Annotated in this window: 41 protein-coding genes and 2 pseudogenes; 29 read left to right on the plus strand and 14 right to left on the minus strand. The window is 41.9% G+C overall.

Features of this window, described 5'->3' with window-relative positions:
* Positions 1 to 211: pseudogene (locus V7K40_RS29260) on the minus strand (hypothetical protein); the annotation flags it as partial.
* Between the two features lie 218 nt (positions 212 to 429).
* On the opposite strand from V7K40_RS29260, the gene V7K40_RS29265 reads away from it, so the two are divergent.
* On the plus strand, positions 430 to 1,005 hold the full coding sequence (locus V7K40_RS29265) for a TMEM175 family protein (protein WP_334966005.1): 576 nt from the start codon (positions 430 to 432) through the stop codon (positions 1,003 to 1,005).
* Positions 1,006 to 1,141: 136 nt separating this feature from the next.
* Positions 1,142 to 1,285 carry a hypothetical protein gene (locus tag V7K40_RS29270; RefSeq protein ID WP_334966007.1) on the plus strand — a complete coding sequence of 48 codons (144 nt, stop codon included), beginning with the start codon at positions 1,142 to 1,144 and terminating at the stop codon, positions 1,283 to 1,285.
* A 159-nt stretch (positions 1,286 to 1,444) separates the two neighbouring features.
* Here the strand turns inward: V7K40_RS29270 and V7K40_RS29275 are convergent, their stop codons facing one another.
* Together V7K40_RS29275 and fdhD are read right to left on the minus strand one after the other, a co-directional pair.
* Positions 1,445 to 2,638: an MFS transporter gene (locus V7K40_RS29275; RefSeq protein WP_334966009.1), complete on the minus strand. Its 1,194-nt coding sequence runs from the start codon at positions 2,636 to 2,638 to the stop codon at positions 1,445 to 1,447.
* 94 nt (positions 2,639 to 2,732) lie between these two features.
* Entirely contained in the window at positions 2,733 to 3,602 is an 870-nt protein-coding gene (gene fdhD, locus V7K40_RS29280) for a formate dehydrogenase accessory sulfurtransferase FdhD (protein ID WP_334966011.1), read from the minus strand.
* Positions 3,603 to 3,661: 59 nt separating this feature from the next.
* On the opposite strand from fdhD, the gene V7K40_RS29285 reads away from it, so the two are divergent.
* Positions 3,662 to 5,152: a serine hydrolase domain-containing protein gene (locus V7K40_RS29285; RefSeq protein ID WP_334966013.1), complete on the plus strand. Its 1,491-nt coding sequence runs from the start codon at positions 3,662 to 3,664 to the stop codon at positions 5,150 to 5,152.
* Positions 5,153 to 5,307: 155 nt separating this feature from the next.
* Here V7K40_RS29285 and V7K40_RS29290 read toward each other — a convergent pair whose 3' ends face one another.
* Positions 5,308 to 6,060, minus strand: a complete 753-nt coding sequence (locus V7K40_RS29290) for a Uma2 family endonuclease (protein ID WP_334966015.1) — start codon at positions 6,058 to 6,060, stop codon at positions 5,308 to 5,310.
* 659 nt (positions 6,061 to 6,719) lie between these two features.
* On the opposite strand from V7K40_RS29290, the gene V7K40_RS29295 reads away from it, so the two are divergent.
* On the plus strand, positions 6,720 to 7,169 hold the full coding sequence (locus V7K40_RS29295) for an orange carotenoid protein N-terminal domain-containing protein (protein WP_334966017.1): 450 nt from the start codon (positions 6,720 to 6,722) through the stop codon (positions 7,167 to 7,169).
* Positions 7,170 to 7,354: 185 nt separating this feature from the next.
* Here V7K40_RS29295 and V7K40_RS29300 read toward each other — a convergent pair whose 3' ends face one another.
* The gene (locus tag V7K40_RS29300) at positions 7,355 to 9,577 is read right to left on the minus strand and encodes an FdhF/YdeP family oxidoreductase (protein WP_334966019.1); all 2,223 of its coding nucleotides are present in this window, start codon (positions 9,575 to 9,577) and stop codon (positions 7,355 to 7,357) included.
* 257 nt (positions 9,578 to 9,834) lie between these two features.
* Between V7K40_RS29300 and V7K40_RS29305 the strand changes: the two genes are divergently transcribed.
* From V7K40_RS29305 to V7K40_RS29330, 6 genes are all read left to right on the plus strand, one after another.
* On the plus strand, positions 9,835 to 10,863 hold the full coding sequence (locus V7K40_RS29305) for a LacI family DNA-binding transcriptional regulator (protein WP_334966021.1): 1,029 nt from the start codon (positions 9,835 to 9,837) through the stop codon (positions 10,861 to 10,863).
* A gap of 655 nt (positions 10,864 to 11,518) precedes the next feature.
* A complete protein-coding gene (locus V7K40_RS29310) occupies positions 11,519 to 11,692 on the plus strand; it encodes a fasciclin domain-containing protein (protein ID WP_334966081.1) in 174 nt (57 codons plus the stop codon).
* Entirely contained in the window at positions 11,692 to 12,132 is a 441-nt protein-coding gene (locus V7K40_RS29315; protein WP_334966023.1) for a response regulator, read from the plus strand. Before V7K40_RS29310 ends, V7K40_RS29315 begins: the two co-directional genes overlap by 1 nt.
* Positions 12,133 to 12,171: 39 nt before the next feature.
* Positions 12,172 to 12,456 (plus strand): hypothetical protein, encoded by a 285-nt coding sequence (locus tag V7K40_RS29320; RefSeq protein WP_334966025.1) that lies wholly within the window; start codon positions 12,172 to 12,174, stop codon positions 12,454 to 12,456.
* 893 nt (positions 12,457 to 13,349) lie between these two features.
* Positions 13,350 to 17,579, plus strand: coding sequence for a chemotaxis protein CheB (locus tag V7K40_RS29325; protein ID WP_334966027.1), 4,230 nt, complete (start codon positions 13,350 to 13,352; stop codon positions 17,577 to 17,579).
* 456 nt (positions 17,580 to 18,035) lie between these two features.
* Complete coding sequence (locus V7K40_RS29330) at positions 18,036 to 18,245, plus strand: hypothetical protein (protein WP_334966029.1); 210 nt, start codon at positions 18,036 to 18,038, stop codon at positions 18,243 to 18,245.
* Between the two features lie 250 nt (positions 18,246 to 18,495).
* On the opposite strand, the gene V7K40_RS29335 is transcribed toward V7K40_RS29330, so the two are convergent.
* On the minus strand, positions 18,496 to 20,808 hold the full coding sequence (locus V7K40_RS29335; protein WP_334966031.1) for an NACHT domain-containing NTPase: 2,313 nt from the start codon (positions 20,806 to 20,808) through the stop codon (positions 18,496 to 18,498).
* 1,019 nt (positions 20,809 to 21,827) lie between these two features.
* A complete protein-coding gene (gene ruvC / locus V7K40_RS29340; RefSeq protein WP_334966033.1) occupies positions 21,828 to 22,319 on the minus strand; it encodes a crossover junction endodeoxyribonuclease RuvC in 492 nt (163 codons plus the stop codon).
* A 174-nt stretch (positions 22,320 to 22,493) separates the two neighbouring features.
* Between ruvC and V7K40_RS29345 the strand changes: the two genes are divergently transcribed.
* Entirely contained in the window at positions 22,494 to 23,864 is a 1,371-nt protein-coding gene (locus tag V7K40_RS29345; protein ID WP_334966035.1) for a gluconeogenesis factor YvcK family protein, read from the plus strand.
* 100 nt (positions 23,865 to 23,964) lie between these two features.
* Entirely contained in the window at positions 23,965 to 24,420 is a 456-nt protein-coding gene (gene tsaE, locus V7K40_RS29350) for a tRNA (adenosine(37)-N6)-threonylcarbamoyltransferase complex ATPase subunit type 1 TsaE (RefSeq protein ID WP_334966037.1), read from the plus strand.
* A gap of 791 nt (positions 24,421 to 25,211) precedes the next feature.
* On the opposite strand, the gene V7K40_RS29355 is transcribed toward tsaE, so the two are convergent.
* Positions 25,212 to 26,387, minus strand: coding sequence for a patatin-like phospholipase family protein (locus V7K40_RS29355; RefSeq protein WP_334966039.1), 1,176 nt, complete (start codon positions 26,385 to 26,387; stop codon positions 25,212 to 25,214).
* Between the two features lie 565 nt (positions 26,388 to 26,952).
* Entirely contained in the window at positions 26,953 to 28,272 is a 1,320-nt protein-coding gene (locus V7K40_RS29360; protein ID WP_334966041.1) for a dihydroorotase, read from the minus strand.
* A gap of 408 nt (positions 28,273 to 28,680) precedes the next feature.
* Here V7K40_RS29360 and lepB point away from each other — a divergent pair, with 408 nt between their 5' ends.
* The 6 genes and pseudogenes from lepB to V7K40_RS29390 all read left to right on the plus strand — a co-directional run bounded on the left by lepB (position 28,681) and on the right by V7K40_RS29390 (position 37,150).
* A complete protein-coding gene (gene lepB, locus V7K40_RS29365) occupies positions 28,681 to 29,322 on the plus strand; it encodes a signal peptidase I (protein WP_334966043.1) in 642 nt (213 codons plus the stop codon).
* 191 nt (positions 29,323 to 29,513) lie between these two features.
* Positions 29,514 to 30,305, plus strand: coding sequence for an MOSC N-terminal beta barrel domain-containing protein (locus tag V7K40_RS29370; protein WP_334966083.1), 792 nt, complete (start codon positions 29,514 to 29,516; stop codon positions 30,303 to 30,305).
* A gap of 139 nt (positions 30,306 to 30,444) precedes the next feature.
* Positions 30,445 to 31,599, plus strand: coding sequence for an LdpA C-terminal domain-containing domain (locus V7K40_RS29375; RefSeq protein ID WP_334966045.1), 1,155 nt, complete (start codon positions 30,445 to 30,447; stop codon positions 31,597 to 31,599).
* A gap of 437 nt (positions 31,600 to 32,036) precedes the next feature.
* Positions 32,037 to 33,770: a R3H domain-containing nucleic acid-binding protein gene (locus V7K40_RS29380; RefSeq protein WP_334966047.1), complete on the plus strand. Its 1,734-nt coding sequence runs from the start codon at positions 32,037 to 32,039 to the stop codon at positions 33,768 to 33,770.
* 1,558 nt (positions 33,771 to 35,328) lie between these two features.
* Positions 35,329 to 36,543: pseudogene (locus tag V7K40_RS29385) on the plus strand (ABC transporter ATP-binding protein).
* Positions 36,544 to 36,787: 244 nt separating this feature from the next.
* On the plus strand, positions 36,788 to 37,150 hold the full coding sequence (locus V7K40_RS29390) for a hypothetical protein (protein WP_334966049.1): 363 nt from the start codon (positions 36,788 to 36,790) through the stop codon (positions 37,148 to 37,150).
* A gap of 145 nt (positions 37,151 to 37,295) precedes the next feature.
* Here V7K40_RS29390 and V7K40_RS29395 read toward each other — a convergent pair whose 3' ends face one another.
* Positions 37,296 to 38,489: a Coenzyme F420 hydrogenase/dehydrogenase, beta subunit C-terminal domain gene (locus V7K40_RS29395; protein WP_334966051.1), complete on the minus strand. Its 1,194-nt coding sequence runs from the start codon at positions 38,487 to 38,489 to the stop codon at positions 37,296 to 37,298.
* A gap of 54 nt (positions 38,490 to 38,543) precedes the next feature.
* Between V7K40_RS29395 and V7K40_RS29400 the strand changes: the two genes are divergently transcribed.
* From V7K40_RS29400 to V7K40_RS29415, 4 genes are all read left to right on the plus strand, one after another.
* Entirely contained in the window at positions 38,544 to 38,732 is a 189-nt protein-coding gene (locus tag V7K40_RS29400) for a type II toxin-antitoxin system HicB family antitoxin (RefSeq protein WP_334966053.1), read from the plus strand.
* A 116-nt stretch (positions 38,733 to 38,848) separates the two neighbouring features.
* Entirely contained in the window at positions 38,849 to 39,106 is a 258-nt protein-coding gene (locus V7K40_RS29405) for a hypothetical protein (protein ID WP_334966055.1), read from the plus strand.
* 233 nt (positions 39,107 to 39,339) lie between these two features.
* On the plus strand, positions 39,340 to 41,112 hold the full coding sequence (locus tag V7K40_RS29410) for a DnaJ domain-containing protein (RefSeq protein ID WP_334966057.1): 1,773 nt from the start codon (positions 39,340 to 39,342) through the stop codon (positions 41,110 to 41,112).
* A 533-nt stretch (positions 41,113 to 41,645) separates the two neighbouring features.
* Positions 41,646 to 43,067 carry a glycoside hydrolase 100 family protein gene (locus V7K40_RS29415; RefSeq protein WP_334966085.1) on the plus strand — a complete coding sequence of 474 codons (1,422 nt, stop codon included), beginning with the start codon at positions 41,646 to 41,648 and terminating at the stop codon, positions 43,065 to 43,067.
* A gap of 4 nt (positions 43,068 to 43,071) precedes the next feature.
* Here the strand turns inward: V7K40_RS29415 and V7K40_RS29420 are convergent, their stop codons facing one another.
* Positions 43,072 to 43,335 (minus strand): hypothetical protein, encoded by a 264-nt coding sequence (locus V7K40_RS29420; RefSeq protein ID WP_334966059.1) that lies wholly within the window; start codon positions 43,333 to 43,335, stop codon positions 43,072 to 43,074.
* 247 nt (positions 43,336 to 43,582) lie between these two features.
* On the opposite strand from V7K40_RS29420, the gene V7K40_RS29425 reads away from it, so the two are divergent.
* Positions 43,583 to 44,995, plus strand: a complete 1,413-nt coding sequence (locus V7K40_RS29425; RefSeq protein ID WP_334966061.1) for a 16S rRNA (cytosine(967)-C(5))-methyltransferase — start codon at positions 43,583 to 43,585, stop codon at positions 44,993 to 44,995.
* Positions 44,996 to 45,052: 57 nt separating this feature from the next.
* Positions 45,053 to 45,475 carry a TerB family tellurite resistance protein gene (locus V7K40_RS29430; protein ID WP_334966063.1) on the plus strand — a complete coding sequence of 141 codons (423 nt, stop codon included), beginning with the start codon at positions 45,053 to 45,055 and terminating at the stop codon, positions 45,473 to 45,475.
* 148 nt (positions 45,476 to 45,623) lie between these two features.
* Here the strand turns inward: V7K40_RS29430 and V7K40_RS29435 are convergent, their stop codons facing one another.
* Together V7K40_RS29435 and V7K40_RS29440 are read right to left on the minus strand one after the other, a co-directional pair.
* Positions 45,624 to 45,851: a hypothetical protein gene (locus tag V7K40_RS29435; RefSeq protein WP_334966065.1), complete on the minus strand. Its 228-nt coding sequence runs from the start codon at positions 45,849 to 45,851 to the stop codon at positions 45,624 to 45,626.
* 366 nt (positions 45,852 to 46,217) lie between these two features.
* Positions 46,218 to 48,575, minus strand: a complete 2,358-nt coding sequence (locus tag V7K40_RS29440) for a penicillin-binding protein 1A (protein ID WP_334966067.1) — start codon at positions 48,573 to 48,575, stop codon at positions 46,218 to 46,220.
* Positions 48,576 to 49,303: 728 nt separating this feature from the next.
* On the opposite strand from V7K40_RS29440, the gene folK reads away from it, so the two are divergent.
* The 4 genes from folK to V7K40_RS29460 all read left to right on the plus strand — a co-directional run bounded on the left by folK (position 49,304) and on the right by V7K40_RS29460 (position 52,337).
* Positions 49,304 to 49,819, plus strand: coding sequence for a 2-amino-4-hydroxy-6-hydroxymethyldihydropteridine diphosphokinase (folK, locus tag V7K40_RS29445; protein WP_334966069.1), 516 nt, complete (start codon positions 49,304 to 49,306; stop codon positions 49,817 to 49,819).
* Between the two features lie 68 nt (positions 49,820 to 49,887).
* A complete protein-coding gene (locus V7K40_RS29450) occupies positions 49,888 to 50,454 on the plus strand; it encodes an NUDIX hydrolase (RefSeq protein WP_334966071.1) in 567 nt (188 codons plus the stop codon).
* A 43-nt stretch (positions 50,455 to 50,497) separates the two neighbouring features.
* Positions 50,498 to 50,995 carry an ADP-ribosylglycohydrolase family protein gene (locus V7K40_RS29455; RefSeq protein WP_334966073.1) on the plus strand — a complete coding sequence of 166 codons (498 nt, stop codon included), beginning with the start codon at positions 50,498 to 50,500 and terminating at the stop codon, positions 50,993 to 50,995.
* A gap of 532 nt (positions 50,996 to 51,527) precedes the next feature.
* Positions 51,528 to 52,337, plus strand: coding sequence for a prohibitin family protein (locus V7K40_RS29460; RefSeq protein ID WP_334966075.1), 810 nt, complete (start codon positions 51,528 to 51,530; stop codon positions 52,335 to 52,337).
* 96 nt (positions 52,338 to 52,433) lie between these two features.
* Here V7K40_RS29460 and V7K40_RS29465 read toward each other — a convergent pair whose 3' ends face one another.
* On the minus strand, positions 52,434 to 52,895 hold the full coding sequence (locus tag V7K40_RS29465) for a hypothetical protein (protein ID WP_334966077.1): 462 nt from the start codon (positions 52,893 to 52,895) through the stop codon (positions 52,434 to 52,436).
* Positions 52,896 to 53,534: 639 nt separating this feature from the next.
* Between V7K40_RS29465 and V7K40_RS29470 the strand changes: the two genes are divergently transcribed.
* Complete coding sequence (locus V7K40_RS29470; RefSeq protein ID WP_334966079.1) at positions 53,535 to 54,422, plus strand: AraC family transcriptional regulator; 888 nt, start codon at positions 53,535 to 53,537, stop codon at positions 54,420 to 54,422.
* Positions 54,423 to 54,773 lie beyond the last annotated feature (351 nt).

Below are 54,773 nucleotides of genomic sequence, written 5' to 3' on the forward strand. Positions count from 1 at the left end.
TTTCGGCGAACGCATTTGTTATTTCGGCGAACGCATTTGTTATTTCGGCGAACGCATTTGTTATTTCGGCGAACTCATTTGTTATTTCGGCGAACGCATTTGTTATTTCGGCGAACGCATTTGTTATTTCGGCGAACTCATTTGTTATTTCGGCGAGCGCATTTGTTATTTTGGCGAACGCATTTGTTATTTTGGCGTCTCCATAACGCACCCCACGAAACAACTAGAATTGAAACCTATGCTGGTCATACTTGTGTGTACACCGTAGCCCATGTTTGGGAGAGGGGCTGGGGGTGAGGGAAAATTAAGCAAAATTGGGATGCTCCCGCTTCCCATAGGGCAGTAGAATGTTCGCCAAGCCGCTACTTGGTACGATAAAGTTCAGAGTGTCACAACTTACTCTCGAGTAAACAGAAAAGGAGTGCGGACATGGGAAAAGGGAGGTTAGAAGCATTCAGCGATGGGGTGATTGCCATCATCATCACCATTATGGTGCTGGAAATCAAAGTGCCGCATGGGTTCGATTTAGCCGCGCTGCGTCCGCTGATCCCAGTATTTCTCAGCTATGTACTGAGTTTTATTTATATCGGTATTTACTGGAACAATCACCATCATCTACTACAAGCAGTCCGGCAGGTTAATGGGCGTATCCTTTGGGCTAACCTGCATTTGCTGTTTTGGTTGTCGCTAATCCCCTTCGTCACTGGCTGGATGGGCGAGAATAACTTTGCCGCCATGCCAGTTGCCTTTTATGGTACGGTATTGTTGTTGAGTGCGATCGCTTACTTCATCCTTACCCGCACCCTCATTTTGCACCACGGTAGGGATTCCGCTCTAGCGATCGCAGTCGGTGGAGACTCCAAGGGAAAAATATCGGTGGTGTTCTATGCTGTAGCAATTCCACTTGCTTTTGTGAATTCATGGATTGCTTGTGCATTGTACGTTTTGGTTGCCTTCATGTGGCTTATCCCCGACCGTCGCATTGAGAAGACTCTCACTTCCTAGAGGAAAAGATTATTTTATCTTTCCTTCAGTTAGCTGATTCGAGCAAATCTGCATCTACTGTTGTGGATGTCCCTAATTCCGTTTTTAGGAGAAACTTATCCGGTTTCCCTCCCAAACCCAACCTCATGCAATGTGAATGCTGGCTCAAAAGCCCTCCCTACAAATAGCGATCGCTTATTTAGCTGGGGCAATAATATCACAGTTGATATTATTTCTCACTCAAGGAGGGCGATCGCTTAATTTGGCTGTGATCAATCAATACCCAATTCTCTCAACTTAGTTCACTCATCGGAAATCTCGCAAGCAACCCACTTAGACGAATTTTCATAAATGCTTGAACCTGATTGAAAATTCTGCTCAGGGAAAATGCTCACCAGATTTATTCCTATATTTGCCCCAATTGGCACGTTTACCCCTAAGTATGTATGGGGTTAACTAATCACATACAAGTGCAATAGCGAAATACAAAAAATATCAAAACTGCAAAACCAGTCGCCGCATAAAACACGCTACTAATTCCGCCAAAACCAAAGGCATAGCCCATCAACAATGGCCCTAATGTTTGCCCTAATCCATAAAATGTCCCGTTTACTGATATAATCGTCGCCAAATATTCTCTTGGTGCTAAATCTGCTAACAGTGTTTGGATACTAGGAAAACCAATGCCAAGCCCAATGCCAAAAATTGTACTAGGAATTAATAATAACCAAATATTTGACACAGAGGGAACTATTAACATAGCTAAAGCATAAAAAATATAAGATGCACTAATTAAATTTGTGGCGGGAAATCTTCTAGCTAATCTACCTAATTGGGAAGCTGTAATAGTAATTGCTATAGAAACACTAGAAAGTAGTAATCCAATAATGGTAGACGGCGCTTTGAAGGTATCGTTAATTAGCTGGGGTAAATAAGTAACGTAAGCGCCATAAAGGAAAACGAAGTTAGCAGCACTGGCAATAAAAAGTCCAAATAGCCGACGATTTTTCAGAACTTTTACTGCATTGCTCAAATACTCTTTGAAGTTGCGATCGCCTTTTGGTTCTGGATTTTTCAGTGCAAATAATACCAAAAACCCAAGAGGAATCGCTAAGATGGGTAGCATGAAGGGATAATACCAGCCCATTGTTGCTAATGCGCCACCTATTATTGGATAACTTGATGTACCAACGCTGCTGATACTGGCATTGTAACCCATTGCGGTACTACGTCTGTCTCCTGTGTAGAAATCGCCGATTAAGGTGATACTGAGAGAAAGCAAAGAAGCAGCACCAATTCCTTGCAGCAAACGCAACCATAGCAATAAATTAAAATCACGAGCGAAGGCGCAAGCTGTACCAGCTATGCCAAATAAAACCAGTGAAGGAACAATAATCATCTTTCTACCCCATCTATCGGCAAGGACACCAATAATCGGCCCTAAAATCAGAGATGGTAATGTAAATACTGTAATCAATAAACCCAAATTTTTCGGGTTGATATTTAAGTCTTTTGCTAACTTTGGAAAAGCCGGAGTTACGCTAGAAACTCCGATAACAGCAATTAGTACAACTGCACAAATAATCTGAAAGTTTATCTCTAGATAAATTGGCCTGTGTCGTTCAAATTGGCTGTTATCTTTTGGTGAATTCATGATACTACCCTGTGTATAAATAATCGAGAACATGAAGCGTCTATAACGCACCATCCCAATACTTTCGCTGTCGTACTCTCTGGAGTAACACACCCTACGAAATTTGCTCTTTATTAAATCTGTGTTCCTGTGCAGCGTTTATTCTTTGTAAACCAGTATAAATATTGAACCGTTCTCCGCGCAGGAATCCAATTAAGGTAATCCCGAATTCTTTGGCGACAGACACCGCTAAACTACTGGGAGCGGAAACAGAACAGACAATGGGAACTCCAGCAGTTGTAGACTTTTGCAAAATCTCAAAACTAGAGCGGCCGCTGACCAGGACAATACAATTATTTAAAGGCAAATCGTCACTGAGCAAAGCTGTACCGATCAATTTATCCAAAGCATTGTGTCGCCCAACATCCTCCCGCAGGTTTAATAATTGTCCTTGAAAATCGAAGGTAGCCGCAGCGTGTAAACCCCCTGTAGCAGTGAAGATACCTTGAGCAGCCCGGAGCTTGTCTGGTAGGCTGTAGATGATTTCAGGTGTTACCGTTGGCCCAGGAGGAATCACTGGACATCCGCGCAGACGCAAAGCCTCAAGGCTAGCTTTACCACACACCCCACAGGCGCTACTAGTGTAGAAATGACGCTCCAAAGGCTGTAAATCTGGAATCAAACCATCCCGCAATTCTACATTTACGATGTTATGCCGCTGCTCACCATCTACCAATTCATCTACGCAGTAGCTAATTCGTCGGATATCTTCCCTGCGGCTAACAACTCCTTCACTGTAGAGAAAACCAGCAGCTAGTTCAAAATCTGCCCCTGGTGTCCGCATGGTTACAGCTACTGTCTTCTGGAAAGGGGCAAGACGAATTTCTAAAGGTTCCTCAGTAGTAAGATGATCTAAACGAGACCGTACTTGACCTTTTTCCATCACCCAAACAGTGGCTTTAGTTTTGCTTTTAGTTGACGTCATATTTATCAGAGTTGGTGAATTGAAATTTTGATACTAATCTAGAAACAGAGTAATGCTATTTGTATATCAGATGTCAGGTTGATGCTCATCAACTACTTTGTGCCGTTGAGCTAGTACCGCAAGGCGGAAGTCAAAAGTCAAAAGTCAAAAGTCAAAAGTATTACGGAATGAGCTTTTTAGGGTTTTTAAATGGTTGCTCGTCTTGCAAAGTTCTGATGCCTGCGGCGGGCTGCGCCAACGGCGGGAACCGCCGCTCAACGCCAGTCGCCTGCGACGGGAAACCCGTCTACAGCGCTGGCTCGACTTTGCGCTATTTCCGCCGTGTTGTACTAGATCAGCTAGGTTTCTGTTTAGGAAGTAAAATGAACCTAAAATTTTTGGCTTTCAGCAAAATTTTATTTGCAATAGTCTTTGTAATTTCCCTTAGTTTTGCAGGATACCTAGTAGGGAATAACATTAATCAGAGAGTAGTTGGAAAATCTCTTGCTAAACATGTCATATCTACCTCCACTGTAGGAAAAAGCTCTCAACTACAGACACTTTTAAATGAGATAGTTGTAGAACAGAAAATTCCCGGTGCAGTAATGTATATTAGTACACCTAAAGGTTCTTGGTTGGGAGCATCTGGTGTCAATAACTTGTCAACTAAAACCCGGATGAAACCCACAGATGGTTTTGCCATTGCCAGTATGAGTAAAACTTTTCTGGCAGTGGTTGTGCTGAAATTAGTAGAGCAAGGGAAGGTACAATTAAATCGGGCGATCGCAACCTACCTACCAAGAGACATCACTCCTCATATTATCAACAGCGACAAAATTACAGTTCGTCAACTGCTCAACCACACCAGTGGTGTTGCTGAATACCTAGACACAAAAAAGTTTATTCAAGCTACTGCGAAAAGAAGTCGCTCACAGCCTTGGACAGCTAGAGAAGCTATTCAATATATGTACCAAGAACGACCGCAGGCAAATCCCGGGGAAAAATTTATTTATACTGATTGTAACTATATTCTTTTGGAACTGATCGTTGAAAATATAACTAAGGGAACTCTTGCACAAGCAATCCGCAGTCAGATTTTAAAACCATTAGGATTGAAACATACCTTCACGGAATTGCGCGAACCGACAATCGGAGAAGTAGCTACAGGTTATGGCGATCGCAATAAGGATGGTAAGCTAGATAGCTACGCCAAAGTCAATGATGGCAATGGTTTAGGAGATGGTGGATTGGTTTCAACGGCAGAGGATTTAGCCAAGTTCGCTAAAGCGTTATTTGTCAAAAAAACCTTACTTTCCTCGAAGATGATGAAAGAAATGCTGAAATTTAAAGATACTGGCGAAGGCTATAGCTATGGGTTGGGTCTAGAACGGTTTTCATCTCCTCTGGCAAAAGCAATTGGGCATAGTGGTACAGCTTATGGCTTTGTAACATTGCTTGCATATCTCCCTAATCAAAATACCACCATAATAGTGCTGCTAAACAATCAGAATGTTGATATTAAATCAGTAGCTAGGACAGGTCTAGAGGTTGTCGAGAATAAACGATTCTGAGTAGGTCGGCGTAAATAATTATTGTTGGGATAAGACGGGGATAGGGAGCAGGGAGTAGGAGAAGAAAGAGTTTGAGCCTTATTTACTTTTCTTCACACAGTTTGGTTTTATTGCACCGACTTACTTAATTTGTAATTATGCTTGTAGGGCTGGCATTATAAATTTTCTGGGTCAATGTTCAGTTCTCGCAATTTGGCTGCTAGGCGTTCAGCACGTTGTTTTTCTTGTTCAGCGCGTTGTTTTTCTTGTTCGGCGCGTTGTTTTTCTTGTTCGGCGCGTTGTTTTTCTTGTTCGGCGCGTTGTTTTTCTTGTTCGGCGACTTCTTCAGGTGTGGGAATTAGATTTCCTTCCGCAGTGAAATAGCGCAATTTATGTTCATAAACACCCAAGTACAAATTTAACTGCTGACTCCACAGCCATCCTTGAGGATTAGGTTCTATCGGTTCATAAGTACCGCCAATCAAGATAAAGCCAGCAAATTCTAAATTATTGGGATCGAACCAAAAATATTCTGGTGTGCGAAAGATATCTTGAAAAATTTGTTTTTTCAAACCCTTGTCAGTTGCCGCTGTAGAATCCGAGAGAAACTCTACAATTATGTTGGGATATTTCCCGTCTTCTTCCCAAACAACCCAACTTTTACGAACTTTGCGTTCACATCCCAGCACTACAAAAAAATCTGGCCCCCGGAATTCTTCTGACCTCCGCTGGCGTTGACTGTAGTAAATTGTGAGATTACCAGCAACGTAAAAGTCATTGCGGTTTCGCCACCACAATTCCAAAGATTGTAATAGCAGAATTATTTGGCGTAGATGTAATTCACTTTCCAAAGGTGGTTCGTCACTATATAAATCCCCTAGAGGAAATATTACATCATTTGGGAATTCAAAATCTTTGGCGGCGGACATGGCTGCAAGTTTTAGGGTGATATGGATGATATAAACTTACCGTAGCAGTAGTTTAAGTTTTAATATCTAGGTTTGTTTTTCCAGACGCACGATCGCATTATAATCAGCAACTCCTTCAAGCGATCAGCTAAAAGAGATGAAAAATTTTCCCTGCACAGACACACTATTGACAGTTTTTCCAAAGGCACATCGCATTATAATCAGGGACACCTGCAAGCGATCGCTCACTTTTTATTTTTAAGTATTATCACTGCTATTTTTTAATTTGAAGAGTAGTTTATCACATTAGGGTCATATCTGAATATAACTAAAACCCTCACAGTCACAAACATTACGTTACTTACAGCTATTTTTAGGTAAATAGACTACGCCCTACGCGCACAGTAATGCTGTGTCCCTAGACAGATGTGGTTTAAATACATGAAAACTATTGCAAAGTATTAGCTTTTACTTTGCTTTTCTATACATTGAGGCAGGCATTTTTGTAACTAGCAATTTGAGTTATCTCTATCTGTCTTATGTAGTGAATCCTATTCATACCCTAAGTAGGATTATCCATCTTCATTCGTTTGTTAAGTTATATGAAAGTACTGAAAGCAAGTTTTTTCAGTAAATAACTCAGGAAATTCAAAATAGTCTTAATTTAGTTGGAGTTTATTATGACTTACACAGCTGATGAAGCAACAAAACCGGCTTTAGAAAGTTTTAAACAGTTTGATGTAGACACTCAGCTAGCCCTACTTTGGTTCGGTTATTTGGATCTTAAAGAGCAGCTACAGCCTGCACCTCCTGAAAGGATAGAAGTTCCCGCTAAAGCAGTGTTTGACAAATTTCTGGACTTGTCTAAAGAAGAGCAACTGCAAGGGCAACGCGACATTATTAATGGTGCAGCTAACGAGATCAGCCAAGCCTATAATGCTCTAAGTGCCAATTCAAGATTAGACGTTTGGTTGCTGCTAGCACAAGGTATGGACAATGGAACCATCATTCAAGTTCCATCCGACTATCAACTACCTGGTGAAACGGATGAATTTGTCGCATCAATCAAGAAGCTAGAGTTTGAGCAGCGGATTAATTTCATGCTGACTGTGGTGCAAGGAATGGGTTAGTCAAGTCCAGGAACTTTCAACAGCTTTCTAGAATTGAGGATAACTGAAAGTAACAAATTAAGCTAAATCTGGCTGTTTTTGTTCTACTTTAATAGTTGTTAACTTAGAACTACCGCAGAGATGCTCATCTTTGCGGTAGTCTTAATGCAAGTAATTTTGTTAAAACTGAGAAAATGAGACTTGATTCAGATTTTTTCTAACTGCACGATCGCATTATAATCAGGAACTCCTTCAAGCGATCGCTTACTTTTATCTAGTAGCACATTCCCTTCTGGCCAATGTACTTGCAAGTTTCCTGACTGAATTGGCGCAATATAGACTTGACAGAACAACTCGCCTAAATCATTCTTAAGAATGACGCGATCGCTCTCTTTTAAACCCAACTGGGCCGCATCAGCAGCACTCATTAGCACCGCCTCTCGCATTGCCCCAGTAATTGCATCTTTGCGTTCCTGCACCATACTATTAAATTGTTTGCCTCGACGCGTTGCTACTAGGAAATAACCTTCTGGTAATTCTCTTTGGCGTGGCAATAATACCCCAAAGTGTGCCTTCCCATCTGGTGTAGGGAAATTCCAACCAAAGCACAAATGTGACCCGCCATACTGAAACTGGTCGCCAGCCTGCTGTAAATGTTGAATACCGGCATATAGGGGGACAACTTGAGCTATTTCTTGACGGATAGCAGCTGTGTCAGCAAAAGCCAGCTTATCTGCTAAATCTGGCTTTACCCGCCTTGCCAATTCTAAAAACACTTCCCACTCTGGACGCGTTTCCCCAATGCGCGGCCCCGGAATTTCTGGACTGAAAATTACCCGGCGTTCGGTGTTAGTTTCTGTTACTCCCCCTGGTATTTCGTAGCGAGTCGTCGCAGGTAAAAGCACCACAGTATCAGCAGGTTCCACTAACATTTGGCTGGAGAGAATAATATCCATATGTACCCGCAACGGTATTTGCTTCAGCGCCGCTTCCACATAATCCGGTTCTGGCAGCACTTCTAGGAAATTCCCGCCCACAGAAAATAATACATCTAATTGCCCTTGATGGGCGGCGTTAATCATTTCTGGAGCAATTAAACCTTTACTTGCTGGCACTTCAAAGCCCCAATGCTGACTCAATTGGGCAGCATTTTCTGGGGTGATAGGTTTACCACCAGGAAATACTGTGGCATAACATCCCATCTCTGCACCACCCTGCACCCCAGAGTGACCGCGAATTGGCATTAAACCGCAGCCTTCCCGACCGACAAAACCTTTGGTGAGGGCTAAGTTGATGATACTTCGCACATTATCTTCACCGCATTCATGCTGGGTAATGCCCATACTCCAGACAAATACGGCTTTATTCGCTTCTTTGACCATTTTGGCAAAGGCGTACATTTCCTCGCGGGATGTGCCAGAAAGCCGCTCTAATTCTTCCCAAGATTGGCTTTCTAACGATGCTTTGAGTTCCGCAAAGCCATCTGTGTACAAATCAATAAATGACTCGTCTACCCAGTTGTTGGCAATTATATGTTTAATTGTGCCATTTAAAAATGCTATATCCCCGCCCATGTTAATTAAGAAGAAGTCTTCGGCAAACTTTGTACCGAAAAGGGCACTTTCCACAATTGAGGGCACCCAGTAGCGCTCCATTCCTGGCTCACGATAAGTATTAATAACTACAATTTTTGTGCCAGCTTTCTTGGCGTTATGGAGATATTTGACGGTAACAGGCTGATTATTGGCAACGTTAGAGCCAATGAAGACTAATAAATCAGTACCAATCCAGTCTTTATAAGAACAGGTGGTAGCCCCTGCACCCAGAGCAGCTTTTAGTCCCGCTGTGCTGGGAGAATGACAAATGCGGGCAGCGTTATCAACATTATTGCTTCCCATTGCCCGCACAGCTTTTTGGGTGGCATAATAAGTTTCGTTGACAGTACCGCGACTGGTAATATAGAAACTGAGACGGTCTGGTGTAGTAGCGCGGATGCGATCGCTAATTACCCCTAAAGCTTCATCCCAGCTAACACGGCGAAAGCCTTTTTCCCCTCGTTGACGAATCATTGGGTAAGGAAGCCGTCCCAAGTCTCGTAATTGGGCACTTTTTTGCTTTTTTAACTCCGAGACATCCGCCACTAGCATAGGGTCAAAAGCTGGCATAGTATTCATTCGCAACAGCCGCAACCGGACATTGCACAGATGGATGCCATCTAAAGTCCAATCTTTCATCCCGGTTGTTCCGAGAGCGCAACCATCGCAGACACCTTTATCGAGGATATTCCACGCATAGGGTAGTTTGTCACGAGACAGCCAGATTGCCCGAAAAACCTCCCAATAGTTGTTGGGGTACTGTTCGCCAATCCCGAAAGGCTTCCAACTTGCCCAGTGCTGGGGTGTCCAATATTTCTTGGGTTTCGGCAACATGACGCAAAGAGTGTGAGTGAGGAAGTGATTCTACTAGGCTAGCGTTTTAAGTAGCATTTAAGTAGCATGATTTTAAAAATCTGGGTACTCGCCGCCAAGGGAGAAGACCACACTGCTCACCGTGCTGGCTCCTTCTAACTCCTTTCCATCCAAAATCTGAGTTGTATTAAAATTTCTTGATCAAAGAACGATTATTTTCTATAATATACATAACGCTGCACACGTGTGCAATATATTATTATAAGCTCAGATAAAAAATGAATAAACGAAGAATTTCAATTGAAGATATTGCTCGTAGAGCAGGCGTTTCTCATTCCACAGTTTCACGCGCTTTGCGAGATAACTCTCTAATTAGCCCTAAGGTGCGAGAGGAAATTAAGCAACTGGCGCAGGAGATGAACTATGTGCCGAATGCTATTGCTCAAAGCTTGCAAAATAAACGCACTAATACCATTGGTGTAGTAGTAACTTCAATCGCAGATCCCTTTTTCGCGGAGGTAGTAGAGGGAATCGAGAAGATAGCCAGACCAGCAGGTTTGAGTGTTTTGTTAAGTGCTTCACACCGAGATTTTGAGCAGGAAATAGCAGCTATTGATAGTTTTCATCGCCGCCAAGTGGACGGGATATTAGTAGCCGACTCACGAATTACTAAACAGCATACCAAACAATTAACACAAATTGCTGTGCCAACAGTTCTGATTAATAGCCAGACGGAAGATCAATCTGAAATATTTCACTCAGTGGCAATAGACGATCGCTTAGGTGCTAGATTAGCCACAAAGCATCTAATAAGTCTTGGACATACCGCTATTGGTTATCTGGGTGTAAGCGATCGCAGCAGGTCGAACCAGCAGCGCCTAGAAGGATATCGAATGGCTCTTGCTGAAGCTGGTCTACCACAAAATACTGATTGGGTTGCAATTAGTGATGAATATGATCAAAGAACAAGTGATGTTACTACTGGACAACAGATGCTATCTAAACTATTGACTGCTGAGGTAACAGGCATCTTTTGTTACAACGATATGGTGGCGATTGGTGCTTTGTTAACTTGCCAAGAACTAGGTATTTTAGTACCGCGAAATTTAAGCTTGGTCGGATTTGATGGTATTGCTCTAGGCCGTTACGTTACACCGGCACTCACAACAGTTAGTCAGCCAATGTTAGAAATTGGTGGCATAGCCATGCAAATGTTACTCGATTTATTAGAAGAAAAAACTGTGGAAAACCGCGTTTTATCTCCTTTTCTAGTACAGCGTGGTAGTAGTGCAGCATTGAGAAACTAATCTTAAACCGTGTTTATCTTGAAAACTGTAGTTTTTTTTGTAACCATAGGAAAGCTCATCATCGCTCCCAATTAGAAATAGCCAGAGGTGTTATCCTACAGTATTGGGGTCAAATAGACATCTTGGTAAACATGGCCGGCGGTAATATTCCTGATGCTACTATTTTTGATATGTCACATGCAGCTTTTGAGGAATTGATATCATCCTCGAAAGCAAAGTTGCAGGTGCAAATTTCATCAGAGGGTCTGCGATCATTTAAATAAACCAAATATTTATTATTAAAAATAGTTTTATCTACTACTGAAGGGTAGAAAAATTATATTTACTTAGACATAATATTGTTGAAAGTAATTAGGACTATAGGAATAATTTAAATGTTTTATATAATATTTATCGGTGAATTTATACAAATTAAACAATTTATACGCTATTAAAACATTTATTCAAACATGAGCTTTAACAAGAGGATGTTATAGTAAAAACTGTTAAGAAAAATTATGTTTAGTAGGCCAAATAAATAGTTGAGCTTGGCGATGCTGCCTATGAAATACAGCAAATTGCAACTTGGTGAGCTACAGATAATTGTAGGAGCACAACATATTGTGCCCCTACCCGCGTACTTCATTTACCTGAAATACGCTGTAATATCTTTAGTATCTTAGTTGCTGCAATCAAAGCTGCTAAAAGAGTAGATATCTTCAAAGGTAATAGCCCGTTCACCGTTTTTGTGCCTACTGATAAGACGTTTATTGAACTTCAAGCAAGCACAATAAATGTACTGCTTAAGAAAACTCCAAAGCTTAAAAAAATCTCAATTTTGGAACTGTGATGTATTTAAATAATAGATTTACTACTAATCCTTCATTTCTTCAAGGGTTACGAGTACTGCTTGTAGATAATGATGTCAATTTCTGCAATTCGTTCACACCGATGTTGCAATCCTATGGTATGAAAGTGGAAGCGGCATTTTTAGGAGAGCAAGCTCTGAAAATATTTGTGCAATGGCAACCTGATGTCCTCTTAAGTGATATTTCCTCGTCAAATGAGGATAGCTATGCTCTAATTCACAAAGTGAGAACACTTCTGGGAGAACGAGGCAAAGTAGTACCAGCGATCGCTCTGACAAGCGTTGTAACTGAAGATGTGTATGAACATGCTCTTTTAGCTGGGTTTAGTTTATGCTTTGCTAAACCCGTAGTTATTGATGATTTCGTTGCTGTACTTGGCATTTTAGCAATTACTAATAATCTTCATTCGCACTCATGCTAACTAGCTCTAATTAATATTTTAGATATAGGAGTTTAAGTTTTGAAAAGTAATGACATGGGTTATTTATTGGTGGGGATAATTACTTTGGAAATGCTCTTAATGAACTTGATAAACGATAGAATTAATTGTAAGAGTTATAAAAAGTCTGTTTTAACTCAATTAGTTTTGCTTTTGAGTAGCGGAATTATTGGTATTGGATTTATTCTAGTTTCTTATTTATTAGCAACAACGTGGATTTTAAAAAATAAATTGTTTATAGTATATCTGCTAGGGATATTAAATAAAAATATAAAAGTGCTAAATTTTTCAAGTATTTTATTTTAAAAAGGAGTTATTAAATGCTAACTATAAAAATATTAAAAACCTAAAAATAATTGTTTTATCTGCTATTTGTAAATAATTTAGTGAGTGGCAACTTTATTTTTGTCCATGCTTATTTCAATTTTTTCAATGCTTTAGTTTTTACACTATTTTTAATTGGAGCGAAGCGACTTGACCACAAATAAAAATGTACAAGCCCCTCTTTTACAAAGTTCAGATCGGCGGGAACCGCCGCTCTGACTTTGCGCTAAATTGATTTATGGAAAATAAAAAAATGTATTTCGAGATACGTAGTATAAGAAATACTACATAATTTGACTCAAGCCCCTCTCTTGCAAAGTTCAGATCGGCGGGAACCGCCGCTCTGACTTTGCGCTAAATTGATTTATGGGATTCTTAATTTTGACTTTTGAATGTGTGACTTTTGACTTCCCCGTTCGCGTAGCGTCTCCAACAGTTGGGGCAGACCTTTATAAGAATCAGTCTATGCTAAAATATGAATTCTTTGGCAATATCTCAGCTAATCTATTGTATTTCCCCAACTTGGGCTGAGAGAGTAAAAACAAGGTGTAGGAATAAAATATAATATTATCTTGTAGAAGGTTTGCTAGTTTATCTAATTGCTTGATACTTTACAAATAAACGACCTGTGTTTTCCAAGTTAATTATTTTACCACTTTGTAAATGCCTCAGCTTAAGAATTTAATATTGATCAGGCTTATGCTAAGGCGAAAATAAGGACTATCTGTGATTTGAGAGCTTAATTCTTCGAATGAGCCTTAATTTATGTAATTTATAGTAAAACTCTAAAATTTTATAACTACAAGTAAAGCAAGTAATATTACTTAAATCAGAAACCTTAGCTGCCAAACCATTACGGTGCGAGACTTCGTTCTATGACCTATGATCAGCCCTCTGAGCAACCTGTCTCTGAATCTATGGCTACTGAAGCGTTTGACGTAGATCAACAAGATAATACAGATGCTTTATTTCCCATCGTTGGCATTGCCGCTTCTGCGGGTGGATTAGAAGCATTTACGCAGTTACTTGAGCATATGTCTACCGATACAGGGATGGCATTTGTGCTGATTCAGCACTTAAACCCTAACCACAAGAGTCTGTTGAGCGAGATTCTGGCGAGAGCAACTCAAATGCCTGTGAGTGAAGTGGAATCTGGGGTGACTGTAGAACCAAACCAAGTCTACATTATTCCGCCTAACACTAAGATGATCTTGTCTGGTGGGGTGTTGCAACTGACGCCGCGAGAGAAGGTTCAGGGGAAATATATGCCTGCTGATGCGTTCTTTACATCATTGGCAGCGAATCGAGGGCACAAAGCGATCGCAGTGGTTTTATCAGGGATGGATGGAGACGGTTCACTGGGGCTGAAGGCAATCAAGGCAGCCGGAGGCATGACTTTTGCTCAGTGTGAAGACACGGCAAGATTCGATGGTATGCCTAGTACTGCTGTTGCCACAGGGAATGTCGATTTTGTGCTGCCGCCTCAAAAAATTGCCGAGGAACTAGCCAACCTCAGTCGCAATCTTTTGATTTCTGACTCACAGCCGCTGATCGCGGTTGATAAATTGCCCGAACAAGAAGATGCCCTGGCGATTATTTTTACGTTATTGCGATCAGCAAGTGGCGTTGACTTCAGCCACTATAAGCCCAACACCCTCGCTCGCCGAATTCAGCGGCGAATGCTGTTGTATAAACTAGAGCAGTTGGAAGATTATACCCAGTATTTGCAACAGAATCCGGCTGAAGTCAAGGCGCTCTATGAAGAAATTCTGATCCACGTCACCTATTTTTTCCGCGACCCCGAAGCATTTCAACTGTTGAAAGAGCAAGTTTTTCCCAGTATCATGCTCTCCAAGTCGGTAGAGTTTCCAATTCGGATTTGGGTGGCAGGGTGTTCCACAGGCGAGGAAGTCTTTTCGATCGCTATCTGCTTGCTGGAATTTTTATCGGAAAAAGTAAGCCCGCCGCCGATCCAGATTTTTGCCACAGACATCAGCGAGATGGCAATTGAAAAAGCCAGATCCGGCATTTATGTAGAAAATCAAATGGTGGAAGTGTCACCAGAGCGTCGTCGCAGATTTTTTAATGCGATTGAGGGCGGTGCATATCAAATTAACAAAGCTGTCCGCGAACTGTGTGTGTTTGCCCGCCAAGATTTGGGTAGTGACCCCCCTTTTTCCAACTTAGATTTTATTAGCTGTCGCAATGTACTGATTTACTTGGACGAAACGTTGCAAAAACGGATACTGCCCATCTTTCATTACAGTCTCAACCCAACTGGCTTTCTGCTGCTAGGGACTTCAGAAAGCACAGGTAAATTTTCGGAGTTGTTTACTTTAGTTGACAAAAAGTATAAAATCTATGCCAAGAAGCTAACCGCAATTCGTCCAATTTTTTCTTTTGTTACCAGCAACTATCCGATCGCAAAACTGGACGAACCTAAGCCTCAAAATGAAAATATCTCGGATGAGTTTGACTTAGAGAAAAAAATTGACCAACTGATCTTGAGTCACTATGCCCCAGTGGGTGTGGTGATCAACGACAAGATGGAGGTGCTGCAATTTCGGGGAGAAATCGATCTCTACCTCAAACTGGCACCTGGAAAACCGAGTGTCAACTTATTCCAAATGGTGCGCTCTGGCTTGCTCGTCGATCTACGCGCCACAATTTATCAGGCACAACGGCAAAAGATTCTAGTTAGAAAGGAAAGGTTACGGATTGAAGAGAGCGCTCAATCAAAAATCATTAATCTTGAGGTAATTCCATTCAAGCCTGGGACTGATGAAGAACTCTACTTTCTGGTTTTATTTGAAGAAGCCCCACCCCTGGTTAACAACCTCAGCTCTTTTAATTTTGGAAACCAAGAGCAGCTAGACCTAGAGCGTGAGATTGTTGAGCTCAGGGAGGAACTCGCAAAGGCAAACCAAGAGCGGGCTGCGACTCAAGAATATCTGCAAGCGGTAATCCAAGAGCAAGAGCACATCAATCAAGACCTGAAAGTTGCTAATGAAGAAATCCTCTCCAGTAATGAAGAATTGCAAAGCACCAATGAGGAACTAGAAACTGCCAAAGAAGAAATTCAGGCAACCAACGAAGAACTTAACACAACCAATGAAGAACTTCGCTCTCGAAATCTGGAATTACACCAAGTCAACAACGATCTGACGAATTTGCTGGCCAGTATCAATATCCCAATTTTGATGTTGACTTCGGACTTACGCATTCGACGTTTCACGCCAATGGCGAAGCGGCTTTTCAATTTCATTCCCGCTGATGCTGGACGACCTTTGAGCGACATCAGAACGAATCTTGATATTCCTGACTTAGAACCTCTAATTTTGGAAGTACTTGACACACTCAGCATCAAAGAATTAGAAGTCAAAACCCAAGGGGGACATTGGTATAACCTCCGCATCCGTCCTTATCGCACCATAGAAAACCAGATTGACGGTGTAGTGTTGGTATTAATAGATATTGATGTTCTCAAACGCAGTGCAGCGAGATTAGAAGAAGCCCGGAATTACGCTGAAGCGATTGTAGAGACGGTACAAGTACCGTTAATCGTGCTTGATTCTGATTTGCGGGTGAACAAAGCCAATCGCTCGTTTTATGAAACGTTTCAGGTTTTACCATCACAGACAGCGCAATCTCTGATTTTTGAACTAGGCAACGGTCAGTGGAACCTGCCCGGACTGCGATCGCTCTTAGAAGACGTTCTCGCCAACAATACTACTATTCACAACTTGGAGATAGAGCATGTTTTTGAGCAGATTGGGCAGAAAACCATACTGCTCAATGGTTGGAAAATTATTCAACAGGGAGATGCTCAAATGATTTTGCTGGCGATTGAAGATATCACCGAGCGCAAGCAGTTTGAGTTAGAGCGATCCGAGCTATTAGCACAAGAGCAGTCAGCCCGTCAACAGGCCCAAATCGCCAACCAAGCTAAAGATGAATTCCTGTCGAACCTCTCCCATGAACTTCGTAACCCGCTCAATACTATACTGGGTTGGGCGCAACTCTTCCGCACCCGTGATTTCGATTCTTCAGCAGTCACTCGTGCGTGGGAAGTGGTGGAGCGGAGTGCTAGGGTGCAAGCTCAGTTAATTGATGATATGCTAGATGTTTCACGGATTACCAGTGGAAAGCTTCATTTAAACACTCGTCTAGTTGATCTAGTTTCAGTAATAAATGCCGCGATTGAGTCTGTCCAATTGTCCGCAGAGGCGAAAACCATTCAAATTGTTTCCCAGTTGAACTCGGCGACGGTTGTCGGAGATTTTAATCGCTTACAGCAAGTTATATGGAATTTACTTACTAACGCGATTAAGTTCACTCCAGCCGATGGGCGAGTGGGAATTATACTCGAAGCTGTAGATACTCACGCCCAGATTCAAGTCAGCGACACAGGAATTGGCATCTCGGCAGACTTGCTGCCCTATGTGTTTGAGCGTTTCCGCCAAGGAAATTCTAGCAGCAGCAAAGCAACTCAAGGACTTGGATTGGGCTTGTCAATCGTCCGTCATCTTATAGAACTTCACGGTGGAACAGTTCAAGCGCAAAGTCCAGGCGAGGGAAAAGGAACCACGATCACCGTCAGGCTGCCTCTGCGCTCAATGCCACCGGAGATTATACCGCCAACTTATTTAGAGCCGAATGTTTTGTCAGAGCCTTTGGATACATTAGATGGTAAAAATCCATCCCTTACCCTTGAAGGGCTGTGCATCTTGGCTGTAGATGATCAAGCAGATAGCCGCGACTTAATCCAGTGGATGTTAAATGGCTTCGGGGCTGAAGTAGTGGCTGTTACATCGACAAGGGAAGCGATCGCTGCTTTGACTGAATCTCCTGGCAGATATGATGTACTTCTAACAGATATTGGGATGCCATTCGAGGATGGTTACTCTCTGATTCGTCAGGTGAGAGCGCTTCAGGCAGAAGCTGGGGGACAAATTCCGGCAATGGCAATCACTGCCTATGTCAGCGAGCAAGAGCGGCTTATGGCAATTGATGCTGGGTTTCAAATGCATTTGGCTAAACCGATTGACCTTAATGAATTGGTATTGATGATTGCAAAATTGAGTGGACGAATTACAGATTCATGAATTAGCAAAGTGACTGATCAGTAGATGAATCATTGTACTACTGAATCAGTTGACAAACTGAGGCTGAAAATCTTTAATTAGTAGGCGATCGCTAGCAATCGTACCAATTTGAAATATTTGTAATCCCAACGATTTCAATCTTCCGAGTGTGATTAACGTCACAACAGAGAATTTGGTTGATATAGTCGGCAGTTGAACTATCTAAGAGGATGTTTCAAAAAGAGTTATAACGGCAGATTCTACAATTAATCTGTTGCTGAGAATTAGCCTGAGATACTGCTGTCAAAGGTCATGTTTGAATAAAGGTTTAAATTACGTATAAATTGTATAATCTGCACCTAAAACATTCCAAAGTTACAGATTATGTTTGATATCTTTACTTAAAAAGATACAAAACATATTTTATTTTTTCTACTAAAACAGAAAGTATCAACTATGAATTGAGGAATCAAAAGCATGACTGCAACCTTCATGAAGCTGCCTAAGTTTTGCAATTCCCAATTGGTGAGCTTTGTTGGTGGAGAAGGGATTGTACGAAGCTACACACCTGAATCTGGCACATGGACGTATCTGATTGAGATGGCATTAGGGCTAGAGCCTGACTTTGGCAGAGTTGGTGCAGAAACGATGATACTCCTTACGGAGGCAGATTTATCCAGTACATAAGTACGTCTTTGACAAGACTACAGCCTAGTATTTCTCTCATCCGCTAGCTGACTTAGTACAGGGTTGATGTAAATACAAACACTCAACAAATGTAAGGGATACAAACTGTGTTAGGCCCGATCAAGAAATCTGAAAATATATTTTCGCCGGAGCAAGCTTTTGAAACCCGTAGTCGGGTTGCCATTTTTATTGATGGAATCTAACCTATTCTACGCCTTTTTGCAACTATAAATTAAATCGCAACTTGGGATCATAATCCCTGCCATTCTCGCTCGGAGAGTTCTTTTATCGGCAAGAATAAACTAGCTTTAATCTCCTGGCGCACAACGTCTGTTACCTCACAGTTGCTATTGAGGCAATCGATAAGCAACTGATTGGCATAGTAATATTGTTGCAATACTTGCTGTTGCTCAGGGCTGAAGTGCCAGTGATACTCAATGTTTCGATGCTTGGCGATCGTCGCCTTTAACTGCTCCATCCAGGCAGGGAAACTTATTTGCCACCATGTCTGAAACCTTTCTTTACTTTGTTCTGCATCTGGGAGTAGGTCTTGAAGTTGTTGTAAAGCTTGATATAAGCCAGCATCTTGAACAATCGCTAAAGCATTACTCAAAGCATCGTCGCAGGCTAGGGCATTGCCAAAATTAGATTTGCAGTCAATAGTGCATTCCATTACTAGCTTGTCCAATGCCGCATCCAAAAGAATACCCTGATCAAGGATGCAGGCAAGAGCAAAGGGTGGGGTAATAAGGTGAGGAGTCCTAGCCAGGGCAAGGTAAAATGCGCGAATTGTAGCAGGCTGGGGGGGAGCAACAAGGGACTTTTGGCTTGCCCAAGTTAAAAATTTTTGCAAATATGGATCTTCAGCCACTAGCGCATCAATTTGTTGCTTCATCAGCTGTACCAAGAAATCTGCACTCCGCAGCATGGCAACTGTTAACAAAAAGATTTCACGCCACCGGGGTTCAGTAATATGACTCACCAGACGTTCTAAGGGTTGTTCTAATGCTTGTAAATTATGACTGGCAACGATTTGTCGAGCAGTCAGGTATTCTTGAAATGTCAAATAAGAGAAGGAAAAAATCCCCCGCACTCGTTCTGTCAGTAATCCATGTTGCAACTCTATTGCTTTAAGTACGCTTTCACTATCTAATTGCAATTCCTCTGGTTCTGTCGAAGCATTCGGCAAATCACGGATATAGTCGCTAATGTATTGCTCAACAATGCGTTGTTCAAAAAAGTAATTACCCTGCTCAAATGTAGCGCTAGCAATTTGACTTAGCAACTTCAGCTTTTGTGGTAATAAAAAACCTTGGTACACTTCATCCCGCTCAATTGCTTTAGTTTCGTCCCATTTGATCAGCAAAAGGTCTAAACATTGCTTATAAAACGCAGCTTTTTGGGTTGGGAATTTGTTCTGCTGATCAAAAACCCAGCAAGCGAGGTGCAAAAATAAAGGGTTGACGACAAGTCTTTGAAATTGTAAGTTTTCGGGCAAATCTAGTTTCTCAATAAACTCAACTGCCTGTTCTTGCCCCTGGTGTTCATTCGTTTTTGTGAGTCTTGTAAACCACTTATGAGCAAAGGCAACAATTTGCTCAGAGGTAAATGGGGCAATTTCGACATCTGTGAAGCGTCTGAGGCTGGAAGCTTTAGCCCCCGTGCGGCAAGTCACGACAAACATATTCTTTTGGTACTTTTCAGAGAGTCTGCGAATCTCGTTGACGACAGCGTTGCTCTGTTGATCGAGTACTTCATCTAATCCATCCAGCAACAGTAACACTCTGCCTTCCAAGAACAAAGTTTCAACCACAGATGCATCTGAAATCCCAGAGGTGAGGAATTCCTTGCAAATATAGTTGAGTAAATGGAACTCCCCTGCTTCTGTAGATTCGTCTGCAAAATCCCTTAAAGTGATAAAAATGGCAACCCGATTTGCGGCAAATTTACCTCGGTTGCATTGAATCGCTAGATATTGCAAAAAGGTAGTTTTACCTACTCCTGGTTTTCCCAACACCCGCAGCTTTGAATAAGTTTCAACTGCGCTAATCCCCGCGATTTGTGTCTGGGATACCTCACCTAAGCCAAAGCGATCAAATTCTCTTGAGGTAAAATTTTGCAAGTCAGCAAACTCTAACCACTGAAGGCTGGCAATCTCCTCCAAAATGTTAACATTGATGTAAATGTCGTCGATTTTAACAGGGCGACTAATATCTAATAACTGCAAAGTGCCCCACTGGTCTTCAATTTTCTCAAAGCGTTGCGATCGCACTTGTTGTACTAAACCATCAATATCTAAAAATTCAGCACCAAGTTCTTTTGATTCCGGAAATTCTTCTGGAGGATTAGCCGCAATCTCCCGCCAGTTCAACGACAACACCGAACAAATTTCTATAAAGATATGACGCTCAACCGGACGCCCAGTAAAGAACCGCCAAATTGGTTGACGAGTCTTTAAGTTGACTTCAAAAGCCAAATTGTCTTGTGTCCACCCCTTATGAGCAAACGCTTTTTTGGCTTCTTGAATCCCAGTTACTGATCCCTGGAGCGATCGCTTGACCATAATAGCTTACACATATCAAATAAAATTCTCCCCTTTGACATTATTGCAACATGTCGTTTCGGAACTATTTAGAAATTAAATCAGCTATTTTTAAATGCTAATGAATTATTTAAAGCATATTCAGCTAATATCCTGTAATATTATTCTTATCAGTATAATTTCAAATTGTAGTATTTTTCATAACTTAGTATTTTCTGTAGGAGAAAGTTTTTGTATATTTAGTAGCTCTAGCGCGGTGGCAGGTCTAAAATTTCTCTACGATTGAGTACTCATAATTATTGTACCACTTGTATACGCTTGAATATACTTGTGTATAGAGCTATAGCAATTCGATTTTATTTTTGAAAAAATTTAAGTGTATGTAGGGTGCGTTAGTACGGAGTCCGTAACGCACCAAAGCCTTCGGACGGTGCGTTACGCAACGCTTTCACACTCTACATGTATTTTAAAAATCAAATATGAGTTCTATAGCTTGTTATAATTAATCTTTAAATAACTTAACTCAAGCTTGTGATTTAGAGCTTTCCTTGCCGACATGAGGCTGAGATTCTCAAGTGATTTTATTGTATTGCTAACTGGCTTTTTAAACATCATTGGCTCTCAAATGCATTATTAAAGCAAACGCATTTAAAGCATAATAATTTTTATTTATTTCAATGGTTATAGCGTTTTCTTGTCAAGTCTACTTATTAAATAAAATCTTTATTAACAGCAAAGAATATATGCGTTAGTCGCCAGAATAAGAAATTAAATTCCGTGCCAATGGTGGACTTCGGCATGAGCGCTACTTCTCTACCTTGGGCTGCGCCGTAAGCGTAGCTATACCGCAGGCTTTACGACAAGTGCTCGGTACAAGTCAGTTGAACGCTGAATAAACGGTGAAACACCATACCAAATTTAAAATTTGGTGCAAAACAATCAGTGTCGAGTCTGAATCCCTCACTAATTGATTTTGACGAATGTATTCTAACTTAAAAAGTTTATTGTTCATTTAAGAACTTTATTGTTTGTGTATACACCTACACCTGAAACCAAGCAGTTAATGCTACCGCTAAAGCATCCGCAGCATCATCAGGCTTGGGAATTTCATCTAAATCCAACTCCCGCGCTACCGCCTCTTGCACATCTAACTTATCAGCATTACCATAGCCTGTTAAAGCTTGCTTAATTTGAGCAGGAGTAAACTCTACGTAGGGAAGACGACGCTGCCCTAACACCAAAATGAGTACGCCCCGCGCCTGTGCAACTAGGATTGTACTTGACATCCGATAGAAGAATAGTTTCTCGATCGCTACTAAATCTGGTTGAAATTCCTCCATCAGGGTATGTAAATCATCAAACAAGGTACATAGGCGCTGTCCCATTTCTACATCTGCTGACGTTTTGATCACCCCAAAATCCAGCATATTTACTGTAGTCTCTTGCACTTTGTTGGGAATTTGTATGCAGGTAATTACCCCAAATCCTAAAGTTGCCAGTCCTGGATCTAATCCTAAAATTCGTTTTTCCATTAAATTCACTTTTACCAAGTTAGGGTATTGTTTAACTAGGAATACTGGCAATCTTCACGACTTGCTCTTAGTCTAAAGGAATTGACAAATATAATAGTTCCACGCCTGGTGTTTTAAACCAAGTGGTGTACATTTTCTGTTAATTATTGTTTGTAGCACTGCTCCAAATCAGGTATGTCAATTGGTTTTCTCAGACAAGCCCTCAACGCCCTGCAAAAGCAGTCGCGCTCTCGTACTTCCTATCGGGTTAATCAGTGGTTCAAATGGTTATCCCCTGGACTATCGGTAAAACGTTGGTTGTTGATCAGTGTTGGGGGGGTACTGCTAACGAGTTTGGGGTTAGCTATTTGGATTAAGCTGACCCCAATTTTTTGGATGATCGAGTTGTTTAAGAATTTTCTGGGAGCAATCACCAACATCTTACCCAACTATATCAGTGGGCCTTTGGTGCTGCTTGGCGGCTTGCTGTTAGTGCTTTGGGGGCAAACTCGCACTGTAAGCTCAATTACTAAGGTACTCAGAGCAGAAGGCGGAGAAGAACTTATCGATGTCTTGCTGGCACATCATCGATTGTACCGAGGCCCGAAAATAGTGGTAATTGGTGGGGGTACGGGACTTTCTACGTTGTTGAGGGGACTGAAAACCTACAGCGCTAATATTACTGCTATTGTGACTGTAGCCGATGATGGTGGATCTTCTGGGCGGTTGCGTCAAGAATTTGGAGTGCTACCACCAGGGGATATTCGCAATTGTTTGGCTGCACTAGCAGATGAAGAAAAGTTATTAACAGAATTGTTTCAATACCGCTTTCGGGCTGGAGATGGGTTGACAGGTCACAGTTTTGGCAATTTGTTTTTAACGGCAATGAGCGATATTACTGGAGATTTAGAACAAGCAGTTGCAGCCAGTTCCAAAGTGCTAGCGGTACGAGGACAAGTACTACCAGCAACTCTCAGTGATGTTCGCCTCTGGGCAGAATTAGCCGATGGTCGCCGCATTGATGGGGAGTCTAGCATTCCCAAAGCTGGCGGTAAAATTGTCAAAATTGGCTGCATTCCAGCTAATCCCCCAGCAGTCCCAGCAGCTATTAAGGCACTTAAAGAAGCTGATTACATCATTATTGGCCCAGGTAGTCTTTATACTAGCCTGATTCCTAATTTACTAGTACCAGAAATTGCCGATGCGATCGCTCAAACAAATGTCCCCCGTATTTATATCTGCAATATAATGACTCAACCAGGTGAAACCGAAGGCTACACTGTTGCCGATCACATCAGAGCAATTGATGCTGCTTGTGGGCAAAGACGGCTATTCGATGCTGTGCTAATACATAAAAAATCCCCCTCAGAGCAATCACTCATCCGCTACGCCCAACAAAACTCCCATCCCGTTTTCCTGGATAGAGAAGCCGTAACTCAGCTAGGGCGAAGGATTGTTCCAGCTAATGTTTTGTATGAAGATGAAACGGGTTTTGTCCGTCACAATCCACAGAAACTAGCACAAGTGTTGTTGCGGTGGTACGGTAGAGCTCATCATGGAAGATGAGTTAATAGTCCAAAGTTCATAGTGAGCTAGCTCTTGACTCTTAACCGGAGGCAACGAACGAACGCAAGTCTCCGGCTTTGCTCTTGACTCTTGACTAATTATGAAAATCTTTCTTGCAGATACAGAGGCGATGCTACGCTTAGGTATTACTCTCAGTGAATCCCTAACTCCTGGCAGTGTAATTTTACTAGAAGGTGATTTAGGTGCTGGGAAAACTACCCTAGTTCAAGGTATTGGCAAGGGTTTGGGAATCGCTGAACCTATTGTCAGTCCCACTTTTACCCTGATTAATGAGTACACGGAAGGACGCCTCCCCCTTTACCATCTAGATTTATATCGCTTAGAACCACAAGAAGTTCCAGCCCTGAATTTAGAAAGTTACTGGGAAGGTGTTGAGGTCATACCAGGAATTGTGGCAGTTGAATGGGCGGAACGATTACCCTACAAGCCAGATAGTTATCTAAGTGTGAGTTTGACTTATGGGCATGAGGGTACACGTCAAGTTGAACTTATACCATTCAATTGTACCATTAGCGAAGTCATTGCCGCGATTTAAGCTCATCTCCCGACTTAAATACGGGGGATTTCACTTTTTTGATCACAACACTAGAAAATTTCTGCAAATAGTCGAGGGAGAACTGCCAACTCGTTCTATCTGCCACTACCGCGCTCACCATTGTAAATCACTAACATTGTTATCTCGACCAAAAATAAACGAAAGAATTGTTCAACAGCAGATATTTTACAATCAGGTTCAGTTAAAGCTAAAAACAGAGATCCAAGGTTGAATTACAATCCGGTTCTTTTAGTATTGAATCTATAGTGATTCTTAACTGAACAGTATTGATAGATATTCCGGATTGGCATTTAGTGGTTTTATTGCTGTAATCAGCAGTTAAAACCTGATTTAGATAGATGGTGGATGAATCAAGCAAATGTAAATAAACTGTTGTTGGGTTAGAGAGTTTTTACAGAACTTAGTCAGCTTGGTTGAACCAGATTAGTTACCTACTGTCATTCGGAGAAGCAATCTGGATTATTTAGCAGCGAAAGCTAAAAGAGAAAAGTTAAACAACAATCAAGTTCTGTATAATTTGTCTAACTTTCCTTACACTTAGTATTCCCAAGCTAGATTCCCAATATATACAAATAAAGAAATTATTTGAGAAATTTTTAAACTATTTTAAATAAGTTTAACTAGCAAATGATTTTTATGTTCACATCTGTAATTAGCACTGACATCAAAAACAATTAAAATAAAATATCTCGTGTTTCTACATAATTATCGTAGAAATACGAGATATTTTATCCTAAATTAGTTGAGGTTAATATGCCTACGTGGATGCACTAGTTATCTCTAATGAAAGAAGCGATCGCCTTTTTCACTTGAGAACCGGAGTCGTCTCTGGTATAGTACGTAAGACCTTTATCAATGAATGCAGATGTAGTATCTATTAACTGCTGAATAATCTCCGAACTAGCGTTATCTATTTCTTCAGTGACTTTTTGGCCTGTAAATCGGTTTTTTCGAGCTTCTGGAGGTAATACAATCCGAGGATCTTTATAAGTCTCTTTTGGCTTGGGTTTAAATGTCTCATTTAAGTCAAACTGAAGCCGTAAGTAACGTTTAGAATCGTATCCACCCATGATTTGTCGGCAAATCGTACTACCAATCTCAGATGTAGGTTCCATGAAGATATTAGAAATATTTTCTACCCAGTCTAAGCCTTTCCATTTGCTTATTTGCTCATATTGATATGGTTCACCAGTTTGACCTGTGCCAATAGAAAGGATAGAAATATCTTCCAATCGCAGATTATCAAGTTTATATTTTTGCTTAATTGTTGGAGAGACTGAAGACTGACTGATCCTCATAACTAGACTTAAAGCTGAAAGAGAGGGGTTATTAGCGGAAACTCCCCCATCAATGTGTGGGAATTCCCAATCACCAAATTTTTCTTTATCTACAGGTTCTAATTTATATGGTGGAAAAAAAGTGGGAGCTGAGGCAGAAGCAGTACATATCTCCCATAAATAGCAGTCATCGTACCATCTATCTCCTAGATCGGGATGACAATTTGTAAAAAAGGTTGTATTACGATATAGCGTATCGTAAGCAAGAATCAAGATAATAGGTTTTTCAATATCCTTTATTCTTGTGGATTTATACGCATCTTTGAGGGCACTAATAATTCCATCATGAGAATATTTAGGTGCTGAAAATACATCAAGAATTGGTTTGATGATGGATGGCAAGTTTTTATAGCGCTCTTTTTTATCTGGCGGAAATATATCTTTAGCTCTATCTCTATACAGTTTAATCAGTTCATCACTCTCCTTCCCTATAGCAATCCCTCCTGCTAATATTGAACCGGTAGAAGTGCCAGCAATCAGGTCAAAGTATTCGTGTAAAAAGTTTCCTTTCCCCTGATTTCTTATTTCTTGTTCTACTTGTTGAAGTATTCGTGCTGTAATGACTCCACGAATACCGCCACCGTCTAAAGCCAAAATTTTGAAGGACATAGCAATTCTCCTTAATTATTTCTAGGTTCCATTATCTTGTTTAGCTCTCGAAGATTCCTCGAACTTATCGCAGTTACTTTCATAGCGAATTCTCCTTTGAAGTACAACAAAAGAAGGAACTCTCGATTATGACAGAATTCTTTTGCAATGCACTGCTTTCCAAAGGAAAGGGGGCTATTTTTCTCCATTTACTCTTTAGAGAGGGGGTAAATGGAAGTGGGGGTCTTCTGATCTAAACTGTATTGAGAGTGGCCGCGGGTACAGAAACTGTTTTTTACCTAAGACACTAATAAATTCAAAGTTTCAAGTCGCAATTTCGGATAAAGCGACAAGTTAATTAATCAAGCAAGGTTTAGTACTTTGTCAAGCTAGTTTTCAGGGTTTATAGTAAGCACTTTAATACTTAGAAAATTAGGACTAAAGTCCTAACTACGAACTTTTTTACCCATCAATTTAAACTTGACACACTACTAACCTTAACTCTGGTAGATAAAAATCTTGCCAATTAAAGTATGACTTTGATGTATAATTATTTGTCTATTACGTAAGCTTAAATAAATATTTGCTACAAGAAAGTTAAAGCTTGACCCCGGACTTGCGTATTTACCTGGCCTTTGTCATAAACTATCTCACCACCGACAATGGTGGTTGTAGCCCAGCCAGTGAGGTTCCAGCCTTCAAAGGGACTCCAACGGCACTTGGTTAGAAGTTCCTCCCGCCGGACTGGACGGTATGTGTTTAAATCTACAAGTACTAAATCGGCATCGTAACCAGGTGCGATCGCTCCTTTATTAGGAATACCATAGGCCACAGCTACAGCTTTAGACATCCAGTTTACAACTTGAGCAACAGTACACTTTCCCTCCATCGCCGCAGTTAACATTAAAGCTAGGGAAGTTTCCACCCCAGGCATTCCTGAAGGACTATTGGGGTATTCTTGAGCTTTTTCTTCTAAGGTGTGCGGCGCGTGATCTGTAGCGACGAAATCAATCACGCCATCGCGCAAAGCTTGCCAGAGAACTTCGTTATCGTGGGGCGATCGCAAAGGTGGATTCATCTGTGCTAATGTACCAATCTTCTCATAAGCACTAGTATTCAACAACAAATGCTGTGGTGTCACCTCTGCTGTTACCCAACTAGGTTTCTCCTGACGCAGCAAATCTGCTTCCTCGGCAGTTGACATGTGCAGAATATGCAGACGACGTTGATATTTTTGAGAAAGTTTTAATGCCAGTTGGGTTGCAAGCAAGGCCGCTTGATTATCTTGAATTTGCGAGTGAACAGCTGGATCGTGGATGTTGGCAAATTCTTGGCGTCGTTGGTTGATTCTAGCTTGGTCTTCGGCATGAACGGCAATCAAGCGCGAGCCTTTAGCAAATATCGCCGAGAGTGCTGTTTCGCCATCAACCAGCAACTGACCATGCATCGACCCCATGAAAATCTTAATTCCTGGTGTTGGCTTTGCCAAAAGCAAATCTGGGAGATTCTCTGCTGTTGCCCCAATAAAAAAGCCATAATTAACCAAGGACTTGTGGGAGGCACGTTCTAGCTTGTCGTTTAAAGCCTGCTGTGTCGTAGTCAGGGGGCGCGTATTGGGCATTTCTAAAAAAGAAGTGACTCCGCCTTTAGCACAGGCACAACTGGCAGTGAATAAATCTTCCTTGTGTTCTAGTCCAGGTTCCCGAAAATGCACTTGCGGATCGATAACTCCTGGCAACAAAGTTAACCCTTGTGCGTCAATTTCAGTGGCTATTGCTGTTTGAGAGATTTCTGGGGCAACTTCGACTATTTGGCGATCGCGCGTCAACACATCCCCAATCATCAGTTCACCATTGGGTAGAATTATGCGAGCGCGGCGAATCAGTAAATTTTGTGGGGATGACATAGAGTTAACTTTGTTCAGACAGGGAGCTATGTATTACAGAGAACCATGCTTTTAGATTAAACTTATTCGCGCTCGGAGTAACCAATTTTTGCCGTGTGTTAAAAAAAAGTTTATTTTTAATTTATGAAGAAGCCCGTCAATCAATTTTGGATTTTAGATTTAGGATTTTGTTATTGACCGTACCCTAGAAGGGATGCAGCTTGACGATTTTCCATTGGTTTCACCCACCAGAGACGAGTCATGACCCATAAGAAACACCCCCAATCCAAAATCTCAAATCCACAATCTAAAATTGGTAGTCAAGATGCCAACATGACTAGGAAATTAAAGTTTTCCCGTTAAGATTAACAAATAAAGTCTCACTAGGCGAGTTAATTACCTACATCTTTCGTTCAGTTAAGTAATTTCATGCAAAATCAAGTGCCTGATAACAATTCTAGTCAACAACCTGATAATTCTTGGATCGCAGAGCTAGGTAGAACAATTGTATTGAGCATTGTTCTAGCTCTGGGAATTCGTACATTTGTTGCTGAAGCACGCTGGATTCCTTCTGGATCGATGGAACCGACTCTGCATGGTACGCCAAACCAGTGGGAGGCAGACAAAATCATTGTCGATAAGTTGAAATATAAATTTGCTGACCCACAGAGGGGAGATATTGTAGTATTTTCACCTACCAAAGAACTACAAAAAGAACAATACCAGGATGCTTTTATTAAACGGGTAATTGGCTTACCTGGAGAAAAAGTACAACTTAGAGATGGCAAAGTCTATATCAACAACAAACCCCTCTCAGAAGCCAATTACCTCAGTTCTGGGCAAAGTACAGTAATTGATGTTTGCCAATCAGGACCACAGCCACCTTTTTTGGCGAAACTCCAGACTATACCAGCCGATTCATACTTAGTATTAGGTGATAATCGCAACAATAGTTATGATGGCCGCTGCTGGGGTGTTGTTCCCCGCCAGAATATTATTGGACGGGCTATAGTTCGCTTCTGGCCTCTAAATCATGTTGGAGGAATAGATAAATCGCCACTATATCCATAAATTAACAATATTACTAAGCTGGATAAGTAACAAAAGAATTTTAGATTGGGAACTGCTAAATCACCAATCTTTAATCCAAATTTTGTCTTGAAAAGTTTGCTACGGAGGGACTTGTTACAAAGCTCTTAACCCGCGCAACGCAGTGGCTCTCCTTACAACTTTTCGCAAATCTAAAATCCAAAATTGCTATGATGCCTTACCTAGCCAAGATTTTAGTGTATCCAGTTAAGTCACTGGATGGTGTTGAAGTTGAGAACGCTGGAGTTCTTGCCAGTGGCGCACTACAGTATGACCGTGAGTTTGCCATTTTTGACGAACAGGATAAATTTGTCAATGCCAAGCGTCATGCTAAAATCCATTTACTAAGGGCGCAATTTGCACTCTTCAATAGAACTATCTCGCTACAAATCCCAGGCAGCGACTCACAACAAATTTTTCATCTGGATGACGAACGGCAAGCGCTAGAAGCAACTTTGAGTGATTTTTTTGGGTTTGCTGTCACATTCAGGCAAAACTCTCTGATGGGCTTTCCTGACGATACATCTGCACCAGGTTCAACGGTAATTAGTACAGCAACGTTGGCAGAAGTAGCTTCTTGGTTTCCCGGTTTAAGTGTAGATGAAATGCGTCGTCGGATGCGTGCCAACATTGAGATTGATGGTGTACCAGCATTTTGGGAAGACCAGCTATTTACTGAACAAGGTGATTTATTTTCCTTTCAAGTGGGAGATGTCCACTTTTTTGGGGTTAAGCCATGTCAGCGTTGTATAGTCCCAACACGCGATTCTTACTTAGGGGAAGCTTACCCAAACTTTCAAAAAATCTTTGCGAACCAGCGGCAAGCAACCTTGCCAGATTGGGTTGCTTCATCGCCTTTTAATCACTTTTACAGATTGAGTGTCAATACCCAATTACCTCCATCTTCAACCGGAAAAATTTTACAAATCGGCGATGAGGTTAATATACTTCCACAAGAAAATTAACATTTATTTGAAATAAAAAATACAAAGTAAATTTTTTTTGTTTTGATCATTTATTTGCATGAAAATTTTAAAATTGTTGTAGTTAAATATAGATTTTTGTACAAGTTGAGAGCTTTTGAAACTGGAAAATCAAGTAAGTGTGACTGATCTATTCGCCCCTTTACAATCTCTCAAACAAGGTGACTGGTTCAAGCTGATCTGCGGAGCCAGCTTCCAGCATTTGTCGGCAGTCAGAAGTTTAACGTTAGCCTATACTTTGGCGGGCGCTGACTGTATAGATGTTGCAGCTGATCCAGCAGTAATTGCAGCGGCGCAAGCAGCGCTACTTGTAGCCAGAACTCTTGCTAGAGATGCCCAAAAGCGAGGCTTTGACTACAAAGGCAATTCACCCTTTTTAATGGTCAGCCTGAACGATGGAGAAGACCCCCATTTTCGGAAAGCAGAATTTAATCCTACTGAGTGTCCTACAGATTGCCCTAGACCCTGTGAACGGATTTGTCCGGCACAAGCAATCATATTTAACAATAAAAAAGAAGACTTTTCGGGAGTAGTATCCGAAAAGTGCTATGGCTGCGGTCGTTGCATACCAATTTGTCCATATAATATAATTTATACATCTTCATATGTGACAACGCCGGGAGCGATCGCGCCATTGATAATGTCAACGGGAGTAGATGCCCTAGAAATCCATACACAAGTAGGGCGGTTGGCAGAATTTCAGCGATTGTGGCAAGCAATTTCACCGTGGGTCGACCAATTAAAGGTACTAGCCATCAGCTGTCCCGATGGCGATGGGATGACTGACTACCTAAAAGCAATATATGACTTGATTGCCCCACTCAAGAGTGCTTTAATATGGCAAACCGACGGTCGCCCTATGAGCGGCGATATTGGTGATGGCACTACAATAGCCGCAGTGAAATTAGGGCAAAAAGTTTTGGCAGCTAAATTACCGGGATATGTGCAGTTAGCAGGCGGCACTAATAGCTATACCGTTGCTAAGTTAAAGGCAATGGGACTGCTCAAAGAGGCAGAGAGGCTCTTTGCTGGGGGCAGAGGAGAAGAGTTTTCACCCCTGCTCCCAGCTAAGAGCTCCCCTCCTGCCTCCATTGCCGGGGTCGCCTACGGTAGCTACGCCCGTGTGCTGCTGTCACCGATTCTCGATCAATTAGAGAATAAGGAGGTAAGTAACACCAATATTAAGGCAACTGTTCGCCTAGAAGAAGATGACGGATTACTTTGGCAAGCTGTAGAACTTGCCCATTCTCTCGTTTCCCAAATTAAGTCACAGTAGGAGCGTTAATTTATTGCTCAGGACAATTACCCAGAACGGGTTCTCTTGCACGCAAATCTGAAACTTAATTGGTCAGTTAACGGTTCCTCGCCCTTTGGTTGCGCTGGTTCAAAATTTGTAAATCAGTTTACAACCGTAACGCACCTAGTCTTCGACCTAAAAAGGTTGGGGTTTTTTTGTAGGTTCCACGTAGTGAAAGTTCTTAGACTATTACTTCAACAACTTTAGAGATATAAGATAGAGGTATGCTTTTGTCCCTCATTCCCCGATAGGTTGAGAGAGTGAGCATTTGTCAAGCATAAATACTGAGTATCCAGTTGTACTAATAATTTATGCTCGTATAGTCAAGGTAGGGAGTTTGAGCATGAAGTGAGCGCTTGAGAACAGTTAAAGGCTGAAAGTATTCATTTGCTGTTGTTTCCGTCACCATATAAAGCATGACGATTACAGACGATCTCCAAAAGTTATTAGACATTTTGCCCCAAGATTTGCAACAAGCACTAGAGAGTCATCCCAAACGAGATAGTTTAGTAGAAGTGGTTTTGGATTTGGGTCGTCGCCCAGAGGCTCGCTTTCCCAATCAAGCTGAATATCTGAGCGAAGTACCCGTTAGTCAAGAACAGATAGATGATTGCATTCAACGAGTCGGAATCTTTGGCGGAGATAATCGAGCAGGAATTGAGCAAACTTTACATCGGATCAGCGCCATCCGCAATCGCACCGGTAAGATTATTGGCTTGACCTGTCGCGTTGGTCGGGCGGTATTCGGAACCATTGGCATGATCCGCGATTTAGTAGAAACTGGTAAATCGATTCTCATGCTGGGGCGTCCAGGCGTGGGCAAAACTACTGCCTTACGGGAAATTGCCCGTGTTTTGGCGGATGAACTGAATAAGCGAGTGGTGATTATTGACACCTCTAACGAAATAGCTGGGGATGGTGATGTTGCCCACCCCGCCATTGGTCGCGCTAGGCGGATGCAAGTGGCTCATCCAGAACAACAGCATCAGGTGATGATTGAGGCAGTGGAAAACCATATGCCAGAAGTCATTGTCATTGATGAAATTGGCACGGAACTGGAAGCTTTAGCGGCTCGTACCATTGCTGAACGGGGTGTACAGTTGGTAGGTACTGCCCACGGGAATCAGATAGAAAATCTGATTAAAAACCCCACCCTTGCTGATTTAGTTGGGGGTATCCAAGCTGTGACACTGGGAGACGACGAAGCTAGACGCCGGGGTTCTCAAAAGACTGTTTTGGAGCGGAAAGCGCCTCCTACCTTCGAGATTGCTGTGGAAATGTTGGAACGGCAACGCTGGACAGTACACGAAAGTGTTGCTGACACAGTAGATAATCTGCTGCGGGGGCGTCAGCCTACCCCACAAACGAGAACTGTTGATGACCACGGCAAAGTTGGGGTTACAAGGCAGTTAGCCGTTGTCAACGGTCGCGGTGGACAGCTAGCGACAGTGGAGGAATCTTTCTCACCGGCGCGACCGTCTAATGGCTGGCGTTCATCTGGGCAAATGGTAGCACTGCCGCAATTGCCAGTAGAGCGGGTGACTGGACGGAGTGAGTTTGACCGTTTGCTGGATGAATCCTTCAATTATTCGGAGAGCATTGATTTAGGTGCTGCTACCAGACAGCCAGGACCTAATGGTGAAGATTTGCCACTCCATGTTTACCCCTATGGCGTCAGCCGCCACCAATTAGAACAGGTAATCAGCGTGCTAACTTTACCTGTGGTATTGACAAAAGATATAGATAGTGCTGATGCAATTTTAGCACTGCGATCGCACGTCAAAAACCACGCCAAATTACGCCAAATGGCCAAAGCCCGTCATGTACCCATCCACATGATTAAGTCGAGCACCATTCCCCAAATTACCCGTGGTTTGCGGCGGTTGCTGAACATGGACGACCCAGAAATGGCTGATGACCGCGAACTGCAACTGTTTTTGCACAGTGGTAGTGATGATGAGATGGACGCTCTTGAAGAAGCCAGACTTGCTGTTGAGCAAATTGTAATTCCTAAAGGACAGCCAGTCGAGTTATTGCCGCGTTCTCCACAAGTCCGCAAAATGCAACATGAGTTGGTAGAACATTATCGCCTCAAGTCGCATAGTTTTGGTGAAGAACCAAATAGAAGATTGCGGATTTATCCAGCATAACCTCACCCCCAACCTCTCTCCGTTGGCGTCAGCCTGCCGTTAGGCATAGCGGAGAGAGGAATCAGGAAATAGAACTTATCCCGCACAAGACAGCCGATTGCAGAGTTTAAATGGTAAGTCTTGTTTTAACCTCGAACTCTCAAACTATAAAGTTATAGATTTGCGAGGTTTGAAAATATGCTTCGGCTCAAAGGTTATGTATTATTTCTCTGCTTTTTTCTAGCATTATCTGTTTCAGTAATTCTAGGCAGTATCAACTTTGTTCACGCTATTAACTTCCGCAGCCACAACCCAAACCTTCCCAAGCTAAATACCTCTGAGAATTTTGTTATTATTTGCTACTTTAAGCCATATGCAAATAATTGAAATTTCTCTGTTTCAAGCTTTTCGCCGCAGTGTGGCAATGGTGATGCAAGTAGTTCCAAAGGAGCTACGGTATGTGTTAATTTACCCATGTCAGTATCTACTCCATGCCAAAAAACCCGGTCACGAAGACCAGGTTTTTATGGGACCGTATTCCCCCAAGGCTAGTTATAGAAGTTATTTATAATCCGTGTTCTGGTAATAACTACCAAGCTTAGATTATCAATTTCGGAAAACTATCGCCTAATTCTCAAAATTTTCTTGCACTCACACGAGCGATGCTTACAGCGGGCTACGCCTACGCTCATATCTGCTATTAACTTGATATCAGTGCGTTCGCATTTGCTACTCATTGAAATTGAGATCACAAAGTCTGGGAATTTTGTGATTATTTGCTACTTTAAACTATATGCAAATAATTGAAATTTCTCCATTTCAAGCATTTCGCCGAAGTGTGGCAACGGTAATGCAGGTAGTTCCAAAGGAGCTACGCTACGTGACAATTTTGACATTACTGAGTAGTTCAAGCCCAACGATCGCCATTTGGTTCAACAAGGTGATCATTGATGAAATTACTCGCTTATTGAGCATCGGGACAACGCAGAATGCTATCGCCCTAATACTTTCTCAACCGCTGCTACTCTCCAGTATTGCAGGTTCACTGCTGGTGAATTTGGTGAGTGATGCGATCGCTAGCATTAATGACTTTGTATATACTTCCGTGCGCGTAGGCGTAGCCCGCCGCAGGCATCGCATTCTAGGCTTTGTCCAAGGACAAGTGATTGAGAAGATTGCCACTTTTGAAGATATTGCCCTGTTTGAAACACCCGATTTGCTCAATTTGGTACAGTTGACCGAAAAGGGAGTGCAACTGCTTCCAGACCTTTATTTCAGCCTTTTAACAATGTTAGAGGGAATTTTTATCTTCATTCCAGTCATACTGCTTTCAGTGTCCCTTGCTTGGTGGGTACCACTAATTTTGTTCTGCTGCGTTACCCCTGCTATGTATGTGGAGATGAAATACCGTAAGCAAGCTTGGAAGATAGAAAGAACCCAAGCGAGTGTTCTTCGGGAAATGAACTTATACAACACGGTTTTAACTGGGGAGACATACGCCAAGGAACTACGCTTATTTAGCTTACAACCCTTAATGCTAGAACGCTGGCACGGACTTTACCATACCATTTTTAGAGCAATGGAACAAATCCGCCGTCGGGGGACAACAGCGGTTATTGGTTGGTCTTTATTGAGTGGGTTAGGCTTGGCGTTGCCCTATGTATACGTAGTTCAGGGAGTGCTAGGTCGAACCCATACTTTAGGGGATTTGGCACTTTACACTGGGGTAATTTTGGAAGTGCGTCAAAGTTTGAAGAATCTGATATCTGGCGGGTCAGAGTTATATAATATTGCACTAGCAACAACACCCATTTTCCAGGTTTTGGAGTTAGAGCCGCAATTATCCCGTTCTCATTCAGAGTTGCAATCAAGGTCAGTAACAAAGATATGGGGAGAAGTCAGGGAATCGGCTGTTAACAATCAGAACTTTCAAAGAAATGGCAATCATCATCGGCAAGCTTTATCAGGTCTGAATGTAATTCAGTATGAAGCGTCGCAGACAGGTATTTACATCGAAAATCTATCCTTTACCTATCCCAATAGCAATACCTACGACGGTAAACCACGCCCCATCCTGAAAAACATCAACCTAACGATTCACCCCAACGAGATGATTGTACTGGTGGGTGAGAATGGTGCTGGTAAGACCACTTTAGCAAAGCTATTGTGTCGCCTCTATGACCCCAGCCAAGGTGCGATTATTTGGAATGGGCAGGATTTGCGTAGGCGTAGCCCGCCGTAGGCATCGCTCCGGTTAGAAGATTTGCGATCGCGGATTGATGTAGTTATGCAAGATTACGCTCGTTTTCCAACTACTGTGCGGGAGAATGTTGCCTTTGGGGATTTACCTAAAATGCAGGATGACGACGCTATCACCGAAGCGATCGCCAAGGCTGGTTTGGCTGGAGTAATTCAAAACCTCGATCACGGTTTGGAAACTCTCTTAGGCAAACAACTAGAAGGCGGTATTGATCTATCAGGGGGACAATGGCAGAGGTTAGCGATCGCTCGTGCTTTACTGCGACTGTCTCCAGCCGAACTACTCATCCTTGACGAGCCAACAGCGAACCTTGATCCGAAAACAGAACATGAGATTTACAACATTTTGCGTACCCTGGCGAAGGGGAGAATAGCCGTTGTAGTCAGCCATCGCCTCGCCTTGGCAAAACTAGCAGACCGAGTAGTAGTACTAGAACACGGTCAAATTATCGAGGTAGGTACTCATGATGAACTCATGGCACTAGGCGGACAGTATCACTTGATGTTTACTCGTCAAGCAAGTAGCTACAACTGAGTCGAGAATGGGGAGCAGGGGGATGAGGGAGCATGGGGAGAGGCTTAAGAATATTTTGCCCTATAGCTTCCTTCGTTCAATATTGCATTTTATACTTATCAAAATTGTTTATCAGTAATTTAACGGTCTGTATTACAAAAACTCGTAAATAAAAACCGTGTTGACTCTGAAGCCAAAAATCATGTTTCTGTTGAAATATTTAGGTATAGAAGCAAACTGTTTAATTGTTAAAAGTACTTAAAAAATGAGAACTGACTTTAATCAAACCCCAGACTCTCCTTGGAATCCTTTCCTCCCAACTAAAAGAGATATAAGCAGAACTGAAGAACTAGCAGAAAAAAGCCCTATAGTTGCTGGTGTGTTAACATTTTTTCTCGTCCCTGCTGGTATGATTTATCTCAACAGAGGAGTAAATAATCTAAAAATTCTTGGATATGTATTTGTCGCTGCTTTTTTATTAGGTATAGTTTTATACGAAGAAAAAGATACTGGAAAAATGGAAAGAGTAAGTAATCTAGTTGGATTATGTGGTCAAGTAGCTTTAATTACCGAAAATGTCAAAGCAGTTACTTTAGCCCGTAAGCGATTAAGTTCTAAGCAGTCTTAATAATTACTAAATATTAACTACTGTCCCTGAGCAGAAAATTACAAACAAGCTTTTACTATTTAGTATAAAAGTTTGCCCATATCTAAGCCAAGCCTGCTTTTGCAAGCAGGCTTGGCTTAGATATATTTTACACAAACGGTAAACATTATTCTGGTAACTTATATTGCTCAACAATACGCTTGGCAAACTCTGGAACGTGCGCCTCTATTTTCTCTGGATGATTTCGTTTCACATACAAATAATTCCGAGTAAAGTGAGAATCAATGGAAAACCGCGCATATTCTAAACCCTTGGGGCCGATTTTTTCGATGACCACACCCATCAGTTTTGCTGCCCACATCGGGAGGGTAACGCCTTTATCGTAAGCGGGAATGCTTTGCTGTACAGCTTCTTTGCGGTTGCCTTTAGACATGACTGGTTGAGTATCTAATTGGTCTTTCACCAAATCCAGCATTTCCTTACCAGTATCATTTCTAACTACAATCCATTGCCAGCCGAAGGGTGCGCCCATGTAGCCAACAACTAAATCTGCTAGGGAGTTGACGTAATCAAAGCAACTCATACAGGATGGGGCAAAGACATCTTTGAGTTGATTTGTCTTCAATCCAAAGAAAGGCACTGTTTCTGATGAGCCATCCTCATGTTTGAAGTGAACTCGGAAGTCTTGCATAAATTCGTAATGCACAACTGTATCAGGCGATCGGCTGGTGGTTTCTAAGAATTTTTGCAGTCCAGCGCGGTTAACATTATCTACGCAAGGCGTACCCAAGACATACAGCTTTTCTAAGCCAAGTTGTTTTTCTACGGCTCGTAGCGCCTGGATTTGGCAACCAACACCAATTACTAATAGCCGCTTCATCCCCGATTTTTCTATCTGTTCCAATACGGAAAGGTTGGGGGAAAGTGTTGGTTTATTTACCCGCGCTGCTAGTATTTCTTCTGGAGTCCGAGCGATGATGGGCATGGGTTGAAAGCGGTCTTCTTTGGTGTTTTGCACGCAGACGACACCTTCAACTATGCCGCGATTGAGCATTTCAATGGCAATGCTGCTAACAATACCCGTCCATTGTGCGCCTGCGATCGCCTGTTGTTTCCGCGCTGCTATCATGTCTTGATGAACACCAAAGTAGAGTTCATCAGGATTATCGAGATGGCGCGATCGCGTGTGCGTTTCTTCTTCAAGTTCGCCTATTTGCTGATTAATAAAAGCGCAGGCTTCCTTGACATAGTGAATATAGTATGTATCGCATAGTCCGCACTCGCTACAGAGTTCTTTAGCAGGGCGGCGGCTGGTAGGCTTTAAGGCTCTGGCTTTTTTGTGAGGAGAAACTGAGGTCATGTAAATTTTTTGTTTTATTCAGGAATCGCTTTTATTACAATACCTTTACTGGCTATGAACTTCACGATAGAGATTGAACAAGAAGTAGATGGGCGCTTTCTGGCTGAAGTGATTAATTTTCCTGGTGTGCTGGCTTATGGGCAGACACGAGAAGAAGCAGTTGCTAGAGTTCAAAGATTAACTCTGCGTGTGTCAGGAGAAAGGAACCACAAAGACACAGAGAGCGCAGAGAAAGAAGAGTGAGGATATGTCAATTTTGTGAGGATGAGTTTAACAACCTAAAAATTTGTCATAATAATTTAAATTTTTTACAAACAAGGTAGTAGATTTATGGAAATCTTGCGGCATTTGCTGCGGGAGTGGCTTCGGGCAGCGCAGTAACGCTGATTGCTACAGGACACGTGGCAACTCTAGCAGCGGCAGGGGCTGCGGTTAGTTCAGCAGCGGCTGCAAGTGGAACTATAGCCGCCGCCGGAACTGCCGTAGCAGCTCCGGTATTACTTCCAGTAGCCGCAACAGCAGCAGTTGGCTATGTTGGATATCGTGCATGGAAAGCTTATAACGACAGTGAGCCAAACCCTTCAATTCAGTTAATTACAAGAGTTGTGCAAGATTAAATTTAAACTTTGCACAGCAACTCTGGACAAATATTATTTTTAGCCCTCAGTGAATTTACTGAAGAGATTTCACTATTTCACAAATCTCTCTTCCTCTGCTTTCTCTGCGCCTCTGCGGTTTATTTTTATTAAAAACTCACATACTTCATCAAGATTTTATAAATTTCCCTGAACTCAGAAAAATTTACCAAGTCTATGCTGTAAAGAACTTAAACTACCTATAAATAAAACCAGTGACACAAAACTCTAAAACAGGTGCAACTTTTATCGCAGGCGGAACCCTAGCAGGCGTTGGTGTTTCCGCAACCGTAGGCGGGATGGGATTAGCCGGAGGATTTGGTGCTGTTGGCATTGGTGCAACTCCTGTAGTGGCTGCTGGCGCTGTGGCTGGTGCAGCTGCTTATGGCGCTTTTAAAGCGATCGCACAGGGAGATGCTGCTGCTTTTGGTGCAATAGGAATTGGTGCAGTCGGCGGTGCTAGTGTTTATAACGTCATTGGTGGTATGGGTTTAGTTGCGCCTAAAGTAGGGCTGGCATTTGGGATTGGTGCAGTCCCGATGGCGGGAATTGGTGCAGTGGTGGGACTCGCCGCCTATGGTATTGCCAAACTGTTAGACGAATCGGGAATTAGCGAAACTCCAGCACAGCTTTTTGAGCGAATGGAAGAGAAAGTTTTGCAGATGGATGGCTATTCAGAAGCAGTGATGGAATTAGAAGCATTTTTATCTGGTGAGGATCTCAACCAAAAATTTGCTGCTTTGGAAGTCGAGGATGAGTTACAGGCGCTCAAAGCTAAATTAAAGAAAAAATCAAAATTTGTTACCCCTAAACCTTCTACTGGCAATATTGAAGCAGAAAGAATATCTCTGACAACCCAGCTACCTGACAGCTGGAGATGTGTACGCACACTCAAGGGTCACTTAGGGGCAGTTAATGCGATCGCTATCAGTCCTGATGGTACTACCTTAGTTAGTGGCAGTGATGACAGACAAGTTTATTTGTGGAACTTGAAAACAGGAAAATGGCTTTACACGTTCTCTGGACAAGCAGAGGCAGTTTTATCTGTTGCTATCAGCCCTAATGGACAACAAATTGCAAGTGGTAGTGTTGATCGCAAAATCAGCTGTTGGCAGATGGACACAAGAAAATTTCACCGAACATTATTTTATTTAAGTTCTCCCTACAGTCATAATGGTTTTGTTAACTCGGTAACCTACAGTCCTGATGGGGCAATTCTTGCCAGTGGTGCTGCCGATAAGACGATTAGAATTTGGGGACGCTACACAGGAACAATAAAACGCACCTTGAATGGACACTCAGATGCAGTTTTGTCTGTCACCATTAGTCCCGATGGTAAAATCCTTGCAAGTGGTAGCGCTGATCAAACTATTAGGCTTTGGGATTTAAAAACTTGGCAACAGCGCTACATTCTTACTGAACATTTGGGAGCTGTGAATACAGTTGTTATTAGTCTTAACAGTCAAACTCTTATTAGTGGTAGCACAGACACCACAATAAAACTGTGGAATCTCCAAACTGGAGAATTACTCTCCACTCTGACTGGACACTCAGCAGCGGTTTTATCTGTTGCCATCAGCTCCGATGGAAAAACCCTCGCCAGTAGCAGCAGAGACGGTATTATCAAACTTTGGAACCTACATACTGGCGAATTACTACAAAATCTTTCTGGGCGAAATCCCGTTGCTTTCAGTTTTGATGGCAAGACGCTGGTAAGTGGCGGTAATGGCGGAAGCATCAAGATTTGGAGTCAAATGCAAAACTTTGATAAATTTACTCTCGACTCCGTATTATCTGGGGAATGGTGGGAAGTCTTGGGTATAGATCAGAGTGATAATGCCAATGTTGTTAAACTTGCCTACCTTCGATTGGCAAGACAGTATCATCCTGATGTCAACAGTTCTGCAATCGCAAAAGCTTTAATGCAAGGAATTAATCAAGCTTATAAAGAATTCCAGGAGCAGTTAAACGCTCACAAATGTCAGTAGGGTAAAATATATAACTCTTCAGAACTATTGACACATTAACTTTTTCAAATATTCATCTTGCATATTCTGACAAAACGTTATAAATTATTAGATTATAGGGGAATAATCTGACCTTTTAGTGTCAAAAACTAATCCGGCTCAAGTAAATTACTGCAACCAGTTTTAACTTCATACAAACCCTAAACAGCACTGAAGATATATTTTTGTTTAGTAAAGCAAAGATTCCGTACATGAAACGGAACAAAAAACAATCTAAAAATATTATATATATTGTGTGACTATTTTTAATAATTATATTACTGCTTGTAGTAAAGAACAATAACTATAATTAACCCAAAAAGTAATAGATTATAAGCAAATTAACTAGCAATAAAGCTACATAAATGTCAGCAGATTTGTTTATAGTTAGTTAATTTTTCTGCAAATCATATTTGCTATTAAAAGAAGCGTTTTTGTTATGCTGAGAATAGCAAAAATAATAAATGAAGACGCATCTACCACAAATTCACAACCCAAATGGAGTTATTCTGGCGATGCACCTAAACGAATTGGAAACTACTGAAAATTTAAAAGAAGTGGAAGCAGCGTGGCAAGCATTAGAAAAATCAATTCTCTACTATCAAGGCCGCCCTGTTGGTACGGTAGCCGCTTATGATGCATCTGTAGCGGCGCTCAATTATGACCAGTGCTTTGTTAGGGATTTTATCTCTGCCGGTCTAATTTTTCTGATCAAAGGTAGAACAGATATTGTTCGCAATTTCTTAGAAGAAACCTTAAAGCTACAGCCTAAAGAAAAGGCATTAGACGTCTATAAGCCGGGACGAGGATTAATACCAGCTAGCTTTAAAGTTGTATCAGAAAATGGGCAAGAATATTTAGAAGCAGACTTTGGTGAACATGCGATCGCTAGAGTTACACCTGTAGATTCTTGCCTATGGTGGATTATTTTGTTGCGTGCTTATGTAGTCACCACAGAAGATTTTTCTTTAGCTTATCAACCTGAATTCCAAAATGGAATCAGGTTAATCATGGAAATCTGCTTGGCGAATCGTTTTGATATGTACCCAACGCTGTTGGTTCCAGATGGTGCTTGTATGATTGACCGCCGTATGGGCATTTATGGGCATCCTCTAGAACTACAAGTTCTTTTTTACACGGCATTGCGTGCATCTCGTGAACTGCTAATTTGTCAAGGGAATTCCGATATAGTTGCAGCCATTGATAACCGTTTGCCTCTTTTATGTGCTCATATTCGCCAGCATTATTGGATAGATATTAATCGCCTAAATGCAATTTATCACTTCAAAAATGAAGAATATGGCAAGGGTGCTGTTAATCTGTTCAACATATATGTAGATTCTCTTCCTTATTATGAATTAGATAAGTGGCTGTCAAAAAAAGGTGGTTATCTAGCAGGTAATGTTGGACCCTCGCAGCTAGATACTCGCTTCTTTTCACTGGGAAACTTAATGGCAATCATTTCCGACTTAGCCACTGAAGAACAGTCACAAGCAATTATGACTCTCATCGAGGAACGATGGGAAGATTTAGTGGGAGATATGCCAATGAAAATTTGTTTCCCAGCTTTAGAACATGAAGAATACAGAATTGTAACTGGATGTGACCCAAAAAATATCCCCTGGTCGTATCATAATGCTGGTAGTTGGCCAGTTTTAATGTGGATGTTGGCAGCTGCGGCTGTAAAAACTAACAAAATAAGTCTTGCACAAAAGGCTATTGAAACTGCTCAAGGACGGCTCAGTACAGATGAATGGCCAGAGTATTACGACGGTAAGAAAGGGCGACTGATTGGGAAACAAGCTAGGAAATATCAAACTTGGACAATTACTGGATTCTTATTAGCAAAAGAACTGATGGTAAACCCCACTTATTTACCGTTAATCAGCTTTGGTAAATTAGCAGCAGAACAGGTTTCTAGAGCATGTGAGCTTTAAATCGCTACTGTAAACCCATATATGCCTTGATAGGGAAGTTAAAATAATTCGTATTTAGACAAATATCTCTAGTATTTACAGACAACATCATAACTGTAAGTTCACTCATTTTTTGGTAAGCCTTCAAGGAGGTAGAAGTGCGATCGCAACCAATGGCGATCAAAATCTGATAAATTAACAATACCTTCGCCAATTTCCGAGGCTTGATATAAAACAAACCTAAAATTTTACACGCTTGTTTTTGCTGGATGACATAAAACTGAGCCAATAAAATCCTGTATGGTTTGTGTGGAAGTAATAATGAAAGTCGTGTATATCTGGACTAGGATTTGACGTTTTGCCTAATAATCAGGCATGGTCTTGTGTTAGCCTATTTCGGCAAAAACTAGACTACTTCTTTTTTTGGCTAAGGTATTGAAACAAGGGAGAATTAAACCCGACAATTACGAATTACGAATTAGTAAAGAGTTGGGAGTTAAAATACAAAAGCCTCCTGACTCCTGAATTATGTTTCCATGACAAACTCCCGTCAACTAGCTTTTATCGCCTTGCGAGATGTTCATAAGGGGGCTTATGCTGATGTTGCCCTTGATAGAGTGCTGCAAAAAGTTAATTTGGCTGATAACGATCGCCGCTTGGTGACAGAATTGGTTTATGGGAGTGTCAGAAGGCAGCGCACTCTTGATAGTCTCATTGATCAACTCGCTAAAAAGAAATCTGATCAACAACCACAAGACCTCCGCACCATCTTACATCTGGGCTTCTACCAATTGCGTTATCAACAGCGTATTCCCGCCTCAGCTGCTGTTAATACCACCGTCCAACTCGCTAAAGAAAACGGTTTTTCTGGACTCACGGGTTTTGTTAACGGTCTATTACGCCAGTATCTTAGAAAAGCAGGGGAGCAGGGGGACCGGGGGGCAGAGGAGAAAGATTCTTTGTTGCTTTGCCAGTCCCCAGTCCCCCATTTTGATCCGTTACAACTTCCAGAAAACCCAGTGGAACGCTTGGGTATTTTACACAGCTTTCCTGACTGGATTATTCAAGTTTGGTTAGAACAACTGGGTTTGGCTGAGACAGAACAATTATGTGAATGGATGAACCAATCACCAACAATTGACTTGCGTATCAACCCCCTTCGTACTTCAATTGAGGAAGTTGAGGCGGCTTTGCAATCTGTTGGTATTTTGGTGAGACGGATTCCTCATTTACCCCAAGCTTTACGATTGATTGGTAGTACTGGGTCAATTCAAAAACTACCGGGTTTCAAAGAGGGCTGGTGGACTGTACAAGATAGTAGTGCCCAATTGGTAAGTCATTTGCTCGACCCCCAATCAGGTGAGGTGGTAATTGATACCTGTGCTGCACCAGGGGGTAAAACAACCCACATCGCTGAATTAATGGCAGATAAAGGGAAAATTTGGGCTTGTGATCGCACTCCTTCTCGTCTTCGCAAACTCCAAGAAAATTCTCAACGGCTGAATTTACTATCTATTCAAATTTACACTGGTGACAGTCGTCATTTTGCCCAATTTCAAAACACCGCAGACCGCGTATTACTGGATGCTCCATGTTCTGGTTTGGGAACCATGCACCGTCATGCTGATGCTCGTTGGCGACAGACACCAGAATCTGTCCGAGAACTTTCGCTGCTGCAAAAAGAATTATTAACACATACATCTACTTTTGTCAAACCTGGTGGTGTACTAGTTTATGCCACCTGTACATTGCATTTAGCAGAAAATGAACAAGTGATTTCGACCTTTTTAGCTGAATCACCTGATTGGCAAATTGAGTCTCCCAACGGCTTTGAGTTCCCTGATTCTGCCCATACCATGCCTCAAGGTTGGTTTAAAGTCTGGCCCCATCGACAGGACATGGATGGCTTTTTTATGGTGCGCTTAAGAAAAACCAATAATTCCGAGTGAATACTGTTTGGGATTGTACGATTTTATGGAGGTCTGAATCTACCAGAGGAGGCAGCAATGGTTACCCCTTCCAATGTGAAAAACTTAGTTAAAATCCTGATTGGAGCAGCCTGGATTGATGGCAGAATCCAGCCAGAAGAACGGCAATATCTGCGCGAAATAGCTCAAGCAAAGGGTTTAGCTAACGATCCAGAAATTAAACCTTGGCTGTACGAATTAGTTCCTGTACAACCAAAAGAGTGCTATGACTGGGTGCAAGAGTATTTAGGCGATCGCCCCAGCCTTGAAGATTGTGAAAACTTGATTGAAGCCATCAGTGGCTTAATTTATAGCGATGGTGAAGTTGCCGTTGAAGAAGCCAGACTCCTAACGGAATTGCAAGATATAGCCAAACGGCATGATTCAACTCAACCAGTTCAGACTAAACTTCTAAAACAAATTCAAAAGCTTTACCGCCGTTGGGTTGAAGTGCAAAACTAACAGGGAGTTATGAGTTATGAGTTATGAGTTAGGAGTTAGAAGTTATGAGTTGACAAGAGGCGATTAATCACGTCTGTAGATAGATGATTTTTAAGTTTGGCATTCACAACTAAGCACTCGGCACTCAGCACTCATCACTCATTACTGCTTATGGCTTCGGTTCACCCAGACCCGGAGTTTCTTCTTTATCAACCTTAGGCACAAAATCAGGACGCTGTTTGCTTTCCCAACCTGCGGGGCGTTTTGAGTTGTACCAAGCTATTGAACCAATGGTTACAGCAGCAACAAAACCAACGACATACACCAAGGTAAAAGCCAAGGGAAAATGAGGAGCAGCATCTATGCCTGGTGCTGCTGTCTGCATAAATAAATGCATGAGTATATTCTCCAAGGTTAAATAACAGTACCTAACACACTATCAAATGAGCGTATCACGTAACATCCCCCTGTAGTTAAGTTTAAGCAACTTGATATTGCACAGAAATGCGGACGCAGGGACACGGAAAGCAGTATTTTTACTCCATGCCCAATGACGCCAGTTGCTTCTCCTGTCGGAGACGCTGCGCGAACAACGGATAGCGCAGCGTAAAGCCTGCGGCATGGCAACTCTTAGAGACGCTCTTGCGTTCGCTTAGAGCGAGTCATCTCCCAAGGGGGGACGCCAAAGGCGAACGAGCGTCGGGAACCTTGGCAACGCACTGGCTTCCCAATGTTCAATGCCCAATGCCCAATAGCTAACTCCTCATTCATGAGACGGTCTAAGTCTATCCCGCCAGGATGGCTGTGACGGTGAAGAACCTGAAGAACCGGAATTATTTGCCGGAGAAAACGATCGCCGAGTTCTTCGAGGCGGGGGAGAAGAAGAATCAGATTCTACTTTTCTAGATCGCCGCCGTGGAGTAGATGATTCTGAGGAAGAGTTACTGGAACTTGATTCTTGGCTGCGATTGCGCCTTCTCCGTCTTGGGGTATAATCCCTAGATTGCTGTTCTTCTTCAGAATAACTCCTCCTATTTCTACGTCTTCTAGATGAACCACTATCCTCAGAATTAGAATTTGTAGAACTTTCCCCTTCTGAGTCATCATCATCAGAAATAGAATGATTCAGCACTTGTTTGGGCTTGATGGACTGGGCTTTGATAGTGCCTTTGCGACCTTCTAACTTGGGTCGTTTGGGAAACTTTTCTACGGGCATCCCCTCTGCCGCTTTTTCCATAAATTCATGCCAAGTATAAGCGGCGCTACTACTGCTGCCGTCTGTGGGGTGGTTGTCATCGTTACCTAGCCAGACCCCTGTCACCATCTGGGGAATGTAGCCAATAAACCACAAATCACGGGCTTCGTCGGAGGTGCCGGTTTTGCCAGCAACTGGTCTATTATCTAACTGAGCAGCACCACCAGTCCCGGCTTCTACAACGTTGCGTAGCATCCAAGTCATGATGGCGGCACTGTCAGCGTCAAGGGCGCGTTTAGACGGGAAATTAGCTGACCAGATTACTTTGCCTTGGCGGTTGAGAATGCGAGTAATACCATGAGGCTCTGTATGCAATCCTTGGGTGGCAAAACTGCCGTAAGCGCTGGTCAATTCCAGCAAATTCACTTCGTTGGAACCGAGAGCCAAAGAATAGGTGGGCTTGAGTTCAGATTTTATCCCCATATCATGGGCAAGTTTAATCGTTGGCGTAAATCCCACATCAATCAGCACCTTCACCGCAATAATATTAATAGAACGGGTAAGGGCATCTCGCATGTCCATTGAGCCGTGGAAATTTTTACCAAAGTTTTTCGGTTCATAGCCATCTACAACAATGGGTGCATCCTCATAGGTATCGTAGGGACTTTTACCGCTAGCGATCGCAGTGGCATATACAAACCCTTTAAATGTCGATCCTGGCTGCCGCTGTGCCTGGGTAACTCGATTAAACTGGTTTTTACCAAAGTCTTCACCCCCAACCATTGCCTTAATTTCACCACTGCGGGGGTCAATGGCCACCATTGCTCCTTGCTTAAAGTTTTCCCAGCGTCCTTGATTTCGCAGCGTTTTGGCAACTGCTTCTTCTGCTACCTTCTGCCAAGTTGGATTCAGCGTAGTTTCCACTACTAGACCCCCACTTGCTAACACCTTAGGAGAAACGTACTTCGGCAATTCTTTTTGGATGTAGCTGGTAAAGTAGGGTGATTCTACTTGCACTCGCTTGGGTGAACTGCTTTTGAGGATTAGTGGCTCCTGAACAGCTGCCTGTCTTTGCTCTAATGTAATTAATTTATCTTCTTGCATCCGTAGCAATACCAAGTCTCGCCGCCGTTTCGCCGCTTCAGGATTCTTGTCTGGGGCGTATAAGCTAGGAGCAGGAGCTAATCCAGCAATTGTTGCCATTTGGGCTAGGGAAAGTTGATCTGGTGATTTACTAAAGTATACCCAGGATGCATCTGCCACACCATAAGCTCCACCTCCCAAGTAAACCAGATTCAAGTAACGCTCTAGAATCTGATCTTTGGTTAATTCTTGCTCCATTTTTTGGGCGAGGCGGACTTCCTTGAGTTTGCGCCAGATTGTCTGTTCTTGTTTCAGGAAGAGAATCCGCGTTAGCTGTTGGGTGATGGTGCTACCACCTTCTACCACACCTTGCGATCGCAAATTATTCAAACTCGCTCTCACAATTCCTTGAGGATCAAATCCGTTGTGTTGCTTAAATCTTCTATCTTCTGAGGCGATGAAAGCTTTTTTTAAATTATCTGGTATTTGTTCTAGTTTTAGCTCTTCTCTGGTGGCTTCACCTTGTTGTTGTAATATGGTTCCATCAGCAGCTTTGATGGTCAGTGTTTGCTCTCTAAGCACGGCGTTTAGCTCGGCCTTATCTGGCAAAGTGCGATCTATTAGACTGACGCCGTAGATGAAAGCTACTATCCCACCACCTACACCCAAGCCTGCCCAAAACCATAAGCGACGATAAAGCGGTTTACCGCCAGTTGCCTGATTGGTCTTCATCCTAGATGGTAAAATTTTCATTTTGCTCAGTAACTGCCTTGCCTGCGCCAGATGTGCTCGTAGTATCTCAATTGTGGATTCTTCGTGTTGATGATGATTACCAAGCGGCAATCGCAGTTCCTCCCGATTAGAGTCACTCTAATTAGTTGGTTTTCGCTTCAACCACAAAGTAATTTTTTATACGTTACTTCCTCTAGTTAAAGTCGTAACTACTTAACTATTATCAATCAACTTTGGGGTTATAGCACCATTTTTGTATTATTTAACACTCTTCCGACTCAAACCACGGAGATTCTTAGTTTAACGAGTCCATTTAATTAGAGCAACTTGCAGTACTCTCACCAGAGGTGGTTCTCTCTCTAAGCGTTACTTACCGAGTGCCCCTCGGTAGTCGGATTACTCCAAAATTGATTTGAGTTAAGTGCCAGTCGTCTAGCTCCTGTAAATCTTTTACCTACTTTCAGGCTGCTTAACAAAAATTGTCAAGCCACTAGAACAACAAAGTAGAACCCCATAGATTTAATTGTCAAGGTGCGGCGTCTGCATATTAAACAGAAATCAGGTTTTTAAATAGGTTGATTACCTTTCCTGCTACAGTAAATGGTAGTCTAAATTAGCTACCATATCAAAAAAAAAAGACCGAGAGTTTATCAATTGAGCTTTAGTTAAGACGAGTGGGAGAGGCTAGATAGCTACGCTTGATCAATAGAATAATGTATATTAGATTGAGTTTTGTAAAATTACTGCAATTATCATAATTTTTAGAAATATAAAAACTATTGACATTTTCTGGATATCCGCAAAGACAGCCTGAAAACAGCTTACTTGAGGAGAGTGTGATGCCTGAGTTTGGCTATGCCTACGCCAAGCCCAGACGAAGCGCTGTTGCCCTTGGTAGTAATATCGGCGATTCACAGGCGATTTTAGAAGCAGCTATCGAAACTTTAGTCCAAACGCCAGGTATTTTTTTAGAAGCCAGATCAAGTTGGTACCAAACTAAAGCAGTAGGGCCACAGCAGCCAGATTACTTAAATGGCTGCGTCACATTGCAAGTAGAAATGCTACCCCAGCAGTTATTAGAAGCTTTATTAGGAATTGAACAACAATTTGGGCGTGTGCGTCAGGAACGCTGGGGGCCACGAACCCTGGATTTGGATTTGTTATTATATGATGACTTGATTGTGGATACACCAAACCTCCAGATTCCTCATCCCCGAATGCGGGATCGGGCCTTTGTGTTAGTACCACTGGCAGAAATTGCCTCAGATTGGGTAGAACCAGTTTCTGGGTGTGTTATTAAAGAACTGCTCAAAGAAGTAGACTGTTCTGATGTACATTTATTGATGGGCAATTAAAATTACCATCCTTAAACACAGAAGAACGCTGATTTCACCTCTGTATTCACAGATAATCAGATTTTACTATGCCATTAGGTAGAGAATTACCACAACTGCTGAAACAACGCTTGTTTTATAAAGGACGCAAGTTTGATTTTGAAGTTAATCGTTTGCGTTTGCCGAATAAAGCAGAAGGAGAATGGGAATGTATTCGTCACCCTGGTGGTGCCCTAGCTGTACCTGTGACATCAGAGGGCAAACTTGTACTCGTGCGCCAGTATCGTTTTGCAATTCAGGGACGGATATTAGAATTTCCAGCGGGAACTGTAGAACCAAATGAAGATCCCCTAGAAACGATACAGCGTGAAATCGAAGAAGAAACTGGCTATAGTGCCCAAAAATGGGACAAATTAGGCGAATTTTTCCTAGCTCCCGGCTATTCTGATGAAATTATCTATGCATTTCTAGCGCGAGATTTAGAAAAGCTGGAGACACCACCACCACAAGATGGAGACGAGGATATCGAAACTGTGTTTTTGACTCCCGAAGAATTAGAGAAAGCTATTCTGGAAGGAGAGGCGGTAGATGCTAAATCAGTTTCTAGCTTCTTTCTGGCGCGTCCGTTTTTAGGAGCTTCTACCATTTTCTTCTAGAAATTCAGGATGGGGAAGAATTTTTAACAAAAGTAGGGGTGCAATGCGTCCAGCACCCATTAGCATCTATCCCACAGCAGAGAAAGTCATTCAGGCGACAACAATTCAAGCGGCAATTACCCAGAATACACCTGATGGGATCAATGCTGCGGTTGCGGCTGCTTTGATGTCACATTATTTTATCTATCGACTGGGAGCAAAACGCAAATTAGGACAGTTTCTAGAAGGTTATGTATCTGGATGGTCTAAACCGTGGGAAGGTAAAGTCAAGTCTAAAGGTTGGATGAGTGTCAGGGCAGCAATTACTGCGGTGATGCGAAATGGCACTATGAGCGAACTTTTACAAGATTGTATCGCTTTTACTGGAGATGTGGATACAGTAGCTGCGATTGCCCTAGCTGCTGGTTCTTGTAGCGAGGAAATTAGACAAGACATTCCCAATCATCTCGTTACAGCCTTAGAGAATGGAGCTTACGGTAGAGATTACCTCATTGGCTTGGATAAGCAGCTAATGAGTTTAGTAAATAAAAAAATCAGCTAAATGTAATACATGGGTTGCAAGCGTTGCACCTCTATCCATTTATCATAAAGATACTGTCGCATATAGCCTTCAAAAACTGTCATTGCTGCTCCCATTGCTTCCTGACAAATTTATATCGTTAATGATCATATTCTCTATGCTTGGGGAAGCATCTGGGCACGTTTTTTGATTATTAACAGTGTAACTGCTCTGCTGGTTTACTCAATTAAGGGCAAACTTACCTTTTCAAATACTACGGTTTTTCGATATTATTACAGTGACTTAGATAAACATAAAGTTACCCTAACCTTCACTATCTCCAAGTTTGGGTAGTAAAGTACACATTGGTAGCTTACCTATATGCCTGTACATTGAACAGATTAACTGCTCAGTCAGGGACTTGCTACGTATTGGTAATACTGATTTGTTACCTTAGCTAGAGTGACATGAAAATTGACTTAGAGCCAAAGTTATAAGAGGATGACCAGAAGAAGCTTACAACTCCTAAATTAAATATGTGTCCTTATGCCAGATGCATACATATTTCACACAGATGAGAAAAAATACAACTTTTAACAGTGCCGGTAAACTGACTGCTCTTTTGTTCCTGATAACTATCTTTCTCACGCCTTGTGTGATTATAAATGCAGGCGAACGTGGTGTATTGATGAAATTTGGCGAAGTCCAAAACCAGATATTAGGAGAAGGACTTCACTTAATTATTCCTGTAGTCAATACTGTGAAAAAGCTGAGTATTCGAGTCCAAAAACAGGAAATTTCTGCTGAGGCTTCTTCCAAAGATTTACAAAATGTTTTCACTGATGTCGCTCTCAATTGGCATATTATTCCCCAGGAAGCAAATGCCATTTTTCAGGAAATTGGAGATGAACAAGATGTAGTCATTCGGATTATTAACCCAGCAGTTGAAGAAGTACTAAAAGCAGTAATGGCAAAGTATACTGCTGAAGAAATTATTACTAAACGAGGAGAAGTAAAAGGTGGAGTAGATGATGCATTGTCCACACGACTGGGTAGCTATCACGTTGGAGTTGATGATATTTCTCTAGTTCATGTCCATTTTTCAGAACGATTTGGTGAAGCGGTGGAGGCGAAGCAGATTGCTGAACAAGAAGCAAAACAAGCAGAGTTTATCGCACTGAAAGCAACAAAAGAGGCTGAGGCAAAAGTTAATTTAGCAAAAGGAGAGGCTGAGGCACACAAATTATTACGTGACGGTTTAACTCCAGAAATTCTGCAAAGGCAAGCAATAGAAAAATGGAATGGGAAGCTGCCATTAATTGTAAGTAAGGAAACTCCAAAATTGTTGAATTTAAGTGAAATTTTAAAATTTGATGAAAAGTGATATTCTTTTTCACGAAATATTTGCTAAATAAGACATAGGGGCGCACAGATGTGTACCCCTACAATCAATTCCTTTTTAGAAACTTGATAAACTAAATTAACCGTTGGAGAATAAAATGGGAGAATCGAGAATCTTCAACTGGATCAATAGTATAATTAACAGGGTATAAGCTGTTGAAGAAATTAGACCAGTGAATAATTCTTTTTTGAGGTTATGCTCTTGGGGTTCTTTTTGAAAAATGTCCTTAGAACCGAATTGCATCAAGAGAATTCCCACAATATTAGAGAGCCAGTACCCTATAATTGAACAAGGTAGAAGTAATTTTGGGGAAAGTAAACTACATGCATACCCAAAAGCATAAGCTATTGGCAGATTGAATAGTAGGTCATTCCACCAACATAGTGGTGACAACAAATATCCCAGTATGAGAAAAAATCCACCTCTGAGTTTTTTGAAAATGTCTTTTTTGAACTCTTCTGGAGTAGATTGTTGTAAGTCCTCCAGAGTTGTGTCTCCTGTTACATTCAACTCTTGACTAACGTTTTGGACGCTTTCCATAAAAACCCACTATTCCTATCGTCTTAGTGTAGTTTAATATATAAATTAAATCAAAGTCTAGTACAGGAGTGATAACATTTTGACTTTTTGATGCTGAAAGTTTTACCACTACATAGTTTCAGCAAAATAGTAAAAAGCAAAATTTAGATTTAACTCAGCTACAACTTAACAATAACTGATTTCTACCAGAGGCGGATGAGTGCGATCGCTTCTTGCAGAATCTGGGTTAGTCCTTCAGCATTGGTGAAAGTTTAAGACAACATCAGTTTGTCAACAGTAATTGCGCTACAAATAAGTCATTTATAAAGTATAAAATTAAGTTTCATACTGAATTATGAGGGTAAGAATGATGCTTTGAAATATAAGGTGTCACCGATAGCGTAGCGTTAGCGAAGCGGTAGCGAGTACTCGAGCGTCCGCAGGAGCGTCACAGCCAGCCGTAGCGAAAAGTCAGTCATCTAACTTGTCTAGGGTTAAAGAAATAGTGATAATTAATCTCAATAAATTCTAGTTTGATTAATCATGACCATTATTATTCCAGCACAGGCACATGAGGAACTCTGGCAAGAAGTTGACCAAACACGATGAAGCAATGACCCCGATGATGAGTTAGATATTACCTGCAAGTGTCCTCAGGCATTGGGAGAAGGATATTCTCGACGAGTTGAATTGCGACAAAACTTGGTGTTGCAGATTGAGAGCTATCAGCGCCATGACAATCTGATAATACAAGGCATTGACCGTCCACATCCTCTGGAGTTTTGGTTTATGCTTTCAGGACAGTGGATGGAAAGCTCTCTTTGGGCAGTTAATCAGACGGAAGCCGGACAGTACGGTTTTTTCGGCAGTGGTATGGCTATTAAAGGAGAAGATGAGTTTTCACAAGGACGCCAACTTTTGGTGGGTGTGCATTTAGAACCAGAACTGTTGCAGTCCTTTATCGGCAATTCTTCTGGGGAACTACCAAAAGCATTGCAACACTTGATGCGTGAGCCAGAGCAACCTTACCACTTTCGCTCCAACGTCATGACTCCGATGATGCAATATAATGTGCAGCGTATATTGCATTGTCCTTATCAGGGTATCATCAAACGCACGTACTTGGAAGGCAAAGTGCTGGAACTGTTAGCACTGCTGCTGGAGCAAGAAGCAGAAATTCAGATGGGAAGTCGGACACAGAAGCCACTAAAGTCGGGAACATTAGAGCGGATTCTCTATGCCAGAGATTTGTTATTGCAACAGATGGACAATCCACCTTCTATTGCAGAACTGGCACGTTTAGTCAAACTCAATGAGTATGCACTTAAGCGCGGATTTCTACAAGTATTCGGCAAGCCCTTGTTTGCTTATCTCCACGATTACCGCTTAGAACAGGCGCGTCAATTGCTGGAAACTGGGGAAATGAAGGTGAGCGAAGTTGCCCAAAAAATCGGCTTTGCCAGTCGGAATTACTTTGCTGCTGCTTTTAGGAAGAAATTTGGCATCAACCCTAAAGAGTACTTGATGCAATGCAAACATTCCTTATAGTCAGTAGATCACAAACTTTCAGAAACTGACGCAATAATAAGGGTTTCAGCCATCATAAATTGGGTGGAAGCGGCGTTTGTTTCAGGGCGATCACTTTGTGTTAACTCAGGGTGTCGCCTGAAACGCTGATTAATGGGTTATTTTCTAGTGTCTGGGTATTTTGTTGAAACGCCCATGTGGCAGGGGTTCTAAAAAACTTTGTGATCTACTGATAGTGACCAAAAAAACTCCCGCTAGGCTTTCTCATGGCACTAGATTAATAGACTTGTCGCTAAATAAGAATAAAAAATTATGAAATGCTATTGTGGATTTCACTCTGGCAATTTATGCAGCCATCAAGTAGAAATTCCA

Origin of the sequence: Nostoc sp. (assembly GCF_036917195.1) — a bacterium.
Taxonomy (GTDB): Bacteria; Cyanobacteriota; Cyanobacteriia; order Cyanobacteriales; family Nostocaceae; genus Nostoc.

What these genes read in the sequence shown, in the direction of transcription:
- V7K40_RS29290 (WP_334966015.1), bottom strand. Translation starts at nt 6,060, where the DNA reads ATGTCCGCCGCCAAAGATTTTGAATTCCCAAATGATGTAATATTTCCT.
- V7K40_RS29430 (WP_334966063.1), top strand. Translation starts at nt 45,053, where the DNA reads ATGGTTACCCCTTCCAATGTGAAAAACTTAGTTAAAATCCTGATTGGA.
- V7K40_RS29390 (WP_334966049.1), top strand. Translation starts at nt 36,788, where the DNA reads ATGAGAACTGACTTTAATCAAACCCCAGACTCTCCTTGGAATCCTTTC.
- folK (WP_334966069.1), top strand. Translation starts at nt 49,304, where the DNA reads ATGCCTGAGTTTGGCTATGCCTACGCCAAGCCCAGACGAAGCGCTGTT.
- V7K40_RS29295 (WP_334966017.1), top strand. Translation starts at nt 6,720, where the DNA reads ATGACTTACACAGCTGATGAAGCAACAAAACCGGCTTTAGAAAGTTTT.
- tsaE (WP_334966037.1), top strand. Translation starts at nt 23,965, where the DNA reads ATGAAAATCTTTCTTGCAGATACAGAGGCGATGCTACGCTTAGGTATT.
- V7K40_RS29300 (WP_334966019.1), bottom strand. Translation starts at nt 9,577, where the DNA reads ATGTTGCCGAAACCCAAGAAATATTGGACACCCCAGCACTGGGCAAGT.
- V7K40_RS29315 (WP_334966023.1), top strand. Translation starts at nt 11,692, where the DNA reads ATGTATTTAAATAATAGATTTACTACTAATCCTTCATTTCTTCAAGGG.
- V7K40_RS29270 (WP_334966007.1), top strand. Translation starts at nt 1,142, where the DNA reads ATGCTGGCTCAAAAGCCCTCCCTACAAATAGCGATCGCTTATTTAGCT.
- V7K40_RS29400 (WP_334966053.1), top strand. Translation starts at nt 38,544, where the DNA reads ATGAACTTCACGATAGAGATTGAACAAGAAGTAGATGGGCGCTTTCTG.
- V7K40_RS29345 (WP_334966035.1), top strand. Translation starts at nt 22,494, where the DNA reads ATGTCAATTGGTTTTCTCAGACAAGCCCTCAACGCCCTGCAAAAGCAG.
- V7K40_RS29380 (WP_334966047.1), top strand. Translation starts at nt 32,037, where the DNA reads ATGACGATTACAGACGATCTCCAAAAGTTATTAGACATTTTGCCCCAA.
- V7K40_RS29265 (WP_334966005.1), top strand. Translation starts at nt 430, where the DNA reads ATGGGAAAAGGGAGGTTAGAAGCATTCAGCGATGGGGTGATTGCCATC.
- V7K40_RS29455 (WP_334966073.1), top strand. Translation starts at nt 50,498, where the DNA reads ATGCGTCCAGCACCCATTAGCATCTATCCCACAGCAGAGAAAGTCATT.
- V7K40_RS29425 (WP_334966061.1), top strand. Translation starts at nt 43,583, where the DNA reads ATGACAAACTCCCGTCAACTAGCTTTTATCGCCTTGCGAGATGTTCAT.
- V7K40_RS29465 (WP_334966077.1), bottom strand. Translation starts at nt 52,895, where the DNA reads ATGGAAAGCGTCCAAAACGTTAGTCAAGAGTTGAATGTAACAGGAGAC.
- ruvC (WP_334966033.1), bottom strand. Translation starts at nt 22,319, where the DNA reads ATGGAAAAACGAATTTTAGGATTAGATCCAGGACTGGCAACTTTAGGA.
- fdhD (WP_334966011.1), bottom strand. Translation starts at nt 3,602, where the DNA reads ATGACGTCAACTAAAAGCAAAACTAAAGCCACTGTTTGGGTGATGGAA.
- V7K40_RS29325 (WP_334966027.1), top strand. Translation starts at nt 13,350, where the DNA reads ATGACCTATGATCAGCCCTCTGAGCAACCTGTCTCTGAATCTATGGCT.
- V7K40_RS29335 (WP_334966031.1), bottom strand. Translation starts at nt 20,808, where the DNA reads ATGGTCAAGCGATCGCTCCAGGGATCAGTAACTGGGATTCAAGAAGCC.
- V7K40_RS29355 (WP_334966039.1), bottom strand. Translation starts at nt 26,387, where the DNA reads ATGTCCTTCAAAATTTTGGCTTTAGACGGTGGCGGTATTCGTGGAGTC.
- V7K40_RS29360 (WP_334966041.1), bottom strand. Translation starts at nt 28,272, where the DNA reads ATGTCATCCCCACAAAATTTACTGATTCGCCGCGCTCGCATAATTCTA.
- V7K40_RS29415 (WP_334966085.1), top strand. Translation starts at nt 41,646, where the DNA reads ATGCACCTAAACGAATTGGAAACTACTGAAAATTTAAAAGAAGTGGAA.
- V7K40_RS29450 (WP_334966071.1), top strand. Translation starts at nt 49,888, where the DNA reads ATGCCATTAGGTAGAGAATTACCACAACTGCTGAAACAACGCTTGTTT.
- V7K40_RS29275 (WP_334966009.1), bottom strand. Translation starts at nt 2,638, where the DNA reads ATGAATTCACCAAAAGATAACAGCCAATTTGAACGACACAGGCCAATT.
- V7K40_RS29460 (WP_334966075.1), top strand. Translation starts at nt 51,528, where the DNA reads ATGAGAAAAAATACAACTTTTAACAGTGCCGGTAAACTGACTGCTCTT.
- lepB (WP_334966043.1), top strand. Translation starts at nt 28,681, where the DNA reads ATGCAAAATCAAGTGCCTGATAACAATTCTAGTCAACAACCTGATAAT.
- V7K40_RS29305 (WP_334966021.1), top strand. Translation starts at nt 9,835, where the DNA reads ATGAATAAACGAAGAATTTCAATTGAAGATATTGCTCGTAGAGCAGGC.
- V7K40_RS29370 (WP_334966083.1), top strand. Translation starts at nt 29,514, where the DNA reads ATGCCTTACCTAGCCAAGATTTTAGTGTATCCAGTTAAGTCACTGGAT.
- V7K40_RS29435 (WP_334966065.1), bottom strand. Translation starts at nt 45,851, where the DNA reads ATGCATTTATTTATGCAGACAGCAGCACCAGGCATAGATGCTGCTCCT.
- V7K40_RS29395 (WP_334966051.1), bottom strand. Translation starts at nt 38,489, where the DNA reads ATGACCTCAGTTTCTCCTCACAAAAAAGCCAGAGCCTTAAAGCCTACC.
- V7K40_RS29330 (WP_334966029.1), top strand. Translation starts at nt 18,036, where the DNA reads ATGACTGCAACCTTCATGAAGCTGCCTAAGTTTTGCAATTCCCAATTG.